Source organism: Komagataeibacter sp. FXV3 (assembly GCF_015155755.1).
In the GTDB taxonomy this organism is placed as follows: Bacteria; Pseudomonadota; Alphaproteobacteria; order Acetobacterales; family Acetobacteraceae; genus Komagataeibacter.
The window spans coordinates 1-43,516 of the sequence record NZ_VWPI01000164.1; the positions used below are offsets into that span (position 1 = coordinate 1).

Genomic DNA, 43,516 nt, shown 5'->3' on the forward strand with positions numbered 1-43,516 from the left:
GTCCAGTTTCCTGTTCCTTCAGGATCCCTATGATCTGCTCTTCCGTAAAGCGACTGCGTTTCATCCGTCCGTATCCTTCTCGATCGGACTCTACTTTAAAATGGGCACATTTTCGGGGGGCACGTCAGCAGTCCACGGGCTGCCATGCTGACCAATCGTGTAACGCCGTAGCCTTCCGCCAGAGCGGTAGTGAATGACATAGACCTTGCGGCCCGATGGCCAGACCCGGACCGCAAAGGCCGGGATGCTGTCATCCCACAGGAAATAATCTTTTGCTTCGGGCGTCGCCGCCGTGACGGTTTTCTTGTTGAGCCGGGCCATTCTCGCCTCCGCCGCAGGAAACACATAGGAAACAGATGAGAGCGCAACCGAGCGTAGTCGGTGAACAAATGACGTATCCCGACGGGGCTATTTTTCAAGGAAAAACAAAGGGTTTTCGTTGTCTGGCGCTATTCTGTCGGCACAGGCGCTGGCCAGCGTAGGCTAAAAAATCTTTCTCATAACCTGAAGGCCGCAGGTTCAAATCCTGCCCCCGCAACCAGTCGACATATAGAAAACCCCGCTAAACCAATCGGTTGGCGGGGTTTTTCTTTGGCTGCATGGCGGGGTGAAAATAAATATCAACCAAATCAATGACCTAATTTCGCAGGTTCAAATCGGAGCGGCCGAGCCGCAACCAACTGCGATATGCACCGAGTTCGCTAGGAAGAGGTAAGACTCGGCGCGAGCTACGTCTGTTGCGAAATAAGCTCGGGTGGAGCAGGGCTCCGGGTTGCACGGACCGGCAACCAGTTCAGTACCATAAATTATTATAAAACAATGATTTATACAGGTCTTTGTTGGCCTTGACCTGCCATGGAGGATAGAGTCTGTCTATTATTGATAGGACAGACTGATGAAGCGTAGCCGTTTCAGCACAGAGCAGATCATTGGCATCCTGAACGAACAGGACGCCGGACGCCGGATGTGTGTCGGCGTCATGGCCTCAGCGAAGAGACATTTCACAAAAGGAGGGCCAAATATGGCGGGCTGAAGGTATCTGAGGCCAAGCGACTGAAGGCGTTTGGAGGGCAAAACGAGCGGCTCAGCCGTTCTTTGTCTGCCGACCGTCGGTGCCTATCTCTTTATTGGCAGTCTCCTCTGCGCTTACGGTATATCTGCGACCGTCTCCTCCTGTCGGTTTTTCAGTCGAGATTCATGGGTTTCCAAGGCTGGCCATAGACTGATGGCATCGTTCTTGGCCGACTCTAATCGATCCCGGTTCGATGGGTTCCGAGTGGAAACGGCTGTTGTTGCGAATTCTACTACCGTTTCCTGAGTCGCCGATCAGTCGACGACGTATAATATTCATTCAGCGGGGCATTTCCCAAAAAATATCATCGTTACAGCCGCGGGATATCGCAATACAGCGAAAATGCGTCGTCGATTCGTCTCTGAAGCAGCCCGGTTGCACGGCAGCGCAAGGTGCGCAAAAGATAATGGCTGAAGCCTGACGGGGGGCAGTCAGGCTGCCATAGGAGTGATGGATGGGGATGTTGAGATCCGGTGGCGAGCGCAGACAAGGCCCGATCTCCTTCGGGACAGGCCGGTTGTGTAACCGCGAGGAGATCTTACTTGATCACCTCGGTACGACGTATGTGCCCATTCCATCGACTGTCCTCCGGGGTGGCGTATTCTTCTCATCTAATCCAACTGGCGCTTTCGACGGTCCAGCTGCCTCCTTCTTTGGAGAGTGGTAGGCAAAAGGCAATGTCTCTACATACCGCTCCGCCCCCGATGGCCGCGCTCCAAGCGTGGTTGAAGGCTTTGGGGTCGATTGAAAACGAGGGTAACTACGGGCACCTGCTGCTGGAGCAGGTTGGGGTGTGTGACGACGCGCTAGCGGCGGCGCTGCGGCCGTATTTCGAATCAGCGCATCTTGATGCACGTGAATATTTCCATCGACAGCTGGGTATCGATCTTCACCCGGATGGAGGCCGCGCTGCGGAAGTCTGTTACCCCAACTGCCTGCCGGAGACTGCTAAGCGCGGGCTTTTCGGAGAGGTTATGGCCGGGCTTGTAACCGAGGCATATCAAAGTGAATTTGTCGGTAGTCACCAATGGATCGTACCAATTTTCCTTTTCCGTAATCATGACGACGTGGAGAATTATCTCTGGGCACTGAAAGCCGATCCGGGCCGGGCACGCGAGATTTACGGGCGGCATGGCACCGACTTCGTCGGCATTTCGCTCGATGCCGCAGGAGAAGTGGCGCGGATGATCGTAGGCGAGTGTAAATGGCGTCGAAACTTGACGGAATCGGCCGTCGCTTCGCTTCTGTATGGGCCTAAAGTCGAGAATGAGGAGACCGGAGAGCTGGAGCGGGATGGCAAGGGTATTTGGTACGAGATCAATCGCGACTCGCCGATTCCCTGGGGCCTACGACAGCTTCAGAGATTGCTAGAGTTGAAGGACCCCGAGGGCTATGCCTCCGCGATATACTCGATTGATCGCGCGGTGCTCGGCGACGGCGCAAAACCTGAGCGAACCGACATGGTGCTGATCGTCGGCAATGGTGCGAAACGTCGAGACGAGGGCGATTGCCTGATAGGGTGGGAGGAATTGCCGGTAGACTACACGGCTGGTTATGCCTTGCAGGTAGTCGAGGTGATTTTGAAAGGTGGCGAAGAGCTGATCGCGAAGCTGTATTCGTCACTTTGGAGAGGCACATAATGCCCGCGCGCGATGCGGATCGGTTGGCATTGGCGGAAGGGGTGCGCCAGTCGCTCGGCATAGAGAACGAGCTCACTCGACCACAGGCGCGTGCTTACGTGCGCTGCCTGCAGACTACTTGGCAGGTTCCGACCATCGTGTGGGGCGAGCGCGAGTCTGCCCAGCAACTGAGCGACGCGCGTCGCCTCCTGCATTCCGCTCATATTTTCCGATCGATAGAGGGACCGGGGTCAACCCGCGCGGTCGATTGCTTCCGCCGAACTGGCGAGATTCTCGAATGGCTGTCGCGAGCCGGCGACAATATTCGCAGCATTGTCCCTATAGAGTTGCTGGCGGCTGCGGCCTATCAACTTGGCGGGCTACCAGCGATGGCGACTGGTCTGCTCGATCAAGTAGAGTCCGAACACGAGGGTGTGCTACTCTATGCCGCGTTTCTGCAGGCTAATTTCGACCTCGTTTTGCGGCGCGCGATGCTGTTCTGGCGTGCCAACGGAGATCTCACGACGCGCAATGCTAGCCAACTGCTGCTTGATGCGATGGCAAGCGAAGATCCCGACCGTGGCGTCTCCTGGGGGTTCACAGTCGAACTGATTCGGTGCTTGGGGCTAGTGGCAGATTGTCTGCGGCGCGGCGACGATGGGCGACTGAAAATAGCGATGGCGAAGCTCCAGGCGCTCGACGGGATGGCGGCGCGCACATTCAGCGATGATGCCGCGCTGGTCGTTGGCTTACTGCGTCAGGTGGCGGAGGGGTTCGTTGCCGCGAGCATCTACAAACCGCTACGCGCGCTCGCAGAGATTCGGCCCGAACGTACGAGCCTACTCTTGTCATATGCGCGCGACCAGTTCAGCCGCGGCCGCGGGATACTGTGGACATCCCAGATTTACGGGCTCGACCGATTGCTGCGCGAGGCATCCTTTGCCCTCTGCACGCCAACGGGCTCAGGCAAGACGTTGGTCGCCAATATGGCGGTGATCAAGGAACTACTGCTGCGCGAGCATGATACTCCGCTCAGCCCGCTTGCCCTCTACATTGTTCCCTCGCGTGCTCTTGCCGGCGAGGTTGAGGCAAAATTAAACGCGGAACTCGGCGGCGAAGTCATCGTCACCGGCCTCTATGGCGGCGCAGACTGGGGCATCACGGACTATTGGCTGACCAGTGAGCGCCCAGTTGTGCTGATCGTCACCGTCGAGAAGGCAGAGGCGCTCTTACGCTACCTCGGTGCGTTACTGACCGCGCGGCTCGCTTTGCTCATCATCGACGAAGCACATCAGGTTGTGCCTGGAGCGAGCGAGGAAGTCAGAGTCAGCTTTTCCGATCATAACAATAGGTCGATCCGTCTCGAGATGCTCGTGTCGCGTATCCTATCGCAGCGCCCCGACGTCGTGCGGATTGCGCTAACGGCAGTCGCTGGCGGCGCATCAGGCCCGGTCGCCAGATGGATCGAGGGCCGTGCCGAAGCGCAGGCGATCGGGGTCCGCTATCGCAGCACCCGGCAGGTTATCGGTGTTCTGGAGGCGACTCCCGGTGCCCCAGGCCGCATTCTGCTCGACCTCATGAATGGGCGGCGGCTCTATCTGCGCGGCAAAGAAGACCCGGTCTATCTGCCGCTGCGTTACCAGCCGATGCCGCAACTCAAGGCAACGTGGCGTAACAGCCTGAACCGGTTCAACTGCCTCAATGTGTTATGGAACGCGCTTCACCTCGCAGAGGAGAATCAACGGATCCTGATCTCGGTCGCGCAAGAGCCTGAGAAGACGATGCGCTGGTTTAAAGAAGCGCTCGAACTCGACACGTGGCAGGCTCTAGTCAGATTTCTGCAGCCTGAGGGTGATCTGCGGGCACGGTACGAGGAAGCCTGCGCCGCGTGCCATGATTATTGCGGACCGGACTCGTTCGAGTTGTTTCTGCTTGAACGCGGTATCGCGACGAGCCATGGGCAGATGCCGCAGCGCCTGCGCCGGCTCATGGTCGAGATGATCGACAAGAAGATCTGTCCAATCACTGTCGCAACCGCCACGCTGACGGAGGGTGTCAATCTTCCATTCGATCTGATCTTTCTGACCTCCCTCAAGCGCCGGTCCTGGGATGCGGCGAAGGAAGAGTCGATCGTGAAGCGCTTGTCGACATCCGAGTTTCGCAATTTGGCGGGCCGCGCTGGCCGACCGGGCGCGGCCCGTGGGATCGAGGGTATGACGCTGGTCGCGTTGCCGAAAGCAATCTCCGCTACGGGAAATGGGCAGTTGCAGACACAGCGTCGTCAGATGCGCGAGCGCGCGGAAGATTACGACACTTTGCGAAGGCAATTGTTGATCGAGCAACAGGATGCTGACGTGGTAGATAGTCCGCTGGCTCTGCTGCTTGACTGCATCTGGACACAGGCTAACCGTTTGCTGGGAATCCGGCCGGACGACTTTCTGGACTGGCTGGAAAAGACAGCGCCAGGCGACGTGAGTGACGATGCGGGCACCGGTTCGACCGACAGCCACGCGAGGCTGGCTGACGTCATGGATGAACTCGACGGCGTAGTTCTGACGGCGCTCGAAGAGGTAGTCCTCATCGAACAAGCTGACATGACGCCCGCCCGAGCCGAAGCAGCGTTACGGGCGCTGTGGGCGACGACCTTCACGGCGGTATCAGCCGCGCGAGCAGCGTTGCTTGAAGCCGCCTTCATCCGGCGCGGTGTTGGCATGATTGAGACGATCTACCCCGATCCAGCCGAGCGTCGACGGCTCTATCAGTACGGTTTCACACCGTTGATTGGTCGGCGGTTCGATGCCGTGGCATCGAAGATCCGGAGCTTGATCGTAGCGGCCGGGAACTATGGCGACCTTGGGGCAGTGGCCCGGATTGATGTTTTTGAGAATATTGGGACACTCCTTCAGGGCGATCGGGGCTTCGGATTTCGTGTCCGAGCAACGGATGGCGATCACGCTATCCTCGCTAACTGGCCTCGTCTGCTCGGCTGGTGGATGCACGAGCCTGGTGCGCCGGGCCCCGATCCAAAGGATCTGCGCGCATGGCAGCGCTTCGTGGCTGACAATCTCGAGTTTCGCCTGGGCGTAGCAATTGGCGCGGTGGTGGCGGGAGCCTGGTCGGAGGGCGTGCCAGATGCCACGACTTTGCCCAGTCTCGCCGAATGGAAAGCGACTACTCGTTTACCCTGGTTCGGGTTTTGGGCTCGGGAGCTCCTACGCTGGGGAACGCATGATCCGTTTGTGGCATTCTGTTTGGCACAGGGACTCGCGCACACCCGAAAGGCGGCGATGGCGCGCCGCGCCGAGTTCGATGCGTGGCTGGATGGTGAGATCGGTAATCCTGAGGCGGAGGACCGGATCGACCCGCAGTATTTCGGCAGGTGGCAGAAGAGCCTGCCGCGGCAGGAGCGATCAGCGGCCATGGCGGACGAAACCCAGGTGCGATTGACTGGTACCGACGGCGGTCGCGAGCGTTATCCAGTCATTCCGATCGCGCGCGGCCAGGCTACGGAGTGGCTGGACCCCGCAGGGTTTCAACTTGCGGTATCCGTCGACCCCAACCGGGGCCGCGTAAATCGCTGGCGTAGCGACTACGAACTGCATGTGTCTGAGGGACGGGCATCGGTCAACCGCGTGTTCCGTCCGGGTAGACGCCCTTAGCGCGTCTCTCCTAGGGGGTGCCCCCGGTACAGCCGCTGCCCACTTTGAGGGTGCCGCTACGGCAAAAGCATCCGGAAATTCCTTTGATTTTTTCCGGTCGAACGGCGCTTGTCTTTCGAAATAGCTTCGGAAAATCCTTGGCCTGCTGCCGGTTTCGTGGACACGAAGATAAGATCGTGACCAAGGAACTGAAAATTGGGTATGACGAAGCGGAAGTTCAGCCGTGAGTTCAAGATCGAGGCCGTATGGGGCTGGTGACGGATCGGCGCGTGGCGGTGGCGCCGGCTGCGCGGCTAGGAACCCGAACTGCCTGACACAGCCATCCGCTTGGCAGACCTTGATCGTCACGGCTGGATGCGGCTGGGTACAGTGCGAAGGCGGCCCGATTGAGGAAATCCATCCTGGCGATACTGTCTGATTCATACCCGGCGAAAAGCACTGGCATGGCGCGACAGCGACCACGGCGATGAGCCACATCGTCATCCAGGAAAAGCCGAGCGGTTCTCTGGTCGACTGGTTGGAGTCAGTATGGCACCTGAGCATTCTCTCGCTTTGTTTTGATTTGATCTGGCCTAGTGGGTAACGATTCCGATTGGATGCATTCGCGCGCCCTGACAGGATCGGCGTATCAAGCGACGAGGCGAGGTATCTCGCGGTCTACCAATCGCAAGTATCGTTGGTTGTCTTCCCCCGCAACCATATCTTATACAATATCATCAATATGCTAAGCCGTCCGTAAGGGCGGCTTTCTGCGTTTGAAATGCCCGCGCAGGAAACACAACTGTTTTATGTAACCTGTGACGATATTCTAAATGTCACGTGTGATGGAACCGGTGGAGTCGTGTGCGATGGTCAGGGCCGACCTGTCCGGCTTCCTCTGACTGCCGGACAGGTCAGCGCCTTCAAGGGTATAGACGTGCTTCTGGCAGATCTCCTCGAGGGAACAGAAGAATTTGTCGGGGACAGAGGCTATGACAGCAACCGGATCCGGTTACTGATTGCAAAACGCAATATCACAGCTTGTGTTCCTCAAAAGAAAAACCGGAAATCAAAGCCGCCTTACAACTGGCACCTGTATAAAAAGCGCCACCTCATCGAAAACATGTTCGCAAAACTAAAAGACTGGCGACATGTTGCGACCAGATATGATCGCTGCGTCCATACATTTATATCCGCAATCCCTTTAAGAACCGTAACTGAACTGTTCCCCAGACTCGTACCTGCCCCGATTGTCTCCTTCCGCATGCGGCTTTTGGAGACAGCCCAGATCTTCAACAGAGAATTAATATTGCATGTTGATCAGAAGTTACTTTTGATTGCCGATTGACAATGAACGTCTGACGAAGGTGCGCGGCATCGGCTTCAGGAGTGTTTTTTCGATACCTTGTCAATAAAGGCACGCAGGTCGGCCAACATCAGGTCCGGCTCTTCCAGAGCAGCGAAATGGCCGCCTCTGGTCATGTTTGTCCAGTGTACGATATTGTAGGTCTTCTCCGCAAACGAGCGTGGCGTTGGCAGGAACACGGGATCTGGAAACGCCGCGACACCGGTCGGCACACCTATGTGCGTGCCGGCAGGAAACCGATCCGAACCTTCCAGGCGCCTGCCGAGGTAGATCCATGTCGCCGTGACGACTGCCGAAGGTGCAATATAAAGCATGATGTTGGTAATAAGTTCATCCTCCGAGAACCTGCTCCAGATATCCGGACTGCCATCGGAGAATGTCGGGAGGTCCGCCCACTTACCAAATTTTTCAAGTATCCATCCAGCCGTACCGACCACGCTATTGGCCATAGCAACGCCCAATGTCTGCGGGCGTGTTGACTGCTCGTGACTGTAGCCGGTCTCCCGGTCGAGGATCGCGGCACGGCGGGAGAACAGATCCTTTTCCTCAAGGGTTGTCGGGATCGTGTCATCGGCGAAGACGCTCATCGTGTTGACGTGGATGCCGAACAGCGCTGCGGGTTGTGTACAGGCCATCCAGCTTGCAATGTGTGCGCCCCAGTCGCCACCCTGAACGACATAGCGCGCCTGACCGAACAGACGAACCATCAGTCCGTGCATAAGTTCGGCTGCCCGGCGCGGGCCTATGACACCGGTAATCGGATTGGAAAAGGCAAAGCCGGGGAGCGAGGGTACGACAACATCCTGTCCGTCTGCAGCCAAGGGATGCAGTAAACGCTCAAATTCAAGATACGAGCCTGGCCAGCCGTGGAGAAGAAGCACGGGTGGCTTGGAACCGTTACCTTTTATATGAACGAAGTGGAGATGCTCACCTTCGATATCGGTCGTAAAGTTGGGCAATTCGTTAAGGCGCTGTTCGACTGCACGCCAGTCATAGCGATTTTTCCAATAGGTGATGAGGCGCTTCAGGTCATCGATCCCGACGCCCGCTGACCAGCCGCCCGCATCCGGAAGCTGGCTCCCGTCATAGGCTTCGATATTGGCCCTGATCGTAGCGAGCCGTTCGTCAGGTATGGCGATTGTATAGGGCGAGATCATGATCTTCTCCGCGTAGGGCGTCGCCTCATGACTTTCCAAATTGGTTATGTTGATGAAGCGTTACACTTTAACTACGCGCGTTCGGCATGGTTCATGAACTCCGCAGCACAGTCCGGTCCGTCACTTGCGCAGGCATCTGGCAGCGACGGAGCGAACCGCGCAGAAAGGTATGGGTAGCCGCACTTGAACGGTTTGGGGTGCGTGCGGATATTGGCGGACCATTCTCGGTCTGCTGTATGGGGCGTTTTTTTACGGATACATGGATCCAGCAGATTGTGGATCAGATGGTCCTGTAAATGGTGTCGTATTTTCGTGCGTAGGCCTTTTCCATTGTTGATACTGGCGGATAGGCAAGTCTGTCGATGGACGGGATCATCAGGTGGTCCCCCTTATCCGGGGCGCATCAAGCCATGCTGGCTTTTTCCGGAACGTAAACATCATGACTGGATAGGGAATGAACCGCATATGGCGTGGCTTGTCGTTCTGGCAGCGCATGCTAGCGTCTGTCTGAACCGGATATTGCAGGGACAAACGGAATAATGGAAAGCAGTCATACTCTGCTCCTGAAGGAAAAGATGGCCTATGGCTGTGGTGATGCTGCCTCCAACATGATGTGGGGCATGACGTCGTCCTATCTGATGTATTACTACACGGATATCTATGACCTGCCGCTTGTGGCCGTATCATGGATTCTGCTGGTAGCCCGTGTTGTTGATGCCTTCTGTGATCCAGCCATCGGCTACATTGTTGACCGCATGGGCGGCCTGACCGTGCCGCGCCTGATCCGAACGCTTGCCATACCCTTCGGAATAACGGGGTTCCTGTGCTTTCTGGCCCTGCCACTTTCGCCCACCGGGAAAGTCCTGTGGGCGGGGCTGACCTATATCGTATTCGGTGCGATCTATTCCTGTATCAACACACCCTATGGTGCACTGGCGGTTATGATAAGCCGATCCGCCACAGAGCGTGTTGGCCTGAACGCGTTCCGTATGATGGGCTGCCAGGCCGGATCTCTGCTCGTGGCATTGCTGACCATTCCCGCCATTACCTGGTTGGGTGGGGGCGAAAGTGCGGCGCAGCACCGGTATGGCATGGCGGTGTATGTGCTGGGACTGTCGGTTCTTGGTTGTTTTTTATGGCTCTGCGTGGCGCGTGGCTGCACCGTGCGGCATCCGCCAGTTCCCGTCCGGCAGGGGCTGATAGTCACGTTGCGTCATCTTTCTGGAAACCGGCAATGGGTGCTTAGTAACCTTCTTGCATTCTTTTATTTCGTGGGACAGGCGGCACTGTTCGGATTTGCGCTGTATTACGCCCGCATCGTCCTTGGCGGAACGGAGCAACTGGGTGCAAATATCATTACCTTCATCACCGTCCTGCTGTTTGCGGGTGTGCCGGCGTGCCTTCCGCTTACCCGATATGTGGGGACTGTTCGCAGCGGTATTCTGTGCCTGATTGTACAAGGCATGGCCTATCTGGCGATGGCCGTGGCGGGTGCGTCCATGACCGGTTTTTTCCTTTCAGTCGGTCTTTTGGCTCTGGCGCAGGGAGTAATGTCCCCGCTGTATTACACTCTGCTGGCACACGCCGTGGATGATGGTGATCCACTGACGTCGACCGGATCAGCGGGATTGGCGTATTCGATCAATACATGGGTCACGAAACTGGCGATGGGCCTGACCGGCTTCGTTCTGGCGCAGTTCCTGTCACAGGGACATTATGTTGAGGCGGGAACTACGCAACCACCGGAACTGTCTGCGTGGATTACGGCCGGATTTGTCTGGTTGCCGCTGGGGGCGGTCTGTATGCAGGCGCTATGCCTTCTGGCATGGCCGCGACAGGGGCCAGGTATTCTGGGGACAAGGTAATCAGCTACGCAAAGGCTGCGCCGGATTCCAGAACCTTCCTGCATAATTCACGGTCGCGCGGATGATTGGCTGCAAGGAGCTAAACGCCGGGGCCAATCTGTGTGCCATCACTGATCCTGATTGAAGGCACGTCCAAACAGCTTCGGCGCCGATCTGAGCGACAGGGGCGCGTAATATGTTGCTGTCATAGGCTTTACAGCCGCCCTTTTCTGCCCCGTGAGCAGAGCCTGTGCCTGTAAGGGTCCGTTTGGAAATTTGATGTGATAGGTTTTCAAGAAGGTTGCTGCGTAATTCAAACGCAGGCTGTAGATGCCAGCACAACAAGCCCGTATGGCCAACATTACATGCAAGACGAAACGCTATCCCTTTGATCTGACCGATGAGGAATACAAGCGCATAGCGCCCCGATGCCGCATGCGAACCGGCGTGGACGGAAGCGGGCAACTGATTTTCGTGAGACCATCAATGCGCTGCGCTATCCTGTCTGCTCAGGATGCGGCTGGGAAACGCCGTCAGTTCATTTTGGTCCATGGCAGACCACCGTTTCACAGGCTAATGCGCCGTTTCCTGTTCCAGACCATCCATGGTGTCTGTCTGATGCTCGATCATGAAATCGCAGGCTGCGAGACCAGTCCTTACGGTGGTGGCATCGACAGTCGGGACATCAAGGCGCCCCATGCAAAGGAACGCGTTTATGATGTCGGCTGAGATTTCGGATAATACGGAAGGATAGATGATCCTGGATACCATCCGCAAACGCTGGCGTGGGGTAGCGCCTGTTCGCAGATGGGGCCTAAGGCCGCCTTTCTCGAATTCACGGTCGAGACCATCCGGTGCTTCGATACGGCAAAATGATTTGAAATCCTACCGCGTCAATAAATCCACTGTGGCAGTTACTGATAAACCGCACGCATGAAAATATGTTCCCCGGACTGTCGCAGAGTGAGTAAATTGGACAGGTGAAAAAGCCGAGTGGCGATCAGGAAGTGATGATGCCACTCCTGCTTCGAATGCCACATCACACAGGTCACGCCAGTGGATATGGGCCGCATGGTGGGGCAAGCCTCTGCTGCCTTATGGCAGCCAGTCTGGTAACCGCACGTGGATAACCCCATTTGAACAGGCCGGACGCGATGATCACAGCAATGCCAACAAAGGTCCAGTTGTCCAGCAATTCGTGGAATACATAAGAGCTGAACGCCACGGCCCACAGCATCTGGCTGTATTGCGGCAGGGCGATCGCGCTGGCGGTCGCACGCGTGGCGGCCATCATCATGAACAGTTGCCCAAGTGCTGCCAGGAAGCCATAGCCGAACAGGAACATCCAGATCGTGGCACCCTGCGGCCAGCTTGCATGGGCCACCATCAGCGCGCCGTTGCCCAGCAGGGGACCGCACAGGCTGGAACCGAATATGGACAGGCGGGGCGTATTTTTTCCTGCCAGCCTGTAGGCAATGACACCCACGGCATTCGCCATGGCCGCGATCAGCGCGCATAGATGCCCGAACTGTAACGCGCGCAGGCCGGGCCGTAGCACGATCAGCACCCCGACAAAGCCCACGATGACAGACAGCCAGTCCAGTGTGGAAACTTTTTCACGCAGCAGCACAACAGAAAGGACGGTCACGAAAAGTGGCATCAGGAAAATAAGCGAAAAGGCCTCCGGCATGGGCAGCAGCATGAAGGCTTCTACACTTGCCGCCGTGGCGACAAAGGTGGCGGCCGCCCGTAGCCCCCACATGACCGGCTGCCGGATCACGAACAGATCACGATAGGATTCGTTTTTTCCGCGTATGAAGGGGATCAGCAGCAGGCCAAAGATACCACCGGAAAACGCGACTTCAAACGGGTCAATCAGCCCTGCCAGCAGCTTGGAATAGGCGTCACTGATCGAAAATGCGGCATATGCCGCAAACGCCAGCATCATGCCCGCCGAAAGACCGGTATTCTTCATCCTGACTGCTCACGAAAAAATTGTTCAGGCGCAGATATGGATCCAGGCGAGGAAAGACCAGCGCTTGTCGGTAAATCCAGTCATGCATTTTTTGCGTCGGATTTTATATGACGCGCCTATCTTTTTCAGGTAGCAGATTTGCCCCTGAAATCAGGGTACGCCCATGCTACGCCGTCAGCCATAAGAACGTTTTGGGGCTGACCTTATCAACGCTCTGCTGACATGGGTCGTCAGGCATGGGCATCCAGCCATTGGCTGATCGCATCAATGACCTGATCTTCAATACCAAAGTAGCCATGTGGGGACAGGGAGCTACAATTCTTTTTCGATCGGGTGTTTCCCCCTGCAACCATCAGCACATGCACGTCCCTGGAGGCCGTCATGGAGGCTGCGATCCGTTGGGCGGCCTGTGGTGGTGCGACGTCGCATCGGTCAGCGCGATTGGCAACGACAAGAACAGGCGTGCGTATCCTTTGCGGGGCGGCAGTGAAAATCGTCTCCCTGCTGCCGCCCATCACTGAAACGGATTCCGTCAGTATGACACCGGCGATACTGTTGGCTGCGGCGTGCGCCGCGGCATTCACGGCCGCGATGCTGCCCTGGCTTGTGCCCAGCAGGAAAACGGGTTCTGGTCCCTGCCGGTGCGCGAAGGTGACGATGTCTTCGACAACGCGTGCATAGGTCGGAGAATTGCGGTGGCCCCTGAGATTGGCATGGTCAATCGTATCGGGAATAAGAACGGCGTATCCGTGGCTGTTCCACAGGCCGCGCGTGCGCACCACAAAATTGTCTCCGTGGTGGATGCGCCCGGTCTGTTCAAGGCCGATATCCCCTGTCCCGCCGGGCAACATGATGATGATTCCCCGGCAGTTGGCCGGAGTGGAAAAAAGTAACCTTAACTGTTCACCGTCATTCAGGGGCAGGTTGAAGATCCGTTCGTTCTCGCCCCGGTCTGGGGGGATGGCTGGATGGGGACGGTCATGTGCGAACATTCCGGACGGCAGGCATATGAGCAAAGAGAGCGTTACGAGCAGGTTCCATGGGTATTTCCACATCGTATGGCCATGCTGCTCCGGTCGAGATGACGGATGGTCATTGTGGAAAGTTGCTGCAAGCTAATCAATATGGATGCCCCCGCTGGCCCTTGCACACCAATATGATGGCCTGGCGCAATGAACTACCCTGATTTTGCCGTAGCAGGACGCTGTGTCCATCACGTCGCTTGGTCGGTTTACATGAATGGTGGTGGGTATTGATCCAGTTTCTTCTGTCTGTTCCGGTATGCAGCGCATGCGGAAAATATTTTATTCATATAAATAGTTACAGATATTTTTTAAATATTATCGAGAGAGTAACAGATCTGAAATATTTAGTGATGGGAACTTTCCATCTCCGCATGATCGCCATGCACAGTTGTGCGGGTGATATGGGCGGATATGACCTGATGTGGTGAAAAATAAGGGAAAAATCATTTCTTTTCTTTCTTTTGTAAATATAGACCAGAAAGAAAAATATAATCAGAAGGGTGTGATAAATAATTATACTAAACTGAATAAATAACATATCACATTTTATTTATTTGTATTCATATTGCCCTATCTGCGATCGAAAGAGGTAGATATCTGACATAAAAAGTAATCATTTTAGGGTTTGTAAAAATTCGCATAATAAATAGATCTGAAAATATTTATTCATGCGCAGTTATATAAAATACCTATAAAAATAATAATGCATGAATTAAAAATAAATAATTAAAATAGTACTAAATACTACATCGTATGCTTCATCATGGAATAATGCCGTGCTTCAATTGCTTGAAACGATAGTGGACTCCAACATGCCCCTTCTGATTTCTGCCCTGATCGTCTGCATTGCAGGGTCATGGATCACGATGCGCATCATGGCGCGTATTGCTGCGACACCCGGGCGGCAAAACCATTCATGGTATCTGCAATGTGCGGCGGCTGGTGCGACCACCATATGGTGCACCCACTTTCTGGCTTTGCTGGCCTATATGCCCGGCGTGGCCGGGTTGCTGAACATTCCGTTCACGCTGTTTTCGTTTGCGATTGCGGCCGGGGGCGTGCTGGCGGCAACCGTTATCGCGACCACCAGCAAAAGCCGGATGGGACCGGCCATGGGGGGCATCGTACTGGGGCTGGCTATTGCTGGTATGCATTATTCAGGCATGTATGCAGTGGATTTTGGCGAACATATGGCATGGAGCGCGCCAACAATCGGCCTGTCCCTGCTGCTGGGCATGGCTTTTGGCACCCTGTCGCTTCAGTGCCTGTTGCGTAGCGGGAACCGGCATCGTGAACTTCTGGCGACGGTCCTGTTTGTCGCGGCCATTGCCGGCCTGCATTTTGTCGGTGTATCCGCCATGCGCACGACCATGCTGTCTGCTGACCTGACGGCAGGTGGCAATACCCCGGTTGTCCTTGGGGTTGCGCTGGCCATTACGACCCTTCTGCTTGTCGCCACGGGCGGGAACAGCTTTTCGATTGATGATGCGACGCGGGCGGAATCCTATGAACGCATGCGCCAGATGGCCCTGCACGACGCCCTGACGTCGCTGCCCAACCGTGTCAGCTTCAACGATCATCTGGACCAGGTGATCGAGGATGCCAAAAAGGACGCGACGCAGTTCGCGCTGATTGGCATTGACCTTAACAAATTCAAGGAAATCAATGATGTCAGGGGGCATGCCGCAGGGGACGCCGTTCTGGTCACCATTGCCAACCGATTTACCGAGATGCTGGGGAAAGGCGAATTCGTGGCCCGGCTGGGTGGTGATGAATTCGCGGCAGTCCATCTGACCAGCGACCCAGACGAACTGAATGCTTTTGTTGCCCGGATCGAGGAAGCCATCAACCTGCCCATCCCGATTGATGATTATGCCGTCACAACCGGCGGCAGCGTGGGGCTGGCGCTGTTCCCGAAGGATGCGACCGACAAGGAAACACTTGTGACACGCGCGGACCTTGCGATGTATCGCGCCAAGGCGGATCCGGTGCGGACGGTCGCGTATTACGAACCCTCCATGGATGAAACGGTCCGTGAAGCGCGCGCGCTGGCGGCGGATCTCCGGACTGCAATGGAAAAGGGCGAACTGTCCCTGCATTATCAGGTACAGACGGCCATAGCGACGGGTGAGATCTTTGGCTACGAAGCCCTGCTGCGCTGGAACCACCCCGAACGTGGCGAGGTGCCCCCTGCGCAGTTCATTCCCGTGGCGGAAGAAAATGGCCTGATCATTCCCCTGGGGGAATGGGTGTTGCAGACCGCATGCGCACAGGCGGCCCACTGGGACCCTTCGTATAAGCTGGCGGTCAACCTGTCACCGGTGCAGTTCTTTCATCCTGACCTGTCACGGCTGGTTCAGGAAACACTGGAAAATACAGGTCTGCCCCCCGCGCGGCTGGAACTGGAATTAACGGAAACTTCAATTATTGATGACAAGCAACGTGCATTGGAAATCGTACGCAGGATCAAGGAACTGGGTGTTTCGATTGCACTGGATGATTTCGGGACGGGTTATTCATCCATCGATACGCTGCGGTCTTTCCCGTTCGACCGGATCAAGCTGGATGGCAGTTTCATGAAGGGGATCGAAACCAATTCGGATGCGGCCGCCATCGTCCGTTCCGTCCTGGCCCTTGGCCGCACCATGAATATTTCCGTGCTGGCGGAAGGGATTGAAACACCACGGCAGCTTGAAGTCCTGCGGGGCGAAGGCTGCGTGGCGGGGCAGGGTTTCCTGCTGGGACGTCCGGCGCGTGCCGAAGCACTGGGACTGCAACCTGCCTGATCCACGATCCCGTTCTGCCGTCTTCCATGCAGACCAACGCACCGTGCCTGCCCAATTGTGAACTGGCCTATCATCATGAATGAACTTCTTATTGCCCCACCGTCCCGCAAACCATCCCTGTCGGGGGTTGCGGCGCTGCGCCTGCTCCATGACGCGACCGAGGCCATTGTTGTCATCGATGAAAAAAATGATGTCATTTTTTTCAATACCGGCGCGGAAAAGCTGTGGAGTTATACGCAGGACGAGGTTCTTGGGCATAATGTCGGGATGCTGGTGCCGGATTTCGCCCGGCAGGGGCATGATGGCTACATCGCCCGTAACCGTGAGACGGATATCAACGCAATTGTCGGCACGTCGCGGGAAATCATATTCGAGAACAGGCATGGCGATTACATCACAGGTGAACTGACGCTGTCAGCAAGCCCGATCGGTCCAAAGGGTGAGAAATACTATCTGGCGTCCATCAAGGCCGTAACGGAAGAAAATCACCGCAAGAAGCTGCTGGATCTGCAGAATACGGTCTTTCAGTCCCTTTCGACCGAAATGCAGATTCAGGATGTGGCTGATCTTGTCTGTCGCGAGGTTGAAAATTTCGTTCCCAATACGGTCGCCATTCTGGTCCTGATTGATGAAGAACATCGCCTGCGCGTTCTGTCTGGCCCCGGCCTGCCCCGACGTTATGCCGCGGCGCTGGAAAACGTGACCCTGTCCGATGCGGACATCATGGCCCTGTCCAATGATCTGGATGAGGCCGCGACAGTTGTGTGGGACAGCTATAAATCCCTCGGGGTTTCGCTGGGCCTCCATCATTGCTGGGCATCCGCCATCAAGGCAGGCAACGGGAAGATATCGGGAATATTTGCCCTGTTTTCACGCAACCTGAATAAAACCAGCGACTGGCCCCGGAAAGTCGTGGCAGGCTGCGTGCCGTTCTGCAGTGTGCTGATCGAACAGTACGATGCCCGGCACCATATCTCCCAACTGGCAAATTATGACCCCCTGACGGGTTTCCTCAACCGGACCGCCATTCACAAGGTCCTGAAAACCCAGGTGGGCAAGCCGGGCGATAACCATTTCGCGGTGCTGATGCTCAACCTGGACCGTTTCCGCGATATTAACGATGCGCTAGGGCATGCCAACGGGGACGATTTCCTGAAAGCCGTGGCCATACGGATCAAAAGCCTGTGCCGTAGCCATTATATCCTCAGCCGGGCAGGCGGGGATGAGTTCGTCATTATCCTGCCTGATACCAAGGCCGCCAGTGCAACGGCATTCGCCGAAACGCTGATCCATGGCATGGAAGCACCCATCGAAATCGGGGGGAATTTCCTTGCGGCTTCGGTCAGTGTAGGGATCAGCATGTTTCCCGAAAATGGCCCGGACAGTGAGTCCCTGATCGGCCATGCCGAAGCCGCGATGCGTCTTGCCAAGAAGGAAGCGCGGGGCACATTCCGCGTCGCGACACCGGAGGACCATACCGCGGCACAGGACCGTCTTGTCCTTGGGTCCGCCCTGCGTGAATCCCTGGCCAAGGGATTGCTGAACCTGCATTACCAGCCGCAGATTGAAGCGAAAACAGGGAGCCTGTATGGGGTGGAAGCCCTGTCGCGATGGCATCATCCGCATTTGGGTAATATTTTCCCCTCACGCTTCATTGCGGTGGCGGAAGATACCGGGCAGATCGAGGCGATCGGTGCGTGGTGCCTGGAAGAAGCCTGCCGCCAGATTGTCGCATGGGATCATGATGGCGTCGTGATCCCGGCGGTATCGGTCAATCTGTCCGCAGGGCATTTCCGCAAGCGGCAGTTGCCTGAAATGATTTCCAACCTGCTGACCCGGTTCGGTATCGCACCGACGCGACTGACGGTAGAAATAACCGAAAGCGTCATGATGGATGAAAACAAGGATACGATGGATGTGCTGCATGCCATCCGTAATCTGAATGTTGGCCTGTCCATGGATGATTTCGGAACAGGTTATTCATCCCTGTCGCGCCTGACCCGTCTGCCGCTGACGGAAATCAAGATTGATCGCAGCTTCATCATGAATCTGGAACATGATGCAAATGCGCAGGCCGTGACCACCGCTGTTATTGGCATCGGCAACCGTCTGGGCATGACCGTTGTTACGGAAGGGGTTGAAACCGAAGCGCAGTATGAACTTCTGGAAAGCCTGCATTGTGATGTCATGCAGGGCTACCTGTTTGCAAAACCCATGGCGCCCAGGGATCTTGAAACGTGGTTCAGGCAACCACGCAAAATCATGCCAGCGATGCGCAAGATATCGGGTAAGAAACAGAATTCAGGTCAGGCCAAATCAAAATAATAAACGTTTTCGGGCGCCGACTTTTTTAAAAAAGCTTCACCAAAAATTTTTACGACAGGGCGGGTTTTAGGGGGCAACTGATGCAGATAGGGGAGCAGATATTTCATCTACTCCCCTGATCGGCCTAAATCCATGCCTGTTCAGGCTGTAAGGCGTGGACTATCCGTTTCGACCGTGTCGTTTTCGACAACGGCATAGGGGCCACCTGCAAGAATCTCGATGCAGAGCAGACGCATGGCAGCGGTGGGGTAATGCGTACCCAGATGCAGGGATGACTGCCCATCCGTCCATCGGCACGGAACGTTGCGTGGCGCGTACCAGCCATCGTACCATCCTGCCGGTGCATTTTCCGCAAGATGGGTTGTGATGGTACGCGTGGCATTGCCCTCAAACAGTTTGATGTCCTTGACCAGTACACCCAGTTGGCGACGATCATCCACATACGGACCGATTGTATCCGATGGGCGGGCAGTACGGGACATGATGCGCACGTCCTGCACGCCGGGGGGGATCATGAAAAAGACAAACCCGTTGGCTGCGCGTATCTGGTGGATGACGGCATTCGTTTCCGTCAGCAGGTAAAGTGCGGGATCGTCATTCAGGGCAGGAGTTTCGGATACATTATCCCGGCCCGCCGCAATTGCCCGTGCCTCGATCTGGCGGAAAAGGGGTTCAACAAAATCCTGACTGACGCCAAGGGGGGCTGCCGCATCCTGGGCCCAGTCACGGACCTTTCCGCCAATGCGGATGACATTTCCATCCTGCTGGAAGGCACGACGGTTGCCGGTATCAAGATAGCTTTCCGTCAGCATGCCGTCGGCCATGATGACAGAATGTTCTTCTGTTTCTATGTGATGGTAATCATAGGAACGGATCGCGTGGTCGTAGAAGATCGACCGCCCGTTGACCAGCATGCGGGCGGGGATGAACCGGCCGTCAAAAAACAGGCAATGTTCAGCCGTTATCAGCATGTCCTTGCAGGGCACGCCATCGGCAATGGCGTTCTGCATGATCCGCACGGGGTACCCCGCTTCATCATCGGGCATGCCTGCACGGACATGTGCCCGTGCCCTGCCAGCCCATGTCACCCTGCGTGGGATCATCCGGCCGTCCACCAGCGCCAGGACTTCGTCATTTTCCCGGATGTCTTCCACCGCAACCGCACCGGATGGGGTGGAGATCATCGAACCCGGCAGGAAACAGACCAGAACGCCCGTATCGCCCGTGCTGTTGACGGGGGTGGTGCTGATATACAGATTCCCGTCGCTGGTTGACTGGAACAGGTTGTGCTGGGTCGCGTAATCGTAAAAATCACCCTGGACCTGAATGGTCTGGCCGGTGGTCGTGACGATATTGGTGCTGTCGCCGGACTGCGATACGGAAGCAATGGCGGTCGCATTCGGAATTTCTATGGTTGCGCCCGGCTGGTCAAACCCGGTGATGCTGGGGAATTCCAGAATGGATACATTGGACCCCGGTGTAATGACCAGTGTTCCACCACCCGTGCCGAAATTGACCGTTGACCCCCCCAGTGCGGCGATGGCATCGGCCCCCTGCACCTGGTTGATCATCAGGGTGCCACCATTCTCGATATTATAGGTGGTGCCGGACAGGGCTGAAATGGCATCTTCGCCCGCCAGGGTGACGGTTCCCCCGTTTGCGGTAATCGTGGTGCCGGTCAGGGCGGATATAAGGGATCCGTCGGTGCCGGTCAGTGTTACATGCGCTCCGTCCTCGGATGTTACGGAATAGGGGTTTAGCGCACCGACCAGGGTCGGGGCAAAGGAGAGGGTCGCATTGACATCGCTTCCTTCGAATGTGGCAGTTGCGCCGCCTATACCTACGATTCCAATTAGCCATCCTGCTGGAGCAAGAATATAATCGCCGCTCTGATCGACGGTATTTTCATATCCATAAAGAATATTTGTGTCTGACATTTTCATTTATCCTTTTTTATTTATATATTTGTTTTGAAATTACGATAACGGATTTTTATTTTAATAAGCAGCATGTCAGGCACCTTTTTTCTGGAATGGTTCAGGCAGGGAAGTTCATAAAATCCGAATTCGCAGTCTATTTTATAAAAATGATCAATCCGTAAACGGACGACGTGGCATCGTGATGACGGAAACAGGCCGCCTGTCCGTGAAAACAGGGGAAGACCCTGCGTTGATATGTGCCGGTGGCGCCGGGTCCATGGCGTTCAGGCGCGTGCGTCGGCCTGCGCCTGCTCCTGTTCCGCAATGGTACGGATCCTGCGGTGCAGGGTGGACCGGCTTATGCCCAGCATGCGCGCGGCGACCGCAACCTTGCCGCGTGCGCTGGCCAGTGCGGTATGGATGGCCATGGTCTGGGCTTCGCGCAATGGCGCGGTCGGAGCGGGGATGGCCGTATCATCCAGCAGGCACATATTTACATCCTGCGTGGGGGGAAAGCCCATCTGCGCACGCGCGGCATGGGTCGCCCCCACTACGTGCCGGTCGCGGTCCAGTGCGACCAGCGGAACGGACGCCCCTGCCGCATTGCCCAGCAGCATGATGGCATGGCCACGATACCGGTCCATGAAACAGGCCTGTTCGATCTGCTGCGCCGCCTGCAGCAGGTTGGATGCAATCAGCACGCCCAGGCTGCCATCGGGCGTGGGATGGAACGAACTGGCATTGAGCGCGCCCGCCATCCGGCCCGATGCGTCATAAACCGGCGTTGCAATCCCTGCCAGCCCATGCAGGCCACTGCGCCAGTGCTGGTTGCGGTGGACGCTTATGCTGCGTTGTTCAGCCAGGCACGTGCCGATGCCGTTTGTCCCGGCATGACGTTCGTCCCATACCGCGCCGGGCCAGAAATGCCACCGGCGGCAACCACGTCGGAGGGGGCTGGCCGCCTGATGCGTCAGTACGATGCCATCCATGTCCGACAGCATGACGGTATAACCAACCGGGGCAAGCGCCGTGTGCAGCCGTTCCATTTCCGGCCCCGCAAAATACAGCAGCCGCCCCATGCGCAAACATGCCTGCCGCAGTTCCGCGCCCGACAGTACGTCGGGCAGGGTGGCCGCTGCGGGGTCAAGGCCGTACTCGTGCCGGCAACGCTGCCATGAGGCTTCAAGCCCCGTCTGGAGCGTATCCATGGCCACAACGGCAGGACGCAGGAAGCTGGAACCATGCAGCATGCTGTTTCCTTGCGTTCAGTATTGCGGGGGGTGGCGGATAAACACCTGCCTGAGTGTCGCGGTTTCGCGACACTTCGTACACGTCGCGTCACATGGGCGTGAACGGGCCGTGGTGTGTCCTTGCCTGCAATGGCGCAATGCGTGTGTGCTGCACACAGCCCGGCAGCATGCACAGGCGCAGTGCTGCGGGACCAGAAAAAAAACAGGGAAAATAACCATGCAAATAGCGCGTGAAACGCTGCTGCGCTCCTACCGGGCCATGCGGACCATCCGCATGTTCGAAGAGCGCCTGCATGTTGAATTCGCCACGGGGGAAATTCCCGGTTTCGTTCATCTGTACTGTGGCGAGGAAGCATCCGCCGTAGGCGTGTGCGCCAACCTGACGGATAACGACACCATAGCCAGCACCCATCGCGGCCATGGCCACTGCATTGCCAAGGGCGTGGGTGTGGCAGGCATGATGGCCGAAATCTATGGCCGCAGCACTGGCGTATGCCGTGGCAAGGGCGGGTCGATGCATATTGCCGATCTTGCCTGTGGCATGCTGGGGGCGAACGGGATCGTGGGCGGCGGCCCGCCGCTGATCTGCGGGGCGGCGCTGTCGCACAAGACCCTGCGTGACGGTGGGGTGGCCGTGGCGTTTTATGGCGATGGGGCGTCGAACGAGGGATCGACACTGGAAAGTCTCAACCTGGCTTCCGTATGGAACCTGCCTGCCGTGTTCGTGGTGGAAGATAATGGCTATGGCGAGGCCACTGCCGCGTCCTATGCCTGCGCCGGCACGCAGCAGGCACGGGCGGCGGGTTTTGGCATGCCCTATATCGAATGTGACGGGTCGGACTACTTTGCCGTCCATCAGGCCGCGGGTGAGGCGATTGCCCATGCGCGAGAAGGCAAGGGGCCGGTCATGCTGCATGTCCACCTGGCGCGCTGGTACGGACATTTTGAAGGGGACGCCATGACCTACCGCGCGGCGGATGAAGTGGCGATTGCCAAACGCGACCATGACTGTCTCAAGCTGTTCCGCACGCGCGTGACACAGGCTGGTCTGTTTGAGGGCAGCGAACTCGATGAGGTCGATGCCGCCGTCGCGGACGAAATCGAGGCCGCCGTGGTGCAGGCCAAGGACGACCCGCTGCCGCAATCCGCCGACCTGCTGGCGGATGTGTATGTCCGTTACTGACCCGTATCCCCGGGAGGCTGCCTGAAAAATCAGATCAGGAAACACCCTGCAACCATAAGAAAGTTTTTGGCAAAGATTTTTCCAGAAAGCTTGGAAAGACGCCGCCCGCCTGAAAAACGGCGGCGCCCGGAAACTTTTATTTCTTATCACCAGGTTGTTTCCAAACAGCCTCCAATGCATGGAAGAAATGAACCATGAGCAAGAAAAGCTTTCGGCAGGCGATCAATGAAGCCCTGCGGCAGGAAATGCGCCGCGATCCCACCGTCATCCTGATGGGTGAAGATGTCGCGGGCGGCCGTGGCGGATCGGCTGGCGTAACGGACGCATGGGGCGGCGTGCTGGGCGTGACCAAGGGATTGCTGGAGGAATTTGGCGACACCCGCGTGCTGGATACCCCCATTACCGAGGCATCGTATATCGGGGCCGCCGCAGGTGCCGCCGTGACCGGACTGCGGCCGGTGGCGGAACTGATGTTTGTCGATTTCGTCGGCTGCTGTCTGGACCAGATCATGAACCAGGCGGCCAAGTTCCGGTACATGTTCGGCGGCAAGGCCCGCACCCCGCTGGTGATCCGTGCCATGTTCGGCGCGGGCTTCAATGCCGCCGCCCAGCACAGTCAGGCGCTGTACCCGCTGTTTACGCATATTCCCGGCCTGAAGGTGGTCATCCCGTCCTCACCCTACGAAGCCAAGGGCCTGCTGATTTCAGCCATTCGCGATGATGATCCCGTCATCTTCCTTGAAAACAAGGTGATGTATGATGAGGAGGAAGACGTGCCGGACGAACCCTATGCCATCCCGTTTGGCGAAGCCAACCTGACGCGGGAGGGACGCGATGTCACCATCGTCGCCTTTGGCCGCATGGTCGGATTGGCCAACCAGGCGGCCGACCGGCTGGAAAAGAAGGGAATCAGTTGCACGGTCATTGACCCGCGCACGACGTCCCCACTTGATCGCGACACCATCCTGGAATGCGTAGCCGATACCGGGCGGCTGGTGATCGTTGATGAATCCAGCCCACGGTGCAACATGGCCACCGATATCGCGGCCATTGTGGCTGAAGAGGCATTCGATACCCTGCGCGCACCCATCCGCCGCGTGGTGCCGCCGCATACGCCGGTTCCCTTCGCCACCGTTCTGGAAACGCTGTACCTGCCCAGCGTGGACAGGATCGAGGCCGCCGTGACCGCCACCATGGCCCATCGCGTAGTGGAGAAAGTCTGACATGACCCATGACATAACCCCCATCACCATGCCTAAATTCGGGCTGGCCATGACCGAAGGCAAGATTGCCGGGTGGATGGTCGAACCGGACACGGCCATCAAAACCGGTGACGAGCTGGTTGATATCGAAACCAGCAAGATCACCAATGCCTTTGAAAGCCCCGTAACCGGCACGCTGCGGCGACAGGTCGCAAGCAACGGGGAAATGCTGCCCGTGGGTGCGCTGATTGGCGTTGTGGCCGACCCGGCGGTGCCGGATACGGATATTGACGCCTTCATTACCCGCTTCCAGACTGAATTTGCGGCATCAGCCGATGCGCAGTCGGACAGTGCGCCGGCTGATGAACCGGTCATGATGACGGTGGGCGATCATACCCTGCGCGTGCATGAACGGGGGGAAGGCGATGGCACGCCCCTGCTGCTGATCCATGGGTTTGGCGGTGACCTGAAAAACTGGATGCTCAATCACGCAGCCCTTGCGCATGGGCGACGTGTCATTGCCTTTGACCTGCCGGGACATGGCGGATCATCAAAGGATGTCGGGCCGGGCACGCTGGCGTTCTTTGCCGATGTTACGGCGCAGCTTCTGGCGCAGCTTAAAATTGAACAGGCGCATGTCATGGGGCATTCGCTGGGTGGTGGTATTGCGCTGACACTGGCGCAGACTGTTCCGCAGAGCGTGGCCTCGCTGGTGCTGGTGGCGCCTGCCGGGCTTGGGCCGCAGATCAACATGACCTTCATCAACGGCTTTATCGAAGCCGATCGCGTGCGCGCGGTGCAGGACGTGCTGAAATACCTTGTGCATGACAAATCACTGATCGGGCGGCGCATGTCAGATGACGTGCTGCGCTATAAACGGCTGGATGGAGTGCAGGCCGCACTGCGCACGGTGGCGGATGCCTGTTTCCCGGGCGGGCATCAGGGCGATGACCTGCGTCCCGCGCTGGCGGCGGTGGATATTCCGGTAACCGTGATCTGGGGCCGGGAAGATGAAATCCTGCCCGCGACACAGGCCGATGGCCTGTCCACGGCCGTTGAACGGCACATCCTGCCGGATATCGGGCATATGCCCCAGCTGGAAAGCGCAGCCAGAGTTAATGAAATGGTGGAGGAATTCATGAAATCGAAAGTCGTCGCTACATAAAGGTAAAAACCTGAATACAGGCTGTATTCGTAGAATTTTCCCACTGATAAATAAAAGTTTCCGGGTGCCGCCTTTTTTCAAAAAGGCGGCATTCCCGTGTTTTACCTTAAGCGACCATGCCGAAAGCATTCTTATGGAATGCTGGATATTCCACTGGCAGGATTCAGGAATGGTTCTTTATGCACGGAACTGTTTCTAATTAATAACGATATCGAATACTGTCCCCCTTTCGCCTGTAATGTTTCGTATTGCGAAAAATTTTCTGTGACTGCAGGTCACCAGAAGGTGTGCCCCACGGACTTGCCATGCCACCCCCGATGTGTATTCACTTGGAGCATAACAAAGCGGCAAAGCAAGAACAGTCGGACTGGAAAACCAGTTACGGCACGGGAATAATAATAATGTTTGTCGGAATTGATCTGGGCACGTCCGCCCTCAAGGCCGTTCTGGTTGACGGCAACCAGCATGTCATAGGCAGTCATTCATATCCGTTGCGTGTCAGTTCGCCCCATCCGGGGTGGAACGAACAGGCACCACAGGACTGGTGGACGGCGCTGCTGGGTGCGATGGACGCGCTGGCCGCCGCCCATCCGGCCGAAATGGCGCAGGTTACGGGCATGGGCCTGTCCGGTCAGCAGCATGGCGCGGTCCTGCTGGGGCGGGATGGTGATGTGCTGCGCCCGTGCATCCTGTGGAATGACGTGCGCGCGGTGGCGCAATGCGCGGAATTTGAACGCAGGTTTCCCCAGAGTCGTGAAATATGCGGCAACATCGCCATGCCGGGCTTTACCGCGCCCAAGCTGCTGTGGGTGGCAGAACATGAACCGGGGGTCTTTGCCGCCACCCGCCATGTCCTGCTGCCCAAGGCATGGCTGCGTTACCGCATGACCGGCGACATGATCGAGGACATGTCGGATGCGGCGGGTTCGCTATGGCTGGATGTGGGGCGTCGCTGCTGGTCCGATGATGCGCTGGCGGCGACCGGCCTGCGGCGTGACAACATGCCGGCACTGGTGGAAGGCACGGCGCCCGCAGGTATTCTGGATTCAGCACTGGCCCGGCGCTGGGGCATGAATGCGCGCCCGGTCATGGCGGGCGGTGCCGGTGATAACGCGGCGGGTGCCGTGGGGCTGGGCGCGGTCAGGGCAGGGTCGTCTTTCCTGTCGCTGGGGACATCGGGCGTGCTGTGGGTGACAACCGACCGGTTTCGGCCGCATCCACAGGGTGGGATCCATGCTTTCTGCCATGCCGTGCCCGATATGTGGCACCAGATGGGGGTGACACTGTCGGCTGCGTCTTCGCTGGCATGGTGGGCGCGTACGACCGGCATGGCGGAGCGCGACCTGCTGGCGGAACTGCCCGCGCATGTGACGCGGCCATCGCCTGTTGTTTTCCTGCCGTATCTGTCGGGTGAACGGACACCCTATAATGACGGGCGTATCCGCGGCATGTTTGCCGGCCTGTCCCATAACACCACGCGCGCGGACATGACGCAGGCCGTGCTGGAAGGTGTCGCCTTTTCCTTCCGCGATGTGGTGGATGCGCTGGCGAATGCCGGTTCCATCGTGACACAGGCGGACGTGATCGGTGGCGGATCCAACAGCCGCACATGGGTTTCCATCCTGTCCAGCGTCACGGGTCTGTCGCTGCACCGACTGGCGCATGGGGAGCAGGGGGGCGCATTTGGCGCCGCCCGCCTGGCCCGCATTGCCGTGACGGGGGAGGCGGTGGAGGCCGTCTGCCTGCCACAGCAGCGCGAGGAAACACTGGATCCCGATCCCGAACTGGTCAGCGCCTATGCCGCGCCGCTGGCGTTTTACCGCAGGCTTTATCCTGCCCTTCGTTCCGCAATGGATGCGCAGCCCGCCTGAACGGGCGCTGCGTCATGCTTGTGGCATGTCCCGACCGGGTAAAAGGCTGTTATAGCCTATAACGACCATGTCGCCCATATCGGGCATGAACAGGGGAACAGAGAGCGTTATGAAAACAGGCCCATTCAACAGGACATTATATAGCGCATGTGCGGCCGCCGTGCTGGGACTTCTGCCCCCCGTAGGGGCGGTTGCCCGCGATAGTGTGGATCATGGGGCGGCCCCGTCGGGCAATATCAGCGTTGTCGCGCGCTTCTACGACATGCAGCCCTCGGGCATCGCAACCCTGCCTGACGGGCGCATTGTACTGGCCTTCCCGCGCAGTGCCGCCGACCATAAGGGACCACGCCTGGGCGTGCTGCACAAAGGCAAGGCCATCCCCTTTCCCGATGAGGCAACGCAGGCGCATTTTGTCTCCCCCCTTGGCATGACGGTGGATGCAACCGGCCGGCTGTGGATCGTGGATGAAGGGATTGTTGCCGGACAGACAACGCCAGCCGCCCCGTCGCTGATCGGGCTGGATGGGCATACCGGGCAGATCGTGGCGACCATACCGCTGGGCGCTGGTGCCACGCGGTCCGACAGCCATGTCAATGACGTGCGTGTGGACATGACACATGGCGCGCAGGGCACGGCCTATATCAGTGATACCTCGCTTATGGATCATCCGGCGATCATCGTTGTCGATATTGCCACCGGGCATGCGCGGCGTGTGCTGGAAAATGCCCCTTCGACCCGGGCGGAACCGGGCTTCGCCATGGAACTGGACGGGCAGATGCTGCGTTATGACATGGCGCACCCGGCCATGGGACAGGGGGGCATCGATGGTGTGACGCTGAGCACGGATTCAAGCCGCCTGTACTGGCAGCCCCTGTCCAGCCGCAGGCTTTACAGCGTGCCTACGGCGCTGCTGGCCGACCCTGCCGTCAAGCCTGCGCAGCTGGAACGCGCCGTGCGTGACGAAGGGGAAGATTCCGTGGTTGATGGTATGGCCACCGGCCCGGACAATACCCTGTACCTGACGGACATCGAACGCCATGCGGTGCTACGCCGCACGGCGGACGGACATCTGTCCGTTGTCGCGCATGATCCGCGCCTGATCGCCCCCGATGGACTGACCCTGAATGACGGCGCCCTGTGGCTGACGGTCGGCCAGTGGGGACGACTGCCCGTGTTCCATGACGGTCACGACATGGAAGAGCGGCCATGGCTGGTGGTGCGCATTCCCCTGAAATAAGCCTGAAGGGCAAGCTGGAAAGAACGCATAATAATGGCGCATGACAGGCAGACCGCCCCTGGATCCGGCATCGTGAACCTGATTGCGGGGGTCGCCGCCACGGGCGGCCTTCTGTTCGGGTATGATACCGGCATCATTTCCGCAGCCCTGCTGCAGATCACCACCGATTTTACCCTGGGCACACTGGGGCAGCAGATCGTGACATCCGCCATCGTTGCCGGGGCGCTGGGGGGCTGTCTTGTGGCGGCCCCGCTGTCGGACCGGCTGGGGCGGCGTTACATGATCATGTTTGCCGCCCTTGTATTCATTGTCGGCACGCTGGTTGCTTCCTTGTCGCCCGGGGTGGTGGTGCTGGTCTGCGCACGGTTCATACTCGGGCTGGCGGTGGGCATGTGTTCGCAGATCGTGCCGGTCTATATCGCGGAAATTGCCCCGCGTGAAAAACGCGGGCAGATGGTGGTCCTGTTCCAGCTTGCTGTTGTGTCGGGTATCCTTGTGTCCTTCATCGCGGGGTATCTGTGCCGCAATCAGTCATGGCGGCTGATGTTCGGGCTGGGCATCGTGCCGGCCGTCATCCTGTTTGTCGGCATGTCGGTCCTGCCACGCAGTCCACGCTGGCTGGCCATGAAGGGCAACCTGGAAGGTGCGTTCGAAGTGTTGCAGCGCCTGCGCAGCGACCCGCAGGCCGCGCGGACGGAACTGGATTCCATTGTCGCCATGCATGATGAACAGGCCCCATGGTCCGCGCTGTTGCAGCCATGGGTGCGCCCGGCAGTGATTGCATCGGTCGGGGTGGCGTTATTCTGCCAGATTACGGGCATCAATGCGGTGCTGTATTATGCTCCAACCATTTTCGCCGGCGTTGGTTTTGGACAGGCGTCCGCCCTGCTGACCTCGATTGCCATTGGGGTTGCCATGGTGCTGTCCACCGCGTTTGGCAGCTGGGCGGTGGATGCATGGGGGCGGCGCAGGCTGCTGCTGCGGCTTATTCCCGGTGCTGTTGTCTCCCTTATGGTGCTGGCAACAATGTTTGCCATCGGGTCAACCCATGGCGTCAATACATGGATAACGGCAGCCGCGGTGGTCTGTTACGCCATATTCAATGTTGGCAGCCTGTCTGTCGCCATATGGCTGGTGGGGGCGGAGGTCTATCCCCTGTCGTGCCGTAGCAAAGGTATGAGCCTGGTGGCGGCAACGCACTGGACGGCGGACCTGCTGATTTCCCTGACCACGCTGTCACTGGTACAGGCGCTGGGGGCGGCGGGTACGTTCTGGATGTATGCGGCAATCAACCTGGTCGCATTTGCATTTGTATGGCGTTATGTGCCCGAAACGCGCGGGCGGTCACTGGAAGAAATTGAAACGGCGCTTAAGGCGGGTACGTTTAATTCCCTGACCTGACCAGATAAATAAAAGTAAAAGTTTCTGGGCGCCGCCTTTTTTCAAAAAGGTGGCGTCTTGTCGAAGCTTTTTGAAAAAATCTTCACCAAAAACTTCTTTATGATTTTTTCAGATGTCCCAGGGGACAGGCTGTTTCAAACAGTCTCTGATAACACGGGTATGGCGGGACAGTGAAACGTCCGCCATGCTCTGGTTATACAGGAAATGGATATTCAGGGATGGAGATGTCCACGTGCTGGTTCCAGCATGGGCGCGCGCCGACGTGGCGTGGGGGCAAGCAGTGGCGTTTCGGGCGGCAGAAGGTGATGAAGGATCTTTTCCCCAATAGCGGTCTGCCATAGCCAAAGACTGTTGACCTGCCCGCGGAAACTGGTTTCGCCTCCCATCGCCCCGGTAGGGCGGAAACCCGATGCCAGACCCAGGCCAAACAGACCCGGAATTTCCTGTCCCGCCGCATTCAGGATACCGCATTCCGGGCCGGTCAGGCAGCCATCGGGGGCATCTGTGGACAGGGCGATCGGGCGGTCATGCGCATCGATCATGGTGACGCGGCGGGGACGGTAGCCAAAACAGGCGATAACGGCATCGGCATTATCTATAATGGCCTGTACCTCCGCATGGTTGTCGTCCTTTATCTGCACATCGCGCAGGCGGGGTTCAGGCGGGGCGCCTGCAATGCCCATCAACTGCATGGCCAGGTCGCGCGAATCATAACGCAGGCCACCAAAACGGTACACAAACTGGCTGACCGGGCAGATATCATCTTCATGGAATTCCGTATATCCGTCCGCCACGGCTTCTTCCGCCGTACGGTAAAACAGCTTCAGGCGGGATTTGTGCAGCAGTGTCAGGTTGCCCGGTATGATGCGGTCAGCCATGTCACGCATTATGACGCGTGCGACTGACAATGCGCTGCTGGCGCCGCCGATGACGGCAATCCTGGGATTGTCCTGTCCGGCCGTCATGGCGCGTAATCTGGCGATGTCATCGGGGGAAAGCAGTTCGTCGGATTGCATGACCCTGCCTGCATGGCGGGGCAACAGGGGGCCTTCAGCCACCATTTCATCATGAAGCCGCTGTTCGGGCTGGTGCGCGCCCATCGCCAGTACCACCTTGTTGGCAATGATGTGTTGCGTATGCGCCCCATCACTGGAGATGAGATAGCCCCGCCATCTGCCATCCACGTTCTGGTGCAGGCTTTTAAGCTGCCATCCGGTCAGGATCCGTGACGCGGGATGGGCGGTGATGAGGGTTGTCAGCACCTGTCCCACGATATCCAGAAAATCCGCCACGACACGTAGCGGCAATGGAAGCCGCCCATGGTTGCGTATCATTTCCACCATGGGGTGATGGGTCAGGCGTGCAAGTTCGGGCACCGGGTTATCGGTTATCGCATCGACGAATGTTTCGGCCGCGCTGTCGGAATTGATGACATATCGCCCCAGCATGCCCGAACCGATATGCGGCCCCTGTTCAACCAGTACAAGACCTTCATCCAGCAGGCGTGGCAGCTCGCCTATGCGTGATGCGGCAAGCAGGACGGCAATGGCGGCCGGGCCGCCACCGGCAATAAGGACGGGTGTTGCTGTATCTGTGGACATGGCTGCATGTATCCGTTTTCCATAGGTGATAAGGAACGGGGGCTTACATATCTGTGGCGTGGCAGGCGTTCAGCAGTTCCTGGCACACGTAACGTACCATTTCCGGCGTCATTTCATGCCATAACGGCAGGGACACAATGGAAGATGCAAGCGCGTCGGTTGCCTGCAGGTCGCCTGCCTTGCAATGGGCAACAAAATAACTCTGTTCATACAGATGGGGGGAAAAATAGGTCGATGTGCCGATCCGCTTTTCTTTCATGCGGGCAAGTATCGCATTACGGTGTGACGCATATCGTGGTGGCAGGCGCACCGGCAGGAACTGATAGGACATGCGTGCGCCACGCTGCCGCTGGAAGCCGAAACCGGGCAGAAGGTCGTAATACATCTGTTCTATGCGGCACTTCTTTTCAACCACACTTTCCAGATGGTCCAGTCCCGACAGGGCAAGCAGCGCCCCGATTTCAGGCAGCTTGGAATTGAGTCCGGGCATTGTGGCGTGGCGGATCTTGCCAAAGCCGAAATTGCCCATTGCACGCAGGGCTTCGATCATGTCGGGGTTGTTGGCGTAAATGAAACCGCCTTCCCCAATTCCCATTGTTTTTGTTGCGTGCAGGGAACATATGATGGCATGCGGTGAACCAGTGCCGAATCCTTGCCCCTGTGCGTTATGGGCCCCAAGGGATGCTGCCGCATCTATGACAACGGGAATGCCTGTCTGTTTTTCCAGTTGTGTATAATGATTGATATCGGTTGCATTCCCGAACGTGGCATAGGGAAATATTGCTGCAATCTGTTCACCATATTCATGCAGTAATTCATTTTCCGCCGCATGGGACGCCATCCAGTCCGCGGGATCAATGTCACAGAACAGTGGCATGAAACCCGCCCACAACACGGCATGCGCCGCCGCTGCGAAAGTAAAGGACGGCATCAGAACATAACGCGCGACACGGGTATCCTTGTGGCGTGTCGCGTATTTCAGTGCCATCATCAAGCCGATTGTGGCATTGCATACCGTGACGCACTGGCCCACGCCATTGAACATCTGTTCAACCAGGCGTTTTTCGAATTGCTGATTTATCGGACCGTAATTGGTGTAGATGCCGGAATTTTCCATTGCGATAATGCCATCGGCCAACTGGCTTATTTTCGGAATATTTGAACGAATGAATGATATTTCCGTATGGGACATTTCTGTATTCCGGTTTTATGAAACAGATGGCCTGATCATGATGTCTGGCGAGTAAAGGAAAATGGCGCATCGCATCAACCGTATAAGTTAAAAGCAGATAATTCGTGTACATTCAATTCAAATATAAATATATTATTTACCACACGTTTATGTGATTACTGTGTGTGGATGAAACATACGATATTTTAAAATAACGTTGAAAATTCATGCAATTTCATGATTGATGAATCGTTCCCATCTACACGACATATTCATGGAATAAGTAAAACGATCTAATGTTATTTTGTTTTTGATGTAACCCAGTGACACGGGATGAGTGGCGTGATTGCGAAAAAAAAATGTGCGATTGTATTGAAGACCTATGCATGGGACAGCTTCGTACAACTGCAGTTGCAACGGTTGCAGGTAACGTTTCCTGAAAACGATATTTTTATCTCTATTGATGAAACAAATGGTTTTACGGGAACCATTCCATATGAACGTGTGCTGCGCACATGTAATGCGGACATGCTGGCGTTAGGGTTTGCCAACCGGTTTGAAAAAGGCAGCCTGTTATGGTGGAACGCCGATTACACCCATTATCAGGTGCAGTCCCGGATTCCGGATTATGATTACTACCTGTTCGTGGAATATGATGCCTGCATTGCCGGCAATGGCACCCGCCTGCTGGCTGACATGATCGCGGATGAGGCGGATTTCATATCCCATCCCATTGATGCGGGACCGGCATGGTACTGGCACCGCTTCCATACGGGTATTTACCCCGCAGGGCAGTTGCGGGCATCACTGAACTGCATTTCATTTTTTTCCCGTCGTGCCCTGACCCATCTGGCGCAACGGCGACGGGCAATGTCAGCCAATATGGATGAAACGGGTTTCTGGCCGTTGGGGGAGGCCTTTGTCGCATCCGAAGTGGCGGCAGCGGACCTGACCTTCATTCCCCTGGCGCGGTATGGCGATGTTTCACGCTATTCCTGGTTTCCGCCAATACTGTCAACGGATCTTGTGCTGCCACAAAGCGGGCATACTTTCCTTCACCCTGTGCTGGATCAGAAAAGGTATATTGCAAGCCTGCTGCGGCAGACGCATTTCGTGCGTCATTACTTTATGCGTGGCAGTGAGTTACGGCGCGAACTTGGCCGCTTTCCGGGTGCCGTATCACGGTGGCAGCTGTACCGTGCCGCCATGCTGCGTGCGACCGAACGGCTGCGGCAGATATGTGGCGCTCCGTAAGGGTGGGTTCATGCCGGTTGTGACAGAAGTTTTTCCACAACGCGCTCGACTTCAGGTTCCCACGGGCCGGGCGCACAACCAAACACCTGCCGCAGACGTGTGCAGTCAAGTCGCGCATCCGGCGGCCGCCGTGCGGGTGTGGGCCAGTCGGCGGTGGTAATGGCTTCCATGACGGGCTGCGGATTGCCCTGCCTGGCTGCGGCATTGACCGCCGTACACGCCAGATCGTACCAGCTTGCCTGACCCTGTCCGGTTGCATGGTAGATCCCGGCATAGTCCGGTTTCCATCCGGTATCACGGATCTGCCTTATGATATGCATGATGACATCCGCCAGTGCATCCGCACTGGTCGGGTTGCCAATCTGATCACTGACAACCCGCAGGGTCGGCCGTTTGGTTGCCGCATCGACCATGGTGCGGACAAAGTTGCGGTTATAGGGCGAATAGACCCATGCCGTGCGCAGGATGATGCTGTCAGGTTGCGCCTGCAGCACCGCCTGTTCGCCATCCGCCTTGGTCCGTCCGTAGACCGATCGGGGATCAACCGGATCGGTTTCCATGTAGGGACTGCCTTTATCCCCACTGAAAACATAATCGGTGGAAATATGGATCAGCGGAATATCCAGTTCGCGACATATCGCGGCAATGCGTGCGGGACCGGCATGATTGGCACGCTGTGCCCCCTCCACATCTGTTTCCGCGGCATCCACTGCGGTCCAGGCGGCGGCATTAACGACCACGGACGGGTTATGCGCCCTGATGACGGCATCAATCGTATCGGGTTGGTCAAAGTCGAAATCCGGTCGCCCGACCCGTACCACACCGTCACGGGTGGATAACGCCGTGGCAAGCTGGCCATGTCCCCCGGTTACCAGGATCGATTGCGTATGCATCACGTGCAGCTTCTTCTTTCATCTGAAACGGGAAGATCGGGCAGTTCCACGCCACTTCCGGAGATTGTTTGAAAATAAATCATTGATAAGAAATGATAAAACTTTTCAGGTGCTGTCTTTTATATATGAAACCAATCATCAACATTGGAGAAGGGAGAGGCTGCGGCATCCTTTTCCGACAGGATCGCGTCCTTTTCCGCAACAGGCCAGTCGATCGCCAGCAGCGGGTCATTCCAACGCACGGACCGTTCGCACTCACGATCCCAGAAATCGGTGCATTTGTACTGCACCTCGGCATTTTCACTTAATGTGCAGAAGCCGTGCAGGAAGCCGGTCGGGATCCATAACTGCGATCCGTTTTCCGCGGACAGGGTCGCGCCCACCCATTGACCAAAGGTGGGTGATCCCGCGCGGATATCCACGCCTACATCCCATATACTGCCGCGGGTGCAGCGGACCAGCTTGCCCTGCGCATGAGGGGCAAGCTGGCAATGCAGCCCGCGCACCACGCCGCGCTGGCATGACAGGCTGTGATTATCCTGCACGAAGGGGCCGGGAATGCCGATTTCCTTCATGCGGGCTGCGTTGAACGTTTCTGAAAAATAGCCGCGTTCATCGCCAAAACGCGGCGGGGTGAGCAGAATCATGCCCGCAATGTTAAATGTCTGTATGTCCATGGGATTCCCTGTTCTTCTGTCCGGGCGGTGCGGTCCTGTCCGCGTTATGGCTTGGCGTGGTTTAGGAAAGGCTTAATGGCCGTCATCTGCGGGCGGTCCTGGCCATGGTCGGGTTCAAGCGTAAACATGTAATTGCCCCATAGCGGCCCCGCCGCCCAATAGGTCCATCCATCCCACACATCCGCATTATCCCGCAGGTAGGACAGGATGGGGTCGAGCAGGGCAACGCATTCCGGCTGGCGGCTGACCCCGAATTCCCCCAGGAAGCCGTGTGCCTTGTGGGCATGTAGCCAGTCGGTGAAGGGCTTGAGGCGTGCAAGGGCCTGGTCTTGTGAAATACATGCCGGCTTGGTTCCCGACGCATCGGGATCAAAATATTCATGCACTTCATAAACCAGACGGTTGGCAGGGTCGTGCAACTGTCCCAGCGCGTCACCATTCAGTTTCGGGAAACCCTGCGCGCTGTCCCAGCCAATGCCGGGCACAAGAATGGTATTATGGCTGCCTGCCTTGCGGATGGCGTCAATTGCGGCCTGCACCGAATTTTTCCATGCCTCGGCCGAATGCTGCTGCGGTTCGTTCATCAGGCCGAACAGGACATGCGGGTTATTGCCCAGTGCCTGTGCCAGCCGGGACCATAAATCGGCAAAGGCTGAATCCGGCACGCCAGCGGACCCGACTTCCTGCCCGCGGTAGCGCCCGTAATCATGGATATCCAGCACGGTTGTGGCATCCTTGCCCTGTGCATAGGCAATGAACTGCTGCACGCGCTGCAGTTCCCTTTCATCCAGCGGGCCATTCAGGGTCGGCTGAAGACGTTCCCATAATACCGACAGGCGGAATGTGTTCATGCCCTGCGCCGTAAAATAATCCACCTCCGCAGGTTTGGGATAAAGGTAGTCATACCCGTAACGGCCCGGCAGCTTGGAGGAGGAATAGGCAGCCCCCGCAAGGTTTACGCCACGATATGTCTGCGCAGCAGCATGCAGGGCAGGGGAAAGTGTCAGGGTCGCTGCGATCAGGCCGCCATACAGGCAGCGGCATAAGCGGGAAGAGGGAAATGATTTCATGCGATATGCTCCGCTGCGGGCATAAGCCGGTTGAAACGGAATGATTTCGGACGTTCAGGCGCCTTTTCCCTGATTGCGGGTTCCGATGGCGCAACGACGCTGTTGGTCGTGCCATACAGGAACCACAGCAACGCCGCCGTCTTGATGGTAAAGACCGATGCGCCGATGCACAGGGATGTGGAAAAATAAAGCGAGATCATCGCCTTCATCGATATGGCGGCTTCGGTCCGCGCCGGATGCAGGGTGAACAGCGCCAGCAGGAACAGCGTCAGCGGCAGGCCAAGGTTGTTGATGATATAGGCATAACCCGTATCGGCCGTGTACACCTGCGATGGCGCCATGGCGAACCATTGCGACAGGTTCCAGTAATCCAGCAGCCGACCGGAAAACAGCAGTCGGCCGGAAAAGTTGTCCCCGATGATGGAAGGCAGGATTCCGGGCATTTCGTGGTTGGCGCCCTGCAGCATCAGGCCCATCATCACCGTGACCGGCATGGCGAACACCACGAAGCGTGAACGGTAAAGCGGCGTCACACGCAACAGGATCATGCCCAGCGCGCAGCCCGAGGCAAAGCGCGAATCCGCCAGCACGAAACACAGCGCGGACAGGAAGAACAGGAACGCATGCCGCAGCCGGGAGCCAAGGTTTGTACTGAGACACCATGCAAACCCGATGGCCGAGAAATTGCCCAGTGAATCCGGTTCCAGGAACAGAGACGACACACGGTGCGATCCGAATATGGACTGGAAAAACGTACGGGACGCGGCAGCCCCGCGGTTTCCGCTGATAAACAGGTTCGTATTGCTGTAATTGACCGTGCTGCTGCTGATGACGCCCTTGTTCACGTAATAGGTCCAGACATCGAATATGGTGCCGAACAGGTTGGTGAACAGCAGTTCGAAAAAGCCGACGAACATGATCATGGCCATCATCACCCACATGGTGCGCTCACCCGACCGCAGGGTGGATCGGGTGCCCAGCTGGTAAAAGACATACGCAATGGCCAGGTCATGCAGGATCTTCATGTCCAGCCGGGGATTGATCAGCTTGGCCCCGATCTCGAAACAGATCATCACACCCGTAATGCGCACCACGGCAGGGGAAATCGTGTTGCGCACTTCGATAAACGCCAGAAAGATTATGGCCAGTTCGCACAGCACGATTTCCGAACTGCGGATCGTAATGACATGGCGTGTGTTAATGAAACACAGGACAAGGTTGAAGATTGCCCCGGCCACCACCAGCCACGATACGCCATCCGCCCGTGACAGGACGGGTGCGCTGGCCATGGACCGGTGGGGAAGGTGGGCATGCGCTGTGGCAGACATGACTATTCCCGTATCAGACGCGTGACGCATGGGTATCCGCACCCTGCCGTGGGGAAACCGGACGGACAGGGGACGGCTGGACAAGCAGCGCATTACCCAGCCGTCTGCCAAGGTTATGCAGGGGCAGTTCCAGTACATTATAGGTTATGGCCGCCAGTGCAGTGGTCAGCACGACGGTCACGATCCCCAGTCCCGCCTGGGTGAGGGAGGGATGTGACAGCATGGCGGAGGTCCCCACGACATGGCCCATCATGCTGAACACCATCAGCATGATGGGCAGGTGCAGCAGGTAAATGCCATAGGACAGTTCCCCAATGGCGATGACCGGCCTGCTGAGCAGCACGCGGTACTGCCGTCCCGATGCATACAGGTCACGGATCAGTATGAAGGCCGCGACAGTTTCAATCATGTCGGGGATACGTTCGGGCAGGCCGGATCCGGCAAGGGCATAACGGTCATACAGCAGCACGACCAGCGCCAGCAGCGCATAAAGTCCGTGACGGGGGGAAAGTGTCGTCGGCAGCAGCGGAATCAGCGCGCCGGCACCAAAGGAGAGGGCAAAGACCGTACCCACCTCATGCGGCAGGGGCAGCAGGGCAATGGCCGCAAGGCCCACCAGGGTCACCACCCGCAGCCGTGGCGCGCGCACCAGCCAGAACAGGAACGGAAAGGCCACGGAATACATGAGTTCCACCCGCAGCGACCACATCGGCCCATTATAACGGGTGAAAACGCCCGCGACCGACATGACTGTGTTGCGGATGGATACGGGCGTCTGCAGATTACGCGACAGCCACCCGACAAAAACCCCGTCACCAACCCATCCGCGCGCAACAATCATGCTGGCAATGGCCAGCCCGATGGAAAACCACAGCAGCGGATAGATCCTGAATACGCGCTTGATATAGAAACTGCCAACAATCCGGCCCGTCAGGCGCGTATATTTACGTAATGACAGCGACAGGACGCATCCGCTGAGTACAAAGAACAGCACCACCGCCGCTTCCGCATTGAATGCGTAGGTCACGATGTCATGCACGGCCGCCTGCCCCCCCGTGCGTTGCGGGTTCTGGTACCGAAAAACCTGTATGGCATGCCCGAACAGCACCACAAGGCATGCAACGCCACGCAGGGATGTCAGCTGGTGCAGATAATTTCGTTCCGTTCCCGAAGTTTCTGTCACAGACGACATCGTCGGTTCCCCCGGTGCATGAATGGCATGGCGTGATGAAGGCAATACAGTGATTCTGTTATGGCGTAATCAGCGTATCAGAATATAAATGTAGAAAACATGCAAAATGTGCCTACACAATTCTTTGTGCCGCCGCCTTTATCACGGCACGATCATGTCATGATCCTGCCGCAATCACACTGTGGATTTGGCGCAACGCAAATGGGGTCGCGCGCTGGCCCGGCCATAATTGCAAGATCGATATGAACCCCAGGGGCCGCACGCCATGCGCATGCGGCCTGCCGCCACTGTGGCGCACGGCAGGAGACTATAGTTCCATGACGCGCTCCCTGTTTATTTCCGTCCATGATTTCAGGAGCTTGCGCAAGGCGAGTGTCCATTTTATCGCAGCGGAGATGGCCCGCCGTGGCCCGACAGCCTTCCTGTCCATCGGGTTAAGTGCGCTGTCGCTGCGACGCGGTGATACGCGCGCCAGCCTTGCGGACCGCGCCAACCGGGTGGAAACGGTGGATGGCGTGGAATGCTATCTGTGGCGCATGAAATGGCATCCGTTCAACATGCGCCGTGCGGCGCTGGCCCCGGTGGAGCGGGGGCTGTTCTGGCTGTATCGCCAGATGCTGCCCGCCATTGCACGAAAATGGATACGGCGTGCCGATACTGTCTTTATTGAATCCGGCATGGCACCGATATTTATTGCCGATGTCAGGAAACTTAATCCGTCGGCCCGCATTATTTACCTGATGTCCGACGATCTGGAAGTCGTAGGCTGTGCGGATACCATCAAGAATGATTTTGTGCGAAATTTCGACATGATCGACACGGTGCGCATGCCTTCGCGCTATCTGCTTGACCGTCTGCCCCATGCGCGTTCGGCCGTTTTCGCACCGCATGGCATTGATCGTGGCATTGCCGAAAAAACCTATCCCAATCCCTATACACCCGGTCGGACCAGTTGCGTCTCGATCGGGTCAATGCTGTTTGACCGCAGCTTTTTCCAGATCGCGGCGTCACTGCGGCCGGACATTGATTTCCATATTATCGGTGCGGGCCGTGCGGCGGACGGGCTGGTGGCGGACAATATCATCATCCATCCCGAAATGGCGTTTGAACGTACGCTGTCCTATCTCCAGCACGCCAGTTTTGGCGTCGCACCCTATCGTGACGCCAATACGCCGCGTTATCTGCTAGATACGTCACTCAAGCTGCGGCAGTTTGCGCTGTTTGGCATTCCCGCAGTCTGTCCCGATTTTGCACTGAACGATACGGCCGGGCGGTATGGGTACCGGCCGGGGGACGCACAATCCATCGGGCATGCGATTGATGCGGCGCTGCACGCATCGGACGTGATCGAGCTTGATGCCCATAGCTGGCCCGAAATCGTGCAGCGTATCCTGACCCCCGAAGCCTATCCCGACACGCATGTCTGAATACAGGCCTGTCCCTGCGTAACGTATTAGGAAAGAGCGAATAACATGACTGAGGCAGGTGAGAACGGACCACGCATTTCGGTCGTCATGGCAACCTATAACGGGGCCACCCATATCCGCGAACAACTGGACAGCCTGGCGGCACAGACGTGCCTGCCGGCCGAACTGGTCGTGACGGATGATGGTTCGACCGATGCCACGCTGGACATCGTGGCCGATTTTGCCCGCACCGCGCCCTTTCCGGTGCAGATTCACCGCAATGCGAAACGCTTTGGCTACAAGGGCAATTTCATGCATGCGGTCAGCCTGAGTTCAGGCGACCTGATTTCCTTCTGCGATCAGGATGATTTCTGGAAAAGCGATAATCTGGAACGTGTGCGGCAGGCGTTCATGAACGACCCGGACGTGCTGATGGTCTTTCATAACGCGCATCTGGTGAATGAAGGGCGCGCGCCCATATCACCCTTTTACGCAACCCCGCCCGTTCCCCCCGTTTCGCGTCCGCTGACGTTGCAGCCATGGTGCTTTTCCTATGGCTTCATGCAGACATTCCGCGCGGACCTGAAGCCCGCCGGCGCCCTGTGGGCCCGCATGGGCGATCATTACAACCCGGGCAAGGAAATGGGGCATGACCTGTTCTTCTTCCTTGTCGCGTCCGGTGTCGGGACCATTGTCTATCTGGATGAAGAACTGACGGAATACCGGCTGCATGGTGGCAATACGGTGGGGTCGGGCAAGCGTACCAAACCGACATTCGTGGATCGCTGGCGTTACCGGCTGGAAGACCGGGCCGATACCTATCGCTACCTTGCCCGCATGACAGCACAGGACAGCAGGATGTTTGCCGATCTGGCCCAGACGCCATCATGGTCGGAAACCATGCGTAACCGTGCCCGCGTCGCCGCCGAGGCATGGCGCGGGCTGGAACCGCTTTATCTCCTGCGCGCCGAAGTCTGTTCGGGCACCCTGCCACGCCGTATCGCGGCCTTTGTGCAACTGGTGCGGGAAGGGGGATATAGCGAACGTTCGTTCTGGACCTTCGGCAATCGCGCCATGTACAAGGATTTCGCGCTGGGCGTCGTGCTTGCGCCACTGGTACGTCGGTTCGGCCGGGAATCATCGCGCACCGATCGCGCCTGCCACCGCGGGAGCGCCCATGACGTGCCTGTATCGCAGGTCGCCCCCGTGCAGGCCGTCGCGGCATGAAAATGCTGCCACAGGCAGGGACAGCCGTTCCCGGTGCATCCAGGCCCTGTGTTGCCATCTACCGAACGCAGATCCTGCCATGGTCGGAAACATTCGTGCGCGATCAGGCCCGTGCCCTGACGCGCTGGCGGCCGGTCCTGATCGGGGAACGTACGGTGGGCCAGCTGCCGCTGGATGGCATGGCCGTCCGGGCGTTGCATGACGGGCCGCCCACGTTGTTCCAGCGTCTGATTGGCATGGGATCGCGTTATCTGGAACGGCCGGTGTCGGGCATGATGAAACTGGCGCGTGCCGTAAGCCCCGCGCTGGTGCATGCCCATTTCGGTTTTGACGGGGTGGAGGCATGGCCCGTGGCGCGCGCGCTGCATGTGCCGTTACTGGTTACCCTGCACGGGTCGGACATCACCACGCATATGCACTGGTTTGCGTCAGGTGGGGGAGGGCGGCGATGGCGTGCCTATCCACGCAGGCTGAAACTGCTGGCCGCCCGGCCGCAGGTCAGTTTCGTGGCCGTATCCCATAGCATACGCGAGGCGGCATTGCGTGTGGGCCTGCCCGAACAGCGTATCCATGTCTGTCCCATCGGGATTGATGTCCATCGCTTCCACCCGACCGGCCAGCCGGTTGCCCGGCGGGCGCCGGTTATCCTGTTTGCGGGCAGGCTGGTGGAAAAAAAGGGCTGCCGCTACCTGATTGAGGCCTTTCGCACCGTGCAGGCGCAATTGCCTGATGCACGACTGGTCATTGCCGGTGATGGCCCTGAACGCCCGATGCTGACCAGCCTTGCCGCGGGCATGGATGGCGTATCGTTTCACGGTCGGTATTCAGCTGCCGAAATGCAGCCGTTGCTGGCACAGGCGCGTGTTTTCTGCCTGCCCAGTGTCACTGCCGCCAATGGCGATGCGGAAGGCATGGGCCTGGTCGTGCTGGAAGCCCAGGCCTGTGGCGTCCCGGTCGTGACATCGGCACGGGGCGGGGCGACAGAAGGCATTATCAACGGCAAGACGGGCTTTGCGTTTGCCGAAGGGGATGTCACGACGCTGGCGGCCCGTCTGCTGGATGTGCTGCGTGATGATGATCTGGCTGCACACATGTCCGCCGCTGGCCCCGTTTTCGTGGCGCAGAAGCATGACGTCACCCGCTGGGCGACAACACTGGAAAACATTTACGACAGTATGACAGGACGCATCCCATGAACGTCTCCATGTCCGTCAGCCTGGTCATTACCACCTATAATGCACAGGCTTTTATCATGCGCGCCGTCAGTTCCGCGCTGGAACAGACACATGCGCCGCTGGAAATCATCATAGTGGACGACTGTTCAACGGATGGTACGCCCGACCTGCTGAACAGGCTGGCGCGCGCGCATGGCAGTATCCGCGTCATGTCCACGCCGTATAATGGCGGGCCATCGGTTGCGCGCAATGTCGGGCTGGGGGCGGCACGGGGGGACTGGATCGCGTTTCTTGACGCGGATGACGCCTTTGCCCCTGATCGGCTGGAAGCACTGATGGCGCGCGCCGCCGTCGGGGATTGTGACGCTGTGGCGGATGATCTGGCCTATTATGACGCCATGGCGGGGCAGGTAACGGGCCGTGCGATGGGGGCGGGGCAGGTGCCGCGTACGCCCATTGGCCTGCGCGATTACATTGCCCATAACCG

30 protein-coding genes and 2 pseudogenes are annotated in these 43,516 nt (G+C 57.7%); 19 read left to right on the top strand and 13 right to left on the bottom strand.

All coding sequences use genetic code 11. The features are described 5' to 3' along the window. Positions 1-90: 90 nt before the first annotated feature. The gene (locus tag F1542_RS15380) at positions 91-321 is read right to left on the bottom strand and encodes an Arm DNA-binding domain-containing protein (protein WP_227672790.1); all 231 of its coding nucleotides are present in this window, start codon (positions 319-321) and stop codon (positions 91-93) included. 574 nt (positions 322-895) lie between these two features. On the opposite strand from F1542_RS15380, the pseudogene F1542_RS17225 reads away from it, so the two are divergent. The 4 genes and pseudogenes from F1542_RS17225 to F1542_RS17235 form a co-directional block, all read left to right on the top strand. Then, positions 896-1,101: pseudogene (locus tag F1542_RS17225) on the top strand (transposase); the annotation flags it as partial. 648 nt (positions 1,102-1,749) lie between these two features. Beyond that, positions 1,750-2,712 carry a hypothetical protein gene (locus tag F1542_RS15390; protein ID WP_040507290.1) on the top strand — a complete coding sequence of 321 codons (963 nt, stop codon included), beginning with the start codon at positions 1,750-1,752 and terminating at the stop codon, positions 2,710-2,712. Then, the gene (locus F1542_RS15395) at positions 2,712-6,350 is read left to right on the top strand and encodes a DEAD/DEAH box helicase (protein WP_193733816.1); all 3,639 of its coding nucleotides are present in this window, start codon (positions 2,712-2,714) and stop codon (positions 6,348-6,350) included. The genes F1542_RS15390 and F1542_RS15395 overlap by 1 nt, the downstream gene beginning before the upstream one ends. 841 nt (positions 6,351-7,191) lie before the next feature. After that, complete coding sequence (locus F1542_RS17235) at positions 7,192-7,677, top strand: transposase (protein WP_346011975.1); 486 nt, start codon at positions 7,192-7,194, stop codon at positions 7,675-7,677. 35 nt (positions 7,678-7,712) lie between these two features. Here F1542_RS17235 and F1542_RS15405 read toward each other — a convergent pair whose 3' ends face one another. Next, a complete protein-coding gene (locus tag F1542_RS15405; protein WP_193733817.1) occupies positions 7,713-8,852 on the bottom strand; it encodes an epoxide hydrolase family protein in 1,140 nt (379 codons plus the stop codon). 539 nt (positions 8,853-9,391) lie between these two features. Between F1542_RS15405 and F1542_RS15410 the strand changes: the two genes are divergently transcribed. Further along, positions 9,392-10,717, top strand: a complete 1,326-nt coding sequence (locus F1542_RS15410; protein ID WP_193733818.1) for an MFS transporter — start codon at positions 9,392-9,394, stop codon at positions 10,715-10,717. A gap of 309 nt (positions 10,718-11,026) precedes the next feature. Then, a pseudogene (locus F1542_RS15415) lies at positions 11,027-11,569 on the top strand (transposase); the annotation flags it as partial. Between the two features lie 175 nt (positions 11,570-11,744). Here the strand turns inward: F1542_RS15415 and F1542_RS15420 are convergent. Then, the gene (locus F1542_RS15420; protein ID WP_193733819.1) at positions 11,745-12,671 is read right to left on the bottom strand and encodes a DMT family transporter; all 927 of its coding nucleotides are present in this window, start codon (positions 12,669-12,671) and stop codon (positions 11,745-11,747) included. A gap of 230 nt (positions 12,672-12,901) precedes the next feature. Then, positions 12,902-13,663: an alpha/beta hydrolase gene (locus tag F1542_RS15425; protein ID WP_227672792.1), complete on the bottom strand. Its 762-nt coding sequence runs from the start codon at positions 13,661-13,663 to the stop codon at positions 12,902-12,904. 845 nt (positions 13,664-14,508) lie between these two features. Here F1542_RS15425 and F1542_RS15430 point away from each other — a divergent pair. Continuing rightward, the gene (locus F1542_RS15430) at positions 14,509-16,482 is read left to right on the top strand and encodes a bifunctional diguanylate cyclase/phosphodiesterase (protein ID WP_227672793.1); all 1,974 of its coding nucleotides are present in this window, start codon (positions 14,509-14,511) and stop codon (positions 16,480-16,482) included. A 75-nt stretch (positions 16,483-16,557) separates the two neighbouring features. Further along, positions 16,558-18,807 (top strand): EAL domain-containing protein, encoded by a 2,250-nt coding sequence (locus F1542_RS15435; RefSeq protein ID WP_227672794.1) that lies wholly within the window; start codon positions 16,558-16,560, stop codon positions 18,805-18,807. Between the two features lie 140 nt (positions 18,808-18,947). Here F1542_RS15435 and F1542_RS15440 read toward each other — a convergent pair whose 3' ends face one another. Continuing rightward, a complete protein-coding gene (locus tag F1542_RS15440; protein ID WP_193733821.1) occupies positions 18,948-20,744 on the bottom strand; it encodes a Hint domain-containing protein in 1,797 nt (598 codons plus the stop codon). 266 nt (positions 20,745-21,010) lie between these two features. Further along, positions 21,011-21,976 carry a helix-turn-helix domain-containing protein gene (locus tag F1542_RS15445; protein ID WP_193733822.1) on the bottom strand — a complete coding sequence of 322 codons (966 nt, stop codon included), beginning with the start codon at positions 21,974-21,976 and terminating at the stop codon, positions 21,011-21,013. Positions 21,977-22,193: 217 nt separating this feature from the next. Here F1542_RS15445 and F1542_RS15450 point away from each other — a divergent pair, with 217 nt between their 5' ends. The 6 genes from F1542_RS15450 to F1542_RS15475 all read left to right on the top strand — a co-directional run bounded on the left by F1542_RS15450 (position 22,194) and on the right by F1542_RS15475 (position 30,035). After that, complete coding sequence (locus tag F1542_RS15450) at positions 22,194-23,159, top strand: thiamine pyrophosphate-dependent dehydrogenase E1 component subunit alpha (RefSeq protein WP_193733823.1); 966 nt, start codon at positions 22,194-22,196, stop codon at positions 23,157-23,159. A gap of 194 nt (positions 23,160-23,353) precedes the next feature. Next, complete coding sequence (locus tag F1542_RS15455; protein ID WP_193733824.1) at positions 23,354-24,382, top strand: alpha-ketoacid dehydrogenase subunit beta; 1,029 nt, start codon at positions 23,354-23,356, stop codon at positions 24,380-24,382. A 1-nt stretch (position 24,383) separates the two neighbouring features. After that, positions 24,384-25,526 carry an acetoin dehydrogenase dihydrolipoyllysine-residue acetyltransferase subunit gene (locus F1542_RS15460; protein WP_193733825.1) on the top strand — a complete coding sequence of 381 codons (1,143 nt, stop codon included), beginning with the start codon at positions 24,384-24,386 and terminating at the stop codon, positions 25,524-25,526. A gap of 401 nt (positions 25,527-25,927) precedes the next feature. After that, positions 25,928-27,397, top strand: a complete 1,470-nt coding sequence (xylB, locus tag F1542_RS15465; RefSeq protein ID WP_193733826.1) for a xylulokinase — start codon at positions 25,928-25,930, stop codon at positions 27,395-27,397. Between the two features lie 109 nt (positions 27,398-27,506). After that, entirely contained in the window at positions 27,507-28,634 is a 1,128-nt protein-coding gene (locus F1542_RS15470) for an L-dopachrome tautomerase-related protein (RefSeq protein WP_193733827.1), read from the top strand. A gap of 33 nt (positions 28,635-28,667) precedes the next feature. Beyond that, positions 28,668-30,035 carry a sugar porter family MFS transporter gene (locus F1542_RS15475; RefSeq protein ID WP_193733828.1) on the top strand — a complete coding sequence of 456 codons (1,368 nt, stop codon included), beginning with the start codon at positions 28,668-28,670 and terminating at the stop codon, positions 30,033-30,035. Positions 30,036-30,247: 212 nt separating this feature from the next. On the opposite strand, the gene F1542_RS15480 is transcribed toward F1542_RS15475, so the two are convergent. Further along, positions 30,248-31,636, bottom strand: coding sequence for an aminotransferase DegT (locus F1542_RS15480; protein WP_193733829.1), 1,389 nt, complete (start codon positions 31,634-31,636; stop codon positions 30,248-30,250). 43 nt (positions 31,637-31,679) lie between these two features. Continuing rightward, entirely contained in the window at positions 31,680-32,753 is a 1,074-nt protein-coding gene (locus F1542_RS15485; RefSeq protein WP_253073270.1) for a DegT/DnrJ/EryC1/StrS family aminotransferase, read from the bottom strand. A gap of 582 nt (positions 32,754-33,335) precedes the next feature. Between F1542_RS15485 and F1542_RS15490 the strand changes: the two genes are divergently transcribed. After that, complete coding sequence (locus F1542_RS15490) at positions 33,336-34,061, top strand: hypothetical protein (RefSeq protein WP_193733831.1); 726 nt, start codon at positions 33,336-33,338, stop codon at positions 34,059-34,061. An 8-nt stretch (positions 34,062-34,069) separates the two neighbouring features. Here the strand turns inward: F1542_RS15490 and rfbD are convergent, their stop codons facing one another. From rfbD to F1542_RS15515, 5 genes are all read right to left on the bottom strand, one after another. Beyond that, positions 34,070-34,954, bottom strand: coding sequence for a dTDP-4-dehydrorhamnose reductase (gene rfbD, locus F1542_RS15495; RefSeq protein WP_193733841.1), 885 nt, complete (start codon positions 34,952-34,954; stop codon positions 34,070-34,072). A 119-nt stretch (positions 34,955-35,073) separates the two neighbouring features. Next, positions 35,074-35,631 (bottom strand): dTDP-4-dehydrorhamnose 3,5-epimerase, encoded by a 558-nt coding sequence (gene rfbC, locus F1542_RS15500; RefSeq protein ID WP_193733832.1) that lies wholly within the window; start codon positions 35,629-35,631, stop codon positions 35,074-35,076. A 44-nt stretch (positions 35,632-35,675) separates the two neighbouring features. Further along, complete coding sequence (locus tag F1542_RS15505) at positions 35,676-36,701, bottom strand: glycoside hydrolase family 5 protein (protein WP_227672795.1); 1,026 nt, start codon at positions 36,699-36,701, stop codon at positions 35,676-35,678. Next, complete coding sequence (locus F1542_RS15510) at positions 36,698-38,029, bottom strand: polysaccharide polymerase (protein WP_193733833.1); 1,332 nt, start codon at positions 38,027-38,029, stop codon at positions 36,698-36,700. Before F1542_RS15510 ends, F1542_RS15505 begins: the two co-directional genes overlap by 4 nt. A 13-nt stretch (positions 38,030-38,042) precedes the next feature. Then, complete coding sequence (locus tag F1542_RS15515) at positions 38,043-39,221, bottom strand: acyltransferase (protein WP_193733834.1); 1,179 nt, start codon at positions 39,219-39,221, stop codon at positions 38,043-38,045. Between the two features lie 317 nt (positions 39,222-39,538). On the opposite strand from F1542_RS15515, the gene F1542_RS15520 reads away from it, so the two are divergent. From F1542_RS15520 to F1542_RS15535, 4 genes are all read left to right on the top strand, one after another. Then, on the top strand, positions 39,539-40,648 hold the full coding sequence (locus F1542_RS15520) for a polysaccharide biosynthesis protein GumK (protein ID WP_193733835.1): 1,110 nt from the start codon (positions 39,539-39,541) through the stop codon (positions 40,646-40,648). A 45-nt stretch (positions 40,649-40,693) separates the two neighbouring features. After that, entirely contained in the window at positions 40,694-41,854 is a 1,161-nt protein-coding gene (locus F1542_RS15525) for a glycosyltransferase (protein WP_193733836.1), read from the top strand. After that, positions 41,851-43,050 (top strand): glycosyltransferase, encoded by a 1,200-nt coding sequence (locus tag F1542_RS15530; RefSeq protein ID WP_193733837.1) that lies wholly within the window; start codon positions 41,851-41,853, stop codon positions 43,048-43,050. The genes F1542_RS15525 and F1542_RS15530 overlap by 4 nt, the downstream gene beginning before the upstream one ends. After that, positions 43,047-43,516: glycosyltransferase family 2 protein (locus F1542_RS15535; protein WP_193733838.1), on the top strand; the 470-nt coding region annotated here is incomplete at its 3' end. The genes F1542_RS15530 and F1542_RS15535, both read left to right, overlap by 4 nt.

Coding starts and splice junctions, on each gene's coding strand:
- F1542_RS15380 (WP_227672790.1), bottom strand. CDS start 321: ATGGCCCGGCTCAACAAGAAAACCGTCACGGCGGCGACGCCCGAAGCA.
- F1542_RS15390 (WP_040507290.1), top strand. CDS start 1,750: ATGTCTCTACATACCGCTCCGCCCCCGATGGCCGCGCTCCAAGCGTGG.
- F1542_RS15395 (WP_193733816.1), top strand. CDS start 2,712: ATGCCCGCGCGCGATGCGGATCGGTTGGCATTGGCGGAAGGGGTGCGC.
- F1542_RS15405 (WP_193733817.1), bottom strand. CDS start 8,852: ATGATCTCGCCCTATACAATCGCCATACCTGACGAACGGCTCGCTACG.
- F1542_RS15410 (WP_193733818.1), top strand. CDS start 9,392: ATGGAAAGCAGTCATACTCTGCTCCTGAAGGAAAAGATGGCCTATGGC.
- F1542_RS15420 (WP_193733819.1), bottom strand. CDS start 12,671: ATGAAGAATACCGGTCTTTCGGCGGGCATGATGCTGGCGTTTGCGGCA.
- F1542_RS15425 (WP_227672792.1), bottom strand. CDS start 13,663: ATGTTCGCACATGACCGTCCCCATCCAGCCATCCCCCCAGACCGGGGC.
- F1542_RS15430 (WP_227672793.1), top strand. CDS start 14,509: ATGCCCCTTCTGATTTCTGCCCTGATCGTCTGCATTGCAGGGTCATGG.
- F1542_RS15435 (WP_227672794.1), top strand. CDS start 16,558: ATGAATGAACTTCTTATTGCCCCACCGTCCCGCAAACCATCCCTGTCG.
- F1542_RS15440 (WP_193733821.1), bottom strand. CDS start 20,744: ATGTCAGACACAAATATTCTTTATGGATATGAAAATACCGTCGATCAG.
- F1542_RS15445 (WP_193733822.1), bottom strand. CDS start 21,976: ATGCTGCATGGTTCCAGCTTCCTGCGTCCTGCCGTTGTGGCCATGGAT.
- F1542_RS15450 (WP_193733823.1), top strand. CDS start 22,194: ATGCAAATAGCGCGTGAAACGCTGCTGCGCTCCTACCGGGCCATGCGG.
- F1542_RS15455 (WP_193733824.1), top strand. CDS start 23,354: ATGAGCAAGAAAAGCTTTCGGCAGGCGATCAATGAAGCCCTGCGGCAG.
- F1542_RS15460 (WP_193733825.1), top strand. CDS start 24,384: ATGACCCATGACATAACCCCCATCACCATGCCTAAATTCGGGCTGGCC.
- xylB (WP_193733826.1), top strand. CDS start 25,928: ATGTTTGTCGGAATTGATCTGGGCACGTCCGCCCTCAAGGCCGTTCTG.
- F1542_RS15470 (WP_193733827.1), top strand. CDS start 27,507: ATGAAAACAGGCCCATTCAACAGGACATTATATAGCGCATGTGCGGCC.
- F1542_RS15475 (WP_193733828.1), top strand. CDS start 28,668: ATGGCGCATGACAGGCAGACCGCCCCTGGATCCGGCATCGTGAACCTG.
- F1542_RS15480 (WP_193733829.1), bottom strand. CDS start 31,636: ATGTCCACAGATACAGCAACACCCGTCCTTATTGCCGGTGGCGGCCCG.
- F1542_RS15485 (WP_253073270.1), bottom strand. CDS start 32,753: ATGGAAAATTCCGGCATCTACACCAATTACGGTCCGATAAATCAGCAA.
- F1542_RS15490 (WP_193733831.1), top strand. CDS start 33,336: ATGCTGGCGTTAGGGTTTGCCAACCGGTTTGAAAAAGGCAGCCTGTTA.
- rfbD (WP_193733841.1), bottom strand. CDS start 34,954: ATGCATACGCAATCGATCCTGGTAACCGGGGGACATGGCCAGCTTGCC.
- rfbC (WP_193733832.1), bottom strand. CDS start 35,631: ATGGACATACAGACATTTAACATTGCGGGCATGATTCTGCTCACCCCG.
- F1542_RS15505 (WP_227672795.1), bottom strand. CDS start 36,701: ATGAAATCATTTCCCTCTTCCCGCTTATGCCGCTGCCTGTATGGCGGC.
- F1542_RS15510 (WP_193733833.1), bottom strand. CDS start 38,029: ATGTCTGCCACAGCGCATGCCCACCTTCCCCACCGGTCCATGGCCAGC.
- F1542_RS15515 (WP_193733834.1), bottom strand. CDS start 39,221: ATGTCGTCTGTGACAGAAACTTCGGGAACGGAACGAAATTATCTGCAC.
- F1542_RS15520 (WP_193733835.1), top strand. CDS start 39,539: ATGACGCGCTCCCTGTTTATTTCCGTCCATGATTTCAGGAGCTTGCGC.
- F1542_RS15525 (WP_193733836.1), top strand. CDS start 40,694: ATGACTGAGGCAGGTGAGAACGGACCACGCATTTCGGTCGTCATGGCA.
- F1542_RS15530 (WP_193733837.1), top strand. CDS start 41,851: ATGAAAATGCTGCCACAGGCAGGGACAGCCGTTCCCGGTGCATCCAGG.